Origin of the sequence: Schaalia naturae (assembly GCF_042665795.1) — a bacterium.
In the GTDB taxonomy this organism is placed as follows: domain Bacteria; phylum Actinomycetota; class Actinomycetes; order Actinomycetales; family Actinomycetaceae; genus Pauljensenia; species Pauljensenia naturae.
In genome coordinates this window covers 1,552,135-1,608,810 of the sequence record NZ_JBHTEF010000001.1, presented here as the reverse complement: position 1 = coordinate 1,608,810, position 56,676 = coordinate 1,552,135, and the positions used below count along the sequence as shown (strand labels likewise).

The following is a 56,676-nucleotide window of genomic DNA, read 5'->3' as shown; positions in this document are numbered from 1 at the left end:
GCTGCTGGCGCGGGTGCGCGCCCTGCTGCGCCGCAGCTTCGGCGATTCCTCCGACGGCGACCTCACCGCCCAGGACGTCAGGGTGGACGTCGCGGCGCACCGAGCCTTCGTCGGCGAGCGCGAGCTCCAGCTCACGGCCAAGGAGTTCGACCTCCTCCGCGTCCTCGTGAGGGAGGCCGGCAACGTCGTGGAACGCGACGCGCTGATGCGCGAGGTGTGGGGCTCGGATCCGACCGGCTCGACGAAGACCCTCGACATGCACGTGTCATGGCTGAGGCGCAAGCTCGGCGACGACGCCGCGGACCCCCGCTACATCACGACGGTGCGCGGCATGGGATTCCGGTTCGAGACCGGGAGGGACTGACCCCGCAGGGCCGGAAGGAGGGACGTCGTGCGCAGGCGCGCCATCCAGATGATCCTGACGGCCGTCGCCGTGGTGGCGCTGCTGATGGGTGTGCCGGGCGCCTTCATGGGCTCGGCGATGGTGTGGAACAGCGAGCAGCGCAGCCTCGACGCGAGGGCCCTGTCGCTGCTGCGCGCGGTCGATCGTCGTGTCACGGAGGGCCAGGCCATCCCCCAGTCCGTCGTCGAGGCCTGGGCCGTTCCCCTGGCCTCCGACCAGCCCGTCGCCTGGACCCGTGTCGCCGCGCCCGGCGAGCAGGACGGCGCGGGCGCCGTCATCGTCGCCGGTGACGACGTGGACCGCCCGAAGATGACATCGGTGCAGTCCTCCGCCCTGGGCACGACGGTGCGCATGGAGGTCTCGGCATGGCCCGCCATCCGCAAGTCGGCGACCGTCGTCGCGATGTTCGGCGGAGGAATGCTCGTCTCGCTCATCGTGGGATGGGCGCTGGCGAACCGGCTGTCCAGACGCCTCTCCGCCCCGCTCATCTACCTCGCCGCCCAGGCCGAGCAGATCGGGTCGGGGCAGGTCCGCGCGCGGGTGAGGCCGTCGGGCATCGAGGAGATTGACCTCGTCCAGGACGAGCTGGCCCGCACCGGGGAGCGGATGGCGGGGCGCCTCGCCGCGGAGCGGCAGTTCGCCGCCGACGCCTCCCACCAGCTGCGCACCCCTCTGACCGCCCTGTCGATGCGGCTGGAGGAGATCGAGATGATCTCCACGGAGGAGGAGGTCCGCCAGGAGGCGCGGCGCTCCCTCGAACAGGTCGAGCGCATGACCCAGGTGGTCACCGAACTCCTCGACGCCAACGCCCGGGCTGGCGGGCAGACGGCCGCGATCCACATCCTCGAAGTCCTCAACGCCCTCCGCGAGGAATGGGAGGCCCCCTTCGAGCGGGCCGGTCGCGATCTCGTGTTCACCGATGAGGCGGCGGTGCCGGTGCTCGCCGACGAGGCGAAGCTCATTCAGGTGCTGGCGACCCTCATCGAGAACGCCCTGCGCTACGGCGCGGGTGTGACGCGCGTGGTCGCCCGGCGCTCGTCCAACAAGCGCGGCGTCATGATCGAGGTCTCCGATGAGGGCCCCGGCATCGAGGATGACCTGGCTCCCGACATCTTCCAGTACGGCGTCTCGGGGCACGGGTCCACCGGCATCGGCCTGGCGCTCGCCCACGACCTCATGCAGGGGATGGGCGGACGCCTGGAGCTCACGCAGCGCCGCCCCCCGGTCTTCACCGTCTCCCTGGCCGCCATCCCCGCCTCCCTCGATCCGGACCGGGTCATGCCGGAGGGGCCGCTGGTGTCGATGGGCCGTCGATCGCGCCGGTTCTGAGCGGCGTCCGGTCAACGCCCCGGACCCGACTCCCGACCGGCGCCGGTGAACACGAGCCGACGGTAGCCGGCATAGCGCAGGATCGTGCCGAGGACCAAGCCCACGACGTTCGCTGAGATGTTGTCGGCGAGCGGCCCTGTCAACCCCAGCAGGTAGTGGGAGACGCCCAGGCACGCGAGCGGGGGCAGCATCCCCAGGACGTTGATCAGAACGAAGCCGCCGAACTCACGACCGGGCGTGTCCGTGGCGCGCGCCGCGAAGGTCCAGTTGCGGTTGACCACCCACGAGAACAGCGTCGCCACGGCGACGGCACTCACCTTCGCGGCCATCACCCAGTGCTCGCCCGTGAGAACCCTGACCACGTTGAACACCGCCAGGTCGACGATCCAGTTCATCGCGCCGACGATGAGGAAGCGCAGGATCTCGATCAGCCGGTCCCGACGGCTGGCGGCGAGGCCGCGCACGCCGGGCAGTCGGTCGAGGAGCCGGTGGGCAGTGGGCACCTGTGCATCGTAGGCGGTGGCCGGCTCGGCGGGAAACGTCGTCGCTGGCTGGCTCTCCGACGCCGAGTGGTCGCCAGCACGCGACCACTCGGCGAATGGGCGGGCGGTGCCGGCGGCGCTCGGGGTAGGTTGGCCCCGTGTCGGACACCAAGCGATCGACCAGGCCAGTGGTCGCCGTCGTCGGCGGCGGGCAGCTGGCGCGGATGATGCAGGAGAGCGCGATCGCGCTGGGCATCGAACTGCGGGCGCTGGTGGAGGCGCGAGACGGCTCGACAGGGCAGGCGGTCGTGGAGGCGCCGGTGGGGGAGCCCGACGATCCCGCGGCGGTCGCGGCGTTGGTCCGCGGCGCCGACGTCCTCACCTTCGAGCATGAGCACGTGCCTCAGTCCTTGCTGGCCAGGCTGCCCCCGACCCTGTCGGTCAATCCTCCGCCGGCAGCCCTGCGCTTCGCCCAGGACAAGCTCGCCATGCGCGAACGGCTGCGCGAGCTGGAAGTGCCCTGCCCGAGGTGGGCGCGGCTCGAGACTCCCGACGACCTGACGCGCTTCGGCGAGGAGGTCGGCTGGCCGGTGATCGTCAAGACTCCGGTCGGCGGTTACGACGGCCATGGGGTGCGCGTTGCCCGAGGCCCCGGCGCCGTCGACGACTGGTTCCGAGAGGTCGACGGGCCGCTCCTCGCCGAGGAGAAGGTCCCGTTCTCCAGCGAGGTCGCAGCTCTCCTCGCCCGCAGGCCGTCGGGAGAGATCCGTTCCTGGCCGGTGGCGCAGACCATCCAGGCGGGAGGCGTGTGCTCGGCGGTCATCGCGCCCGCCCCCCTGCTCGCGCCCGACGCGGCGCGCCAGGCCCGCGAGATCGGCGAGGCCATCGCCCAGGAGCTCGGCGTCACCGGGGTCCTGGCCGTCGAGATGTTCGTCGTCGAGGACGAGGACGGGACCGGTCAGCGCGTCCTGGTCAACGAGCTGGCGATGCGGCCCCACAACTCGGGGCACTGGACGATCGACGGGTCGGTGACCAGCCAGTTCGAGCAGCACCTGCGCGCCGTCTTGGACCTGCCCCTGGGGGACACGGCCACGCGGGCGTCGTCGTCGGTGATGGTGAATCTCCTGGGGAGTTCCTTCGAGGACCCCTCACAGGGACTGGCCCGGGCACTCGCCGTCTCCTCCGACGTCCGGGTCCACTTGTATGGGAAGTCCGTGCGGCCAGGACGCAAGCTCGGGCATGTCACCGTGTGCGGAGAGGACCTGACGGAGGCGAGGGCGCTGGCCGAGGAGGCCGTGGCGGCCTTGCGCGGCGAGAGCCTCGACAGATGATCCCGTCCGATCCGCCTCGATTGCGCCGAGTGGTCGCGTGCGTGCGTCCACTCGGTGGAGAATTGGGGGTGCTGCGGGGCTCGGAGACCGGCGTGACCGGTCGTCGGGGCGATTCGTCTCCGGCGCACCGCCTCATCGTCCGGCTCTCGCCCATTGCGCGCCGCCCGCCGACTCGCGTGAAGGAGTATCCATGAAGGACCACACGGCCTCGTCCTCGTCCATCGACGCCGAACAGGAGAGGGGAGACGGGCTCATGCTCACGCGAACGGGGGAGAACCCTCTGGTGGGCGTCGTGATGGGGTCCGACTCGGACTGGCCCACGATGAGACCCGTCGTGGAGGCGCTGACCGAGTTCGGCATCGGCGCGGAAGTCGGCGTGGTCTCCGCGCACCGCATGCCCGAGGACATGGTCGCCTACGGACGCGGGGCATCGCAGCGAGGGCTGCGGGTCATCGTGGCAGGCGCGGGTGGGGCGGCGCATCTGCCCGGTATGCTGGCGGCTCTCACCGAACTGCCCGTCATCGGCGTGCCCGTGCCGCTCAAGCACCTGGACGGAGTCGACTCCCTGCTGTCGATCGTCCAGATGCCTGCGGGTGTGCCCGTCGCGACCGTGTCGGTGGGCGGGGCCCGCAACGCTGGACTCCTGGCCGCGCGGATCCTGGGGGCGGGGGAGGGTCCTGCCGCTGCTCGGCTGCGCGAACGGATGCGGTCCTTCCAGGTCGACCTGAGGGACATCGCCCTGGACAAGGGGGCGGCGCTGGCGCGGCGCGTGGCGGGGGCCGAGTGAGGGCGGGCGGCCGACGGGGCGGAGCGGCCCCGGTCGAGGCGTCCCATCGGCACGCTCTCCGGGGCTCGTAGACTGGGCGCATGAGTATTCTGGTCAGTGGCGGCGCCGGCTACATCGGCGCACATGTGGTGCGGGTCCTGCGCGAGCGGGGCGAGAAGGTCATCGTCGCGGACGATCTCTCCTACGGGAAGGCCTCCCGCATCGGGGACGCGCGCCTGGTCCAGGTGGATGTCTCCACGGACGGGGCCCGGGAGGTCCTCTCCAACATCATGGTGGACGAGGATGTGACGGCCGTCATCCACTTCGCCGCGCGCAAGCAGGTCGGCGAATCCGTCCAGCGTCCCGCGTGGTACTACCAGCAGAACATCGGCGGTCTGGCGAACATGCTGCTCGCGATGGAGGAGACGGGTGTCGACCGGATGATCTTCTCCTCCTCGGCAGCCGTCTACGGGATGCCACCCGTGGAGGTTGTGCCCGAGGACATCGAGAAGACCCCGATCAATCCCTACGGCGAGACGAAGCTGATCGGCGAGTGGATGATGGCCGACTGCGAGCGCGCCTGGGGACTCAACTGGATCGGCCTGCGCTACTTCAACGTGGCGGGCGCAGGCTGGCCCGACCTGGAGGATCCGGCGACGTTGAACCTCGTACCGATGGTGCTGGACCGTCTGGCGAAGGGCGAGTCCGCGAAGATCTTCGGGACGGACTATCCGACGCCGGACGGCACGTGTATCCGTGATTACATCCATGTGCTGGATCTGGCCGAGGCCCACGTCGCCGCCCTGGACGCGCTCGAGTCGGGGGCGCCGGCGCACCGCCAGTTCAATGTCGGCACGGGCAGGGGCACCTCGGTGCGCGAGATCATCGACGGCCTGCGCCAGGTGTCGGGCTGGGACTTCCCGGTCGAGGAGATGGCGCGCAGGGCCGGGGATCCGCCTCAACTGATCGGCGATGCCTCCCGGATCACGAAGGATCTGGGGTGGAGCGCCCAGAGGGACGTGCGCGACATCCTCCAGTCCGCATGGGATGCCTGGCAGCAGGGGCCGCGTCGTATCGCCGTCCCACTGGCCGGCGACTGAGCGTCCGGAGCCGCACTCGCGCGCCCGGCCAGGGTGGGGGCGACGCCGCCCTCGTGCTGGATCGGAGTCGCCGACGAGGCCGGGACAGCCCGCGAAAGCGCCGAGTGGTCGCCAGCTTGCGACCACTCGGCGTCAACGGTGGGTGGGTCGCGGGTGCCGAGATGGCATCGTGTCTGAACTGTGACATAGTTGTGACCATCTTGTTCCCGACTGCGGAAGGCTCCCCACCATGAGCACCAGACGCGGCGGAGCGGGCCCCGCCGCCTCCTCCCATGCCGCGGGCGCCCTGTCCTCCTTCGGCGCCGGGCGGGTCATCCTGGCCGTCGTGCTCTCCCTCGTTCTCTTCGTGGCCTCCACGGCGTGGTTCGTCTACGAGGACCTCGCTTCCGATCTCGGCGGCAACTCGATCGACATCACCGGGCTGGGCGCACAGAGCGGGGACGCGGCCGAGGACGAGCCGTCGGACTCCTTCGAGGGTCGCCCGCTGACCCTCCTGCTCGTCGGCATCGACTCGCGCGAGAACCAGGGGACGGACGAGTTCGGCACCACGAGCGATGTCAGCGGGATCCGCTCCGACACGACGATGATCGCCCATGTCTCCGCGGATCGCTCCCGCGTCCAGGTCGTCTCGATCCCCCGAGATCTGTGGACCGACATCCCAGCCTGCACACGTTCCGACGGCTCCGTGTCAGAGGAGACCGAGGACCGTTTCAACGCGGCGATCTCGATCGGGGCGAACGGGGGATACGACGTCGCCTCGGGCATCGCCTGCACGATGGCCACCGTCAAGCAGATCACCGGCTTGGACCTCGACGGATTCGCCGTCATCGACTTCAGCGGGTTCCAGCAGATGGTCGACGCCCTGGGTGGGGTCTGGTTCAACGTCGAGGAGCCCGTCGACGACCCGGACGCCGCGATCACTCTGGACGCCGGATGCCAGAAGCTCGACGGGCACGCCGCCCTGGGGTACGCGCGCGTGCGCAAGACGCTGGGGGACGGCTCGGACACGCAGCGCATCGGGCGCCAGCAGCAGCTGGTCTCTGCGATGATGCGCGAGCTGCTGTCGAAGAACTTCGTCACCGATCTGCCCTCGGTCCTCAGCTTCGTCAAGCAGGCGCTGAACGCCGTGCAGACCTCGACGGACCTCACGGACATCAACACCGATGCCGGGTTGCTGCTCTCGTTGTCCGGCATCGATCGCGCGGATATCCAATTCCTCACGATGCCCTCGGCCCCGGCCTCGTGGAATCTGAACTACGTCGAGGCCACCGAGCCGGCGGCCTCCGAGGTCTGGGCGGCCCTGGCCGACGACGTCGAACTGCCTGCGGGCACTCAGTACACCGACGGCTCCGGCAACGTGCTCACCGTCGCCGATCCCGCGCAGCCCAGCGGGGACGTGACCTCGACGCCCTCCGAGGAGCCGGCCCAGTCCGACGCCCAGAGCCGGACGCCCACGGTGGTCGAGCCGACCGCACAGGACCAGTGCCCGCCCGCGGACGCCGGCTGAGTCGCCGCGGCCTTCGCGAGGCCGGTGGCAGCCGTCGTGCGGACTCGCAGGCCATCCGTGCGATGGGCCGCGTGCGTGCCCGACGCATCCGCCTGACCGGTTGGCGGTCGTTCCGGCCGTGGCAGTCGGTCGCCGTGACGAGACGGGGGAGGCCGGGGCTGGCGCGCTCGGTGAGTCGTCTGCGTCCTTCCGGCGCGGTCGGGCTGTTCCGGTGGGCTCTCGCCTGCCCTGCGGTCAGGCGTCAACCGCGTTGCTCGAGGTTGACTGCGATCCAGATCCGCATCGCCTCGCGGATGATCTCGGCGTTGCCCTGTCCTCCGTAGACGGCCGCGAAGCGCACGTCCGCGACGTACAGCTCGGACAGCCCGGCGTAGGCGTCGCGGTCGGGGACGCGCCCGCCCCAGTACTCGGTCACCCAGCGGTGGTGGTCGGCGATCAGCCGCTGGAAACTGCCGTTCGCCGGGTCGAGGCCGCTCGTCGCCGCGTCGCGGAGTGCGGCGTTGACGTCGGCACTCTGGTCGTCAGCGGATCGTCGCTGCTTCTTGCTCATCTGGTTGCGGCGCCTGGAGCTGAGCTCCCAGGCCTCGTCGCCCCAGCGCGCGCGCACTTCGCTTTCGTACCGGCTCTGGTCGACACCTGAGAAGACCTCTGGCATGGTCATGGTCTGACCTTTCGCGATCGCGTCCAGAGTGCTGCGGACGACGGAGATCTGCTGGCTGATGCGGTCGCGCCGCTCCTCGAGGAGCGCGAGATGGGCAGCGATCACCTCGGCGAGAGGAGCGCCGTCGTCGAGTGCGATCTGAATGGCCGCGAGGGGGAGTCCGAGCGCTCGGAGCGACAAGATCCGGTAGAGCCGGGACAGCTCCTGGTCCCCGTAGAACCGGTACCCGTTGCTCGCGACTCGCGACGGGCGGAGCAGCCCGATCTGCTCGTAGTGGCGAAGCGCGCGGCTGGTCAGCCCCGTCGCCCGAGCCACATCCCTGATCGGCCACTCCGTCATGCGTCTCGTCCTTTTCAGAGCCCGCTCGGATCGAGGGCGGGACCTCCGGGGCGTTCAAAATCACCGACGATTCCCGCATTCGCCCATTCCTGCGCCGCCTCGCGGTCCGCCTGGCGCGGCGCGGTCAGCGTCATGGTGTTCCCATCCGCATCGGTGAACGTGACGTCGGTCGTGAACCACGGCGTGTCGAACGGCCCTGTGGCGCAGCCTCCCGCAGAACGGATCCGGTCGGCCACGCCGCCGAGATCAACCGCTCCCGCGGCGAACGACGCCGATACCGTCCCGCGCACCGCCACGCCCTGGGTCATCAGGATGTCCTGGTACCTCTCGCGTCGCAGATGCACGAGCGCGGGCACGCCACCGGGCCCCGGGATGGACGCCAGGGTCACGAAACCAGCGGAGGCGTACAGTCGGGCAGCGGCCGCGAGATCGCTCACCACAACGTTCACGAACATCGGCATCACGTAGATCGACCGGTCGGCGACCGGCCTGTTCTCCTCGGTCATGGACATCACCCTGCCGGTTGACGTAGCGGCAGAGTCAAGCTGGCCCGCTGCCGCGAGCGCCCGACGTGCCATCCGGGACGCCGTGTCGACGATCGTCCGACCAGCCTCAACTAGCCGGGCAGACTCGCCAGATCCTCCGCGGTGAGCGTGCCGGCGCGCAGGGAGGCGAAGAAGTCCGGCGCTGTCGTGTCCTCCAGGAGCACAGCGGACCCCGCGTCCGTCTCGTAGCCGAGCGAGACGATGGGCGGCGTCCCGGTGAGCCCCGCGTCTCCCGCCTTCCGGAAGGCGAGGACGAGGCGGGCGACGTCCACCACCGAGGAGCCCTGGTCGACGGTGAGCGCGCCCGCCCCCGCCCGTTCGAGCCGGAACGCGGAGACGGGGTTGATCAGCGTCGAGGGGGACATCGCCGTCGAGATCGTCTTCGTGACGACCTGGCGCTGGCGCTGGGCGCGCCCGATGTCGCCCAGCGGGTCGGAGTAGCGCATCCGCGAGAAGGCGAGGGCCGTCGTCCCGTCGGCCACGTGGCATCCCGAGGTCCAGACCAATCCCGAGTAGGAGTCGTTGACGTCGGAATCGAGGCACAGCTCCACCCCGCCCACCGCGTCGACGATCTCGCCCACACCGCCCATGCCGATCTCGACGTAGTGGTCGACGCTCAGACCGGACAGCGCCTCGACGGTCTGGACGAGCAGCGCCTCCCCTCCGTAGGAGTAGGCGGCGTTGAGCTTGTCCCATCCGTATCCGGGGATCTCGACGTAGGTGTCGCGGGGCAGGGAGACGGCCACCGTCTGCCCGTTCGGCGCGACGTTGACGAGCATGATCGAGTCCGCGCGCTGACCCTCGGTGCCGTCCTGGACGGCGCCGTCCGCACGCGAGTCGGACCCGGTGAGCAGGTAGGTGGTTCCGGCGGTGTCCGCCGTGGCGGGGAGCGCGTCCGTGCGCCCCAGGTGTTGGTTCGCGTCCCACAGCAGGAAGGCGATCCAGGCGAGGACCGCCACGAGCAGGAAGGCGAGCACCCGCGGCCAGTGCCGGCGCCGTCGGCGTGGGCGGGCGGCCGAGGGGGGCGCGGCCGGGGGACGAGGACTCGCCCACCGTGGCGAGCCCGTGCCCGGGGACGAGGGCGGCGCCGCCTCCCGCGCCGGCCGGCCCCCGCCTGGCGGGAAGGACGGCGGAGGGGCGTCGGAGGCCCCGAGGGTCCGGGCGGAGGGCGGCGCGTAGGAGGGGGGCGGGGTGCCTCCACGTCTCTCGGGCCCGGACGCGGCATCGGGGCGTCCGGTGACGGACCGGCGGCGCACGGGGCCGCCGGACTCGTGCGCGTCCTGGGGGTCGGGCCTCCTGCGAGGCGACCGGGGGGCGAAGGAGGGCGGCGTCGGGGGCATCGTCAGTCCGTTCCCGTCGGCGGGCACTGGTCCTGGATCGTGGCCTCGTCGGTGGTCGAGCTCGTGGTGCCGTCCGCGGCGCCGGAGGAGGGGTCCGCGGGGGCGGGAGTGCCGCCGCCCTCGTCCGTCGCGGTGCCGGCCTCCTCCTGACCGCTCTGGGAGGCGATCGGCGCCGTGACCGTCTTGACGTTGCCCGCCCCGTCGGTGTACTCGATGTCCACCGGAAGCTGGCTGTCGGAGGCGACGGCCTCCCACAGCTCGCTGGCCAACGGCTCGGAGGCGACGACGCGGTCGATGTCCCAGGAGGCGCTGCCCCAGGGCAGGGTGACGAACTCGATGTTCGCCCTCTCGATGTCGGTCAGGGACAGCAGCAGCCCGGCGTCGGTGTTGATGTCAGAGAGGTTCGTCGAGGTCTGGAGGGAGTTCAGTGCGGCCTGGATGAAGCTGAGCAGGGAGGGGAGGTCGGTCATGAAGTTCTTGGACAGGACCTCTCGGAAGATGGCGCCCACCAGCTGCTGCTGGCGCCCGATGCGGGAGATGTCGGAGCCGTCCCCGAGGTTGTAGCGGGCACGGGCGTAGGCGAGGGCCTGGGTGCCGTCGAGTTTCTGACAGCCGGCGTCGAGCTGGAGTCCCGCGTCGGTGTCGGAGACGGCCTCGTCGAGGTTGTACCAGACGCCTCCCAGCGCGTTGATCATGTCCGAGAAGCCGGAGAAGTCGACGACGGCGAACCCGTCGACGTTCAGGCCCGACATCTGCTCGACGGTCGCCTTCGTGCAGGCGATGCCGGAGGCGACGTCGTACCCCCAGTTCGCGCCGATGGTGATCGCCGAGTTGAACATGCCGGTCGTCGCCCCTGAGACCGAGCCATCCGTACGGGTGCAGGAGGGGATGTCGACGATGAGGTCGCGGGGGATCGAGACGACCTGGACGCGGGAGCGGTCGGCCGAGACATGGACGAGCATCGTCGTATCGCCGCGCAGCCCCTCGACGTCGTCGGTCGTGCCGATGCCGTCCACGGTCTGCCCCTGACGGGAGTCGATGCCCACCACCAGGATGTTGATCGCCCGTCCCGCGAAGGAATCAGCGGGGGGCGCCTCCTCCTCTTCGTCCTGCTGGCCGGACTGGGCTCCGAGCCCCGAGATGTCGAGGGCGTTGCTGTGGACATCGGAGGCGAATCCCCGGTAGACGAACCATCCGGTGGATCCGATCATGAGGACCACGGACAGGAGGCTCGCCATGACGCCCCTGAGCACCCCGAACGCCGCGGGATTCGTGGCGGCGTGCAGGATCGGGGTGAGGCCGGGGGACACCGAGTGCTTGCTCATTGATGTGATCCTATGAGGTTCTGCTGGGTTGTTCGCTGGCGGCGCGCGGGGAGGGTGCCCTGGCGGGCGGGCGCCTCGCCTATCCCGGGAGAATACTTCTGATTCATCGTCTTCCATCCCCGCTTCAAGAACGGAGCGGAATCCAATCCGATTCGCGGAGACGTTCTGCTGGCGGGATCTCTCATCAGACCTGACGCTGATCCCGACGAGGAGGGAGCATGCGTTCGCCATTCGATATGACGGTGCGAACAACACCCCGTCCACCCGAATGCGCGCGTAGCCCATACCAGGAAGGCTCTGACGCGATGCCGCGGGCCCATCCCCTCTTCGCTCGCTTCTCTCAAACTGAGCATGTTGCTGTTCTCACGTCAAATCTCGTAGGGCCAGTTGGTGACCTATTCAAGGTAGAGTCGGTGATGCCGGCCTAGCAACATGTGGTGAAGGGTGCTCTATGACAGAGTCCATGGCTGAACGCGTGGGACGGGTTCTGCTTGCTTTTGACGGTGCGCCCCATGGCGAGCGGGGTGTCAGCGAACTGGCGCGCATGATTGGGCGAGAACGCAGCCAAGTCTCCAGGATGATGAAAGCCCTGGCTCGCACGGGCCTTGTCACGCAGGACGAAGATCGCCGCACTTACCGGCTTGGGTGGAGGCTACGGGTGCTCACCGCACACGCCGGAGACGATGAACTCGTCGACGCGGTGCGCCCCTACTTGCAGTTCCTGGTCGCCCGGACTGGTGAAGCAGCCCTCTTATCAGTGCAAATCGGCAACGAGGGCTTGGTTGTCGCACGCGAGGAATCCCGATACTCCCTCCAAGCCGGCGGCCGTATCGGGCGGCGCTCCCCGCTGCACTACACGGCGGTTGGTCGGGCCCTCATGTTCGACTACGACAATGCGCACGTCAAGACGCTCGTCTCCGATGATCTTGGGATCTCGTCGTGCGGGCCCAATGCCCCACGCGACCTCGTCACGCTGTTCGCCCGGCTCGAGCGGGAGCGTGAGCAAGGATATGCGGTGGCCAGCGAGGAGGTCGAGGTCGGCCTCACGGCTGTCGCCGTGCCCCTGCGTGACGCGTCGGGGCGCATTCTCGGAGTTCTCAATGTCTCGGGCCCCTCCAGTCGCATCAGCGACAAGACCGATTCGATTGAAAAGATCGTCATGGAGGCCAGCCGACAGGCCACGCGCGCCTTGGGCACTCGCCGAGGATCCTGACGTGATGGGAGCCTGGCGCATCGATGTCGGGTGTCGCCTCTCGGGGGGGGGCCAGCGCGTGCCGGACTGCGAAGGACGTCGGCGGGATCTGACATGCGGCCTTGGCGAGTGCGATCAGAGCCGCCAGGAGGGCCGCCGTCAAGACCGACGCCACCAGCCTCTTCGCGGCGGTGAACATGGCTGGCGGCATCGTGTCCGCCCGGCCCAACAGACGTATACGGTTCCACGGGAACGTCACTAGAAAGTGAGAGTGGTTCCACTCCGGCGCGTCAGTCGTGGATCAGCCAAGTCGAACGGCCCGCTCGCCGAAGTCATCGCGATCCGCTGCGGCACTGACCGCCGTTCCGTTCGGGTCCGTGAGAAGGGCCTCCGCGGCTGGGCCAAGGCCGCCGAGGGTGTCCCCGACCCGCTCGGATGACGACTGGAACGGCTCGGCGGAGCGGGGCTCTAGCAGAGATCGGTGAGGTCCCGCACATTTGCCGCGCTTTCCAGCGCCGTGAGGGATGAATACAGCTCCGCGGCTCCGCTCGTGCCCAAGACCGGAGCACACAGGCCCATGAACTTCTCGCGCATCTCCGGGTCGGACAGGCGGTTCAGAGGGTTTCCTCGCGCATAATCCCTCCTGGTTTCGACGGCAGTCCCGTCCCGAAAGTCCACACGGATCTTCACCGGAGCGTCGGCTGTCATCCCTCGTTCAGCGAGTTCAGGGTCGACGGCGGGATAGATCTTTTTCATCAATTCCTGGACCCTCTCATCCTGAACGTAGGAGTCGTTGTTGAACACTTCGAGGGTCGTCTTTCTATGAACAATTGGGCAGGCGATTGCATATTGCATCGAGAACTTGGATTGCATTGCTGTCTGGGGAAGCGGGTGGACCAGTTCCATCGGCGATAGAATGCTGGTTCCGACATGTATGGACTCGATCTCCGCCGGATCGGATTCTCTCAGCTGAGGATGTTCGAGAATCGCCTCGATCGCAGGGGCCATCCCTGAGCAGCAAGAGAAACGTTTGTACATCAGACCCGGGTCTTGCAGCTCCCAATTCGTGCTGGGTTCATATCTCACAGAATTTGGAGGAATGCCGGCGAAGACCTGGAAGAACCCGTCCGTCCCCTCCAGCGCTGTCAGAGATGACGTCGTTCCTGCCCTGGCCAGCTCGGCGGCTTCCAGACCCCGTTCGGCTGCTGCTCCCATGTGCAGGGCTTTCACGTGCGTTCCGAAGTTCGCCCGGAGTCCGGAAGCGTATGAGCAGGAGATCCCGATCGCCATGGCCGTTGTGGCCTTGTCGCATCCGAGCAGCACGGAAGCTGCCGTGGCGGCGCCGATGACACCGAAGACCGGCGAACAATGCCATCCTCGCTCAGAGGTCGTCGGATTGGCGACTCGTCCGATTCGACCGATGACCTCCAGGGCGATCAGATATGCCCGAATCACGTCGGCGCCTGTCGCATTGGCCTCTTCGGCGGCACAGACTATTGCAGGGGCCAGGGCCGCTGTCGGGTGCCCCAGCGTTGATTGGAGACAGTCGTCGAGGTCGTAGACGTGTGCAGCGTAGCCGTTTCCCAGGCAGGCCATCGGCGCTTCTACTTTCATAGAAGTGCCGAGGAGGGAGCTGCCGCTTGAGGACGAGTGCATCTGGATATGCCTGAGAATTGGCTTGGCGGCTGGGTTCTGAAATCCGGCGATAGTGACACCGAAGAAGTCGGAAATGGCGCGTTTGGTCTCGTCCGTCACGTCCTTCGGAGTCGTGTCGACATCGATCTGCCATATGTCATCCAACAGATCCTCTACGTAGCTCATTTTTCTCCTTTGAATGATGGATGCGTTGAACGCAGTTCGTGGCTCATGCTCAGTTCGAGCGTGCCGGGCTTCGCCTCGTGCTGGTCGGCATAACGGGCTATGAGATGACCGAGATCAGCACGGTTCCGATAGCGACGGTGATGATCATGTTGATGACGCCTGGCACGATGAATGAGTGATTGAAGACGTACTTCCCGATTTTCGTGCTTCCTGTGTCATCGATCGCGACGGTTCCGACAACAGTCGGATAGGTCGGAAGGAGGAAGAACCCGGCGACGGCGGGGAAACTGGCAACAGCGACCGCGGGACTGACCAGGCTCAAGGCAAGAGGCATGAGTGCCTTTGCGGTGGCCGCCTGAGAGTACAGGAGGGAGGAGGCGACCACGAGGACCACCGCAAGCAGCCAAGGCGCGGATTCCAGCACCCCGCCGAGGGCGTTGACGATGGTGTCCTGGTTGGCCGTCACGAAGGTCGTCCCCAGCCATGCGACGCCGAGGCAGCAGACGTAGGAGCTGCCACCGGACTTGAATGTGGAGGTGCTGAGAACGTCCTCGACTCTGACCTTGCAGAATGCGACGATCGCAGCTCCCGCGGCGAGCATCGCCGAGATGATCGCGGTGTCGCGCGGCAGAACGGGAGTCTCGACGATACCGACCTGGGGGCTGATCAGGATGGCGTACGTGATGATGAGGATGAGCGTGATCACGAAGATCCACACGGAGCGCTTGGCGCTCGTGGTCACCTTTGATCCGAGATGAGAGAGCTCGCGGTCCAGGGCCTCGGTGGACAATCCATCGGGACGGGGCTCGCCGGAGGCGTTCCCCGCGGACATCTTCTGCGACTCCACGGAGGACAGAGTCAGTGTTCCTCGGACCTTGTCGATGGCAAGCATGATGGCCGCAGTCGCGATGATGCCGATCAATGTTGCGGGGATCGTCGTGCCCAATAGACCGAGGTAGCCGATGCTCGGATCTTTCTCGTCGAGTACCCCGGAGAAGTAGACCACGGCCGCGGAGACAGGTGAGGCGACGATTGCGGTCATTGAAGCGATTGCGGACAGTGTGAGAGGACGGGAAGGACGCATATTGGTGCCCTTCGCGACCTCTGTGATGACGGGGAACAGCGCGAAGGAGGACATCCCGGTGCCACTTGTCACGACGAGCAGCCACGTGACGACCGGGGCGAGGAACGCCAGTTGCTTGGGGTGTCTCTTGAGCAGCGTGCCGGTGAGATACACGAGATAGTCCATGCCGCCAGCCGCCTGCATGGCGGCCGTCGTCGTGATGACGGCCATCATGATGACGATGACGTCGAGTGGCATGTCACCAGGAGTCACGCCGAGGCAAGCTAATGCCAGAACGCCAATTCCTCCAGCGAATCCGATGGCGATACCGCCCAGCCTCGCGCCGATCGCGATGGCGATGAGGACGACAACCAGTTGAATCCAGATCATGTCAACGCTCCTCTCAATGTGTGTCGCCCACGATGTGGACGGAGTCGGGGTCAGTCTCGGCGCGCAGGTTCGCCGCGTGGTCGTATCCGTGGGCCTCGGAGACCTCCACGAAGCGATCCGTGCCGTAGGCGTTCTTCGTCGCCATCACGTCGAGATCCCATTCCATGGCGTCGAAGCACCGCTCACGGAACAGTTGGGACCCCTGGATGATGTTGTCCATCGCGCCGATCATGGCCTCAAGGAAGATGGGCTCGAAGACGTTGATCTCAAGCTCTCCGGCGTCTGCGGCCTCCTCGACCATGTCGACCCACCCACGCACGCGAATCATGCAGGTCATGGTCGCCTCGGGAATCGTGGGATTCACCTTGCCGGGCATGATCGAGGATCCGGCCTGAAGCTTCTTCAGCTTGATCTCGCGGAACCCGCCTTGAGGACCCGAAGAGAGGAGACGGACATCGGCAGCCAGCTTGTAGAGGATCATCGAGGCGCGCCGGAGGACGTGTGCAGCCGCGACGATCTCATCGACATTGGCCATCGCATCGAAAAGGTCCTCAGCCTGCCGATAGGGGCGACCTGTCGTTTGGGCCAGGTACTCGGTGGCCTTGCGGCCGTACCCATCCGGGGCGCCGATCCCAGTGCCGATCGCGGTTGCGCCCAACGGGACGGAGTACAGAGCGTCGCGGGCGGCTTCGACTTCTCTGATGATTCGAGCAACAGAGGTCGCCTGCCCCTGATGGGTCTGGCCGATGGTGAGAGTCACTGCGTCCATGAGGCACGTACGACCGAGCCGACGCTCGTCGCCGTACGCCTCCGCCTTCTCGAGGAGGCTGGAAAGGAGCTGTCGGAGCTCGGCGACGACCGCGTCGAGGCGGCCGACCAGACAGATGTGCATGGCGGTCGGATAGGTGTCGTTGCTCGACTGCGCATGGTTCACGTCGTCGATGGGCTCGACTGCGCGGCCGTCACCGAGGATCTCCGAGGCGAGGGCGGCGATGACCTCGTTGAAGTTCATGTTCGTCGTGGTCGCTGAGCCACCAGCCTGGAGCTTTGAGATGAACTGATCGTTGTAATCTCCCGTGAGGATCGCGTCGCAGGCACGGACGATCGCCTCGCAGATGTCGGGAGCGACGATCCCTGTGTCGCGACCCGCCTGGGCGCACGCCCGCTTCACCTGCGTGTAGGCGTCGACGAAGTCCGGGTATTCTGAGATTGATGGTCCGTCTGGAGAATTCGAGAGGGCGTTCGCGGTGAAGCTGCCGTAGTAGGTCTTTCCTGAATTGTTTCGCGTCATCGAGATGTGTCTTCTTTCTGGTTTCTGGGTGTGACGGCAGCACGGGAGATCGCTCGGCTGTGGTCAGCGACTGTGCTGGTTTGGTTCTTGGATCGGTCGTGCCGCGGTGAATGGGGCCGTTTGCGGTGGTGATCGCGTGTTCAGTGCGGCGTCCTCGTCGGTGGGAGCGGTGTCGCGAATGCAAAGGATGTGCCGTCTGCGCTCTGTTGTGATGCGGTTGGACGAGCGGCTCTGCTCCTGCTGTCTGAGGTCATGGGATGTCGTGCTTGGCGTTCGTCCAGTACTCCGTGACCTCACGGGTTGTCTCCTCGTAACCGACCTCGGAGGACTTCTTGATCCACCTGTCGAAGGCAGCCGATGCATTGGCCTGCAGACGGGAGCCATCCCAGGTGAGGCCCTTGATGCACTTGTCCGCGAAGATCGTGGCGGAAGATTTGAGGTCGTCGAAGATGTCGATGAGGCTGTCGATGATGATGGGCTCCATGATGTTCAACTCGAGCTCGCCGGCCGCAGCGGCCATCTCCACCGTGCTGGACGTTCCGCGGATCCGATAGCTCAGTTGCATGACATACTCGGGAATCACCGGATTGATCTTGCCGGGCATAATGGACGACCCTGCCTGAGTAGCGGGGAGCATCACCTCCTCGATCCCGGCCAAGGGCCCCGAGGAGAGGACCCGGAGGTCTTGTGCGATCTTCGCCATCGTGAGGGCTGCGCGAGCGCCGGCATGGGCGATGCGGGCGTACGGGTCGAGGTTTGCGAGAGCGTCGAACATGTCCGGGGAAGGAGCCAACTTGCGTCCGGTCAGCTTCGAGAGCTGAGCGACGGCTTCCCGGCGGTAACCGGATGCGGCACCGATGCCGCTCCCGAGAACCGTGGCGCCGAGAGGGATCTCGGTGAGCGCAGACACCGCCGTGCGCAACTGGCTCGTCGTCCGGCGGATCGCTGCGGAGTGCGATCTGTGGGTCTCTCCGACGGTCAGGGTGACGGCATCCTGAAGGCAGGTCCGTCCGAGCCGGATCGTCTGGTCGTACTCATCCGCCTTTGAGTCGAACGCGAGGGCCAGGTCGTCCAACGCCCGGATCGGGGCTTCGGCGAGGTCCAGGACAGTCAGAGCCATCGCAGTGGGATAGCTGTCATTCGTGGACTGTGACGCGTTGACGTGATCGTTCGGGTGGATCAGCGTGCCAGCGATCTCAGATGCCCGGGCGGCGATGACCTCGTTGACATTCATGTTGGTGGTCGTTCCGCCGCCGCCCACGACGAGGGCTGTCGGGAACTGCTCGTTGTGCAGGCCCTGCGCCACCTCGTGGGCGGCCTGTTCGATGGCCTGCGCCTGGGAACCGGAGATCACTCCGAGCTTCCGGTTGGCTTCGGCGGCTGCCTCCTTGACCAGCCCGTAGTTCTTGATGAGCATCGGGACGTCCGAGGCTCGGCGGCGACCTGGTCCGAAGTTCTCGACACCAAGTTCCGTCTGCTTGCCATACAGGTGTTGGCCCGTCACTGTCTTCCCCCTCTGAGCTTGCGCATACGGCCAGACGCGTCGACGCGGGTCGATTTGCGGTGACCACAGAACCGGCGCATCCGACGCGCCGTCGACATCTCTTGTCGCGGCGGGGACTCGTGAGGTCTGTGGACACACCGAAGCTATCGCCAGAGCGTCCTCGTCGTCGACGCATGTTGTTATACAAGCAACAGTAAAAAACGGATTCACAAAGGAGATGGCGATAATCGATCAATATGCTGCTATCACAACAGCACGTGGATGCGGATCGAATCGACGGTGCCGACGGGGGGCGCTCCGGCGAGCCAGGTCGGTCCTCGTTCCCGACGAGCCGGACAAAGCGGCACGGGAACCTCGATCTCCCCCGCGCCAGGCGCCGCCTCGCGGGCTCTCGCCTTCACGTCTGGGGGCATCTTCCGCTTATCGGGGTGGTGGACTCCGCGAGGCGCGCGAGGCCCGCCCGATCGACGGGCTGATCGTTGGGAGCGTTCTTTGGAGACTCCGCCAGCGGGACGTCTCGGTGGGATGCGAGGTGGGCATGGACGCAGTTCGAAGCACTGGCCCCATCCGCGGTGGGGCACTCACATCTCTTGGACTGTCACTGCCCCAGGGTCGATGGCCGAATCGTTTTCGGCAAACTAGTGGAGTCTCTGAAGCGGGGAGTCCTCAACGAGGGCGGCGCCGACCCCGGGCGCTCAGCCGCGACGATCCGGCGCAAGAGGGGCGCGTGAATCCGGGCAGGCCTATTCGAGAGGCGCGGACAGTCGAGCCGGCAGGGCGGGGCAAACAGGGCACAATGCGTTTCCGGCTGGCCGAGGGGACGGGGCTGCGCATCGGGTTCGATCTGCCCAGCCGATAACGGCGCCATCGCCCGCCAACTCATCCAGCACGCCCGGACCGCCCGCAGCCAGGGCGCCGGCCCTGCGCGCCGCCCGTGAACAACCCAACAGAACCTCTCACATGAGGCCGCGCGTCTTGCCCGTGACGGCCGACCACGGTGGGCGCTCAGACCGGGTCCGGGGGCTGGCCCGATCCGGCTCCAGCACCGGGATCCGGGTCCGTCTCCTCGCCGGACCCGGCGTCGGGGCCGCCCTCCCGCCCGGGGTCGCGCACCGTGTCCAGGGCGACGGCCCGCGCCAGCCCCGTCAGACGCTTCTCAGCGGTGGAGTCGCGTCGGTAGGCCGTCGCGATCTGCGCGAACAAGGCCAGCACGAGGACGTAGACGAGCAGGTTGATCCCCCGGTCGACGCCGAGCCTCCAGGCCACCCGATTGAGCAGGCCCGGGAACATGACGGCGAACATGGCGAAGACGATGGTGCCCACCATGACGACGCGGCGCAGGGCCAGATGCCCCTGGGAGCGGACGGGACGCACGATCACCCACGCGATGAACAACAGGGCGACCAGTAGGATCGCCTTGATCAGCCAGTACCTGGTCTGGGGGTCGTCCATCAGCCCATCACCAGCTCGACGAGGATGTTGACCGAGTTCAGCAGGGATTGCCCCTTCGATCGCGAGTAGTCGGTGTAGCGGATGCGGACGGGGACCTCCCGCCAGGGCAGTCCGGTGCGGGCCAACTGGGTGACGATCTGGGTGGCGTGGGCCATCCGGTTCTGATCGAGGTGGACGGCCCCCAGCGCATCGCGGCGGATCAGCCTCAGCCCGTTGTGCGCGTCAGTGAGATGCATGCGCGTGCGCCACCGCGTGACGGCCGCGGCCACCTTGAGGACGGCTCGGCGCGCGCGTCCCGTCTCGGTAGGGCCCTCAAGGAAACGCGAGCCCAGGACGATGGCGAGGTCATCGCTCCGGGCGGCGTCGACCATGCGGACGGCGTCCTCGACGCGGTGCTGGCCGTCGGCGTCGAAGGTGAGGGCGAAACGCGCATCCGTGCGGCGCAGGACGTAGTCGAACCCCGTCTGCAGGGCCGCCCCCTGCCCCAGATTGATGGGGTGGGTCGCCACATGGGCGCCAGCGGCGAGCGCCCGGTCGCCCGATCCGTCGGCCGATCCGTCGTCGACGCAGAGGACATGGGGGAACACCGCCCGAAGTCCGGAGACGACGTCGTCGATGACGGCGGCCTCGTTGTACAGGGGAACCACCACCCAGACGTCGTCCATGTCGGTCACGACCACTATTGTGCCCGCATCGAACGATGGCGTGGCGCCATCGGCCCCCATCGCGGTCGCGGGCGCCGCAAAGGGCACCAGGTCGGACGGCTGCGGACGGACGGCGTTCCGCGTCGGGGAACGTAGGATTGGGGGCAGTCCGACCAAGGGAGAACGATGCCGCAGGATCCCGCAACCGCCGCCGCGCCGGGTGACGGCGTCGCCATCGCCGCGACCGCTGACGTGGACCCGCGCGCCCGCATCGGCACCGGGACCCGTGTGTGGCACCTTGCACAGGTGCGCGAGGACGCCGTCATCGGCTCTGACTGCATCATCGGCCGGGGCGCCTACATCGGCACCGGGGTCCGTATGGGCGCCCGCTGCAAGGTGCAGAACCAGGCCCTGGTCTACGAACCGGCGGAGCTGGCCGACGGCGTGTTCATCGGTCCGGCCGCAGTCCTCACGAATGACCACGCCCCGCGGGCCGTCAATCCCGATGGCTCCCTGAAGTCCGCCGCCGACTGGGATCCTGTCGGGGTCGCGATCGGGCGGGGCGCGTCGATCGGGGCGCGTGCCGTGTGCGTCGCGCCCGTGTCCATCGGCCAGTGGGCGACCGTCGCGGCCGGTGCTGTGGTCACTCACGATGTCCCTGCGTTCGCCCTGGTCGCCGGCGTCCCGGCTCGCCGCGTCGGGTGGGTGGGCCGCGCAGGCGTCCCCCTGGTCCCGGCAGGCCCCGGCGACGGCCGCGCCGAGTGGTCGCACGCGCGTGACCACTCGGCGTCCGGGGCGCGGGACGCCCTCGCCGATGCGGGCGACCTGTGGCGCTGTCCGGCCACGGGCGCCTTGTACCGCCAGACCGCACCGGACACCCTCGAGGAAGCCGACCGCAATGACTGAACAGATGATTCCCGCAGCCCACCCGATCATCGGGGATGAGGAGATCGAGGCCGTCGGCGCCGTGCTCCGCTCGGGCATGCTCGCGCAGGGCCCCCAGGTGGCGGCCTTCGAAGAGGAGTTCGCGGCGGCGCTCACCCCCGGAGCGGAGGCCGTGGCGGTGAACTCGGGGACGTCGGCCCTGCACCTGGGGCTCCTCGCCGCCGGGATCGGACCGGGGGACGAGGTCATCGTCCCCTCCTTCACGTTCGCCGCCACGGCGAACGCGGTGGCGATCACGGGTGCTGCGCCGGTGTTCGCCGACATCGACCCCGAGACCTTCTGCCTGTCGCCCCAGGCGGCCGAAGCGGCGATCACGCCGCGGACGGCCGCTGTCATGCCCGTGCACCTATACGGTCATCCGGCCGATATGACGGCATTCTCCCGGATCGCCCAACGTCACGGTCTCGCCCTCTTCGAGGACGCGGCCCAGGCCCACGGCGCCTCGCTCGGCGGGAGGCGCGTGGGGACGTTCGGCGTGTTCGGCGCGTTCAGCCTGTACCCGACGAAAAACATGACGGCCGGCGAGGGAGGCATGGTGACCACCTCCGACGCGGGGCTCGCCCGCCGTGTCCGCCTCCTGCGCAACCAAGGCATGGAGAGGAGGTACGCGAACGAGCTGGTCGGCCTCAACAACCGGATGACCGACATCCATGCTGCGATCGGCCGCGTGCAACTGGCCAAGCTGCCGGCATGGACCGAGCGGCGCCGCGCGAACGCCGCGTTCCTCGACCGGGCGATCCGCGAGGGGCTGACGCAGTCCGGCCTGCCCGCCTCCGGTCCGGAGTCCGTCGTCGTGGTGCCCCCGGTCGCCGCGGGAGCGGGCCACGTCTATCACCAGTACACGATCCGCGTGAACGGGGCGTCGGGGGAGCAGCGCGACCGTTTCGCCGAGGCGCTGCGCGAGCAGTGGCAGGTCGGATCCGGCGTGTTCTACCCGATCCCGAACCATCGCCTGCCCTCCCTGGCGTCCTTCGCCCCGGGCCTGGACCTGCCTGAGACGGAGCGCGCAGCCCGTGAGGTCGTCTCACTGCCCGTCCATCCCGCGCTCTCGCGGGACGACCTCGAGCGGGTGGCCCGCGCCGTCACGGCGTGCGCCCGTGACCGCGCTGAGGGGCACGCATGACCGTGAGGGGGACGGGCGGGCCGTCCGGGGGAAATCAGAACGAGGGCGTCGCCGCCCCGCTGCGCGTCGGCGTGTTGGGGATCGGCTCGATGGGCCGCCACCATGTCCGCAATGTGCGGGCGACACCGGGTCTGGACCTGGTGGCGGTCGCGGATCCGGCAGGCGACCGTTTCGGCGTCGCCGGCGGCCTGCCGCTGCTCGGCGGGGTCCAGGAGCTCATCAACGTCGGCCTCGATGCGGCGATCATCGCCGTGCCCACGGTCTTCCACGAGGACGCGGCGCTCGCACTCGCGGAGGCGGGTGTCCACACCCTCGTCGAGAAGCCGCTGGCCGTCGACGTCGCCGCGGGCCGGCGGGTCGCCGACGCGTTCGACCGGGCGGGACTGATCGGTGCGGTCGGCTACGTCGAACGGTGTAACCCGGCCCTCCTCGACATGCGCCGGCGCATCGCAGAGGGCCAGCTGGGCGCCATCCACCAGATCGCGACCCGGCGCCAGTCGCCCTTCCCGGCCCGCATCTCGGATGTCGGCGTGGTCAAGGACCTCGCCACCCACGACATCGATCTCACGGCATGGGTGGCCGGCGCGCGCTATGAGTCCGTGTACGCGCAGACCGCCTATCGTTCGGGGCGCGAGTTCGAGGACATGGTCGTCGCTTCCGGTCGCCTCGAGGGCGGCATCCTCGTCAACCACCTGGTGAACTGGCTGTCCCCATACAAGGACCGGACGACGATCGTCACCGGCGAGCGCGGGGCTCTGGTCGCCGACACCGCGATGAGCGATCTCACCTATTACGAGAACGGCTCGATCCCCCTCGAGTGGGATCAGATCGCCGCGTTCCGCGGGGTCTCCGAGGGCACCGTCACGCGGTACGCGCTCGTCAAGCGCGAGCCGCTCGCTGTCGAGATCGAGCACTTCCGCGACGCCGTGCGCGGAGCGGGCTCCGACCATGTCACGATGGCCGAGGGCGTCGAGACCCTGCGCGTCGTGGAGGCTGTGCTGGAGTCCGCCCGCACCGGGGAATCCGTCCGCCTGTCCTGATCATCCGCGCTTTTCCGCCGAGTGGTCGCCCGCATGCGACCACTCGGCGGAGGGTCGCTGTCGGGGAGGCTGCTCAGATCCGCGGAGCCGCCTCTGTGAGATCCCGGTAGATTCCCAACAGCTCGCGCGTCGATGCGGCGAGCGACCGTTCGGCGACCACCCAGCGGCGTGCCCGGCAGCCCATTTCGGCGAGCTCGTCGTCGGGCATCGCGAGGATGCGGGTGAGCGCGTCCGCCAGCGAGCCTGGGTCGCGCTCGCGGGTGGCGAAGCCAGTGGAGCCGTCGACCATCATCTCGGGTGTCCCTCCGACCGCGTTGGCGACGACCGGGGTCGCGCACGCCTGGGCCTCCAGCAGCACCAGGCCCGCGGCCTCGGCGCGCCCGCCGGCCATGGTGCGGGTCGGGAGGACCAGGGCGTCGGCCGCCCGCATCCGCTCGCGCACAGCGGCGCGATCCAGCGCGCCCACCCACCTCACGCGCCCGGGGTCGAGGGCGGCCGCCCGGCGGATCTGCGGAGCCAGTGGGCCGTCCCCGACGATGGTGAGCCGATGAGGGTGAATCAGGGCCAAGGACTCGGAGACGGCCAGCAGATCCATGATCCCCTTGAGGGGAGTGAGTGCCCCGACGAACAGCAATTCCCGCGAGTGGTCACGTGCATGCGACCACTCGGCGGGTGTGGGCGCGGGCGCGAACCAGTCGGTGTCGACTCCCTGATAATGGACCCGCAGGCGGTGCGCGGGGACGCCGTTCCTCACGGCCGTGTCCGCCAGGTAGCGGGACACGGCTAGGACGGCCGCAGACACCTGGGAGGCGGCGTCCAGGTTGCGCTGCATCCAGCGTCCGGCGATCCGACTCGCAGGGGCGCGGGACGCCCTCGTGAGGGAGCCTCCGAAGGCGTCGGCCCCGTGGAGCGTGGTGACGAGCGGGACTCCCAGGGCCCGAGCGGCATGGACGGCGGGCAGTGACCACGTCGCGGCGTGCTGGTGGACGACGTCGGGGGACCAAGCGCGGATCTCGTGCTCCATCTGGGACTGGAAGACCCACGCGAGCCGTGATCGGGAGGCGGGGGATAGCTGGAAGGGGCCCAGTCGGGCCGGGGCCGCGTCGGTCACGGGGATGCGTTCGCGCACGGCCGGGTCGCGCACGTCGGAGGCGAAGGTGAAGGCGTGGACATCGATGTCGGGGGTTTCCTTCTGGAGGGCCAGCGCGTGTTGGACCGCGAAGTACGTCGGCGGGATCTGCCATGTCGCCTTGGCGAGTGCGAGTCTCATGCCGGAGCGTCCCAGCCCGCAGTCGGAGGGACTGCGGCGTCCCATTGCGTCGCCACCCGCCGGGTGAGGAGCACCAGTCCTGCCAATAGAACGGCCATCATCGTCGAAACGATCCACACCAGGGTGACGATCCCTATGCCATGCGCACCGAGCAGCGCGATGGCTGCCAGCGGTGCCGCGGCATATACGCAGGCGAACGTCAACATTGCGCCTTGACGGTCGGCGACGACAAAGACGGTTGAGATCGGCGACGTCGCCAGGTTGAGGTAAAGCCACGGCACCAGGGCCCGGGCGATCTGGCCGGCAAGCTCCCATTGGTCACCGAGGTACCAGGGAAAGAGCCACGGGGAGATTACGCCCAACAGGGCGAAGGGGATGAGTCCCGCGAGGAGCGACATCCGCACCGATTTGTCGACGAGCGCCCGCATCTGTCCGCGCGGCGTGGTAGCGAACCGCTGGAAGAAGACCTGGGAGACCGCGCCGTTGATCAGTGCCAGGGGGGCTTGCATGAGAAGCCAGGCCTTGCCGAACTGGCCCTGGACGGCGACCGTGTAGTCGAGGCCGATGAGCAGGACGATCCCGTTTGTCCTCACGGCGTCGACCAAGGCGTTCGGGGCATTGAACAGAGGCATGCGCCGGTAGCGGCGGAGGAGGGCGCGCGTGGACGCGGCTGGCGCTTCCTCGTCTTCTGCTCGTCGAGTGGTCGCCCGCTTGCGACCACTCGCGACGGTCGAAGGATCCTGACGCCATGCGTCGCGCCCCCGCCACAGCATCGTCAATGCCGCGAGGACCTGTCCGAGGACCTGCCCGAACATCTGTCCGCCGATCCCACCGGCGTGTCCCGTGGCTCCGGCCAGGATGCGGGCGCCCTCGACCGTGGCGGCCTGCTGGAGTCGATTGGCTGAGATCGCTGAGTAATTGATTGTGCGTGTGAACCAGTACCCCATGAGGTTGACCGTGGCGGTCGCCCAGACGATGACGCCGGACCAGCCCAGCCACGGCGCCAGTTCCGGCCGGTTCATCCAGCTCGCGATCGTGGGGGCGGCTGCCCAGGTGAACGCCGACGTCACGATGGAGGCGATCGTGGCGATGACGAGGACGGCGCGAACCAGCTTCCGCGCGTCGGCGTCACGCTTCGGCAGGACGACGGCCATGTCGTAGCGGAGTCCGGCGATGACGGCCACGGTCTGGGGAATCGCCATGAAAGCGACGAAAGAGCCGTATTCCTGCGGGCCGAAGTAGCGGGAGACGACTGGCTGGGTGAGCAGCATGATGACCTGGGAGAGCACGGTGCCCGACATCAGCGTGCCCACATTGACCGCGGTGGGTGAGCGCGCGAGGAGGGCGCGCGCACGCTGCCAGGGGCCGGATCTCACCCGCCCATTGTGGCACCCGGGTGGAAGCTGGACCGGGAGCGGGGACCACGGCCCCGCCGAGTGGTCGCGCGCATGCGACCACTCGGCGAGTCCGGGGGAGTGGCGCGGAGTCGGGCGCGCCTGGCGGTGAGGCACACTTGGAGCGTGGCGGTCCGCGCCGCCTCGTCTGTCGTCCCGCCCGTCGATCGGAAAGCCACCCGTGATCCGTCCTCGTCGATCCCCGAGATCCCCTTCTCCCCACCCGGGCTCTGCGCGCCGGACCCCCCCGCGCATCCTCGTGGCGACCCGGATCTTCACGCCCGAGGCGGCGGCCGCGGCCTTCCGCCTCGACGCGCTCTCCCGGGCGCTGCGCGGCGCTGGAGCACGGGTGCGGGTGCTCACCTCGAGGCCCCCGGACCTCGACACCTCCCGGGATCCCGAGGGCGTCAGCATCCGTCGTGCCCGGACGCTGCGGGACCGGTCCGGCTACCTCAAGGGCTACCTCCAGTACCTCTCCTTCGACGCACCCCTGGCGGCGCGCCTGCTGGCCACTCGCCCGCGCCCGGACGTCATCGTGGCCGAGCCGCCGCCGACCACGGGCGCCGTCGTGCGCGTCACCTCCTCCCTGCTGGGCGTCCCCTACGTCTATTACGCGGCCGACGTGTGGTCGGACGCCTCGGAGTCGATGGGGGCGCCGCGTGCCGTCGTGAGGGCCCTGCGCGCCGTCGAGCGCTTCGCGCTGAGCGGGGCGACGCGAGTCATCGCGGTCAACCAGGGCGTCGCCGACCGCGTCCGCGAGCTCGGCGCGCGCGACATCGAGGTGGTCCTCAACGGGATCGACATCTCCCTGTTCAACCCGGCCGGGCCGCCCTCGTCGGGCGAGGCGGAACTAGGGGACCTCCGCGACGCCCCGTACCTGGTCTACGCCGGCACGGCCTCGCAGTGGCAGGGCGCCGGCATCTTCCTCGACGCCTTCGCCCGGGTGCGCGAGGAGTTCCCCGACCTCCATCTCGTGTACTTGGGCCAGGGCTCCGACATGGAGGCGATCGCCCGGCGCGCTGAGGGCGATCCCCGCGTCCACGTCCTCGGCCGGCGCCCGCCCGAGGAAGCCGCCGTGTGGCAGGCGCGGGCACGGGCCGCCCTCGTGTCGATCGTCCCGGGGCGGGGCTACGACTTCGCGTATCCGACGAAGGTGCTGGCGGCGCTGTCCTGCGGGACGCCGGTGGTCTACGCGGGCACCGGCCCCGTCGCAGAGGACGTGGCCGGGGCCGGCCTGGGGGCTGTCGCAGCGTCCTTCGACGCGGGGGCCGTCGCCGACGCCGTCCGCGACGTCCTGGCGCGCCCACGCGAAGGGGCCCGCCTGCGCTCGTGGGTGGCCGCTCACCGCTCGCTGGCAGTCACCGGGAGGGACGCCGCCGAGGTCGTCCTCGGCGTTGCCCGCCGGTCCCGAAGCTGACGGGCGCCGGCGAGGCCGTCCCCGCGGGCCCGGAGCCGATCCCGCGGGGAGACCGCGGCGGAGACCGGTCTCAGCCGGCGCGCTCGGCCAGCACCCTCGCGACGCGGTCGGCGGTGTGCCCGTCGCCGTACGGAGCGGCGCCGGTGTCCTCGGGGCGGGGGCGGGTCGCGGCGGACACAAGGTCCGGACCGGGCCCGACCAGGACGTTCCACCCGAGATCCACGGTCTCGACCCATTCGGTGGTCGGCCGCACCGTGGTGGCGGGGACGCGCAGCAGGAAGGCCTCCTTCTGCAGCCCGCCGGAGTCCGTGATGACGCCGCGGGCCGCCAACACGGACGCCACGAGTTCGCGGTACCCGAGGGGGCGATGGACCAGGAGACAGCCGCCTCCGTCGAGGGGCGACGGCCCGCAGACCCCGGGATCCTCCGGGGAGGGGAGCAGCGGGATGCCGTACTCGGCGCACCGGGCCACCAGACGGGGGTGGGCGAGCAGCACGACGGGGTGTCCGACAGCGGCCAGCGATCCCAGGACGCGGCGCAGCCGGGCGGGATCGTCGGTGTTCTGGGGACGGTGGATGGTGGCGACGGAATAGGCGCCGGGTTCCACGCCGAGCTCCCGGGCGAGCGGCGAAGGCGCGCCGGCCACCGCGTCGCGCGTGTCCAGCAGGACATCGGTCATGACGTCCCCGACGACCATCGTGCGCGCGCCCAGGCCCTCGTCGGCCAGGTGCTCGGCCGCCACCGAGGTCGGAGCGAGGAGGAGGTCGGCGGCGTGGTCGGTGAGGACGCGGTTGATCTCCTCGGGCATGGCTCGGTCGAAGGAGCGCAGCCCCGCCTCCAGATGGGCGACGGGCAGATGGGTCTTCACCGCGCACAGCGCCGCCGCCAGCGTGGAGTTCGTGTCGCCGTAGACCAGCACCCAGTCGGGGGCGAGCCCGGGGATCGCGTCGTCGAGCGCCTCCAACATCCGACCCGTCTGGTGCCCGTGTGACCCGGAGCCGATCCCCAGGTGCACATCGGGGGCCGGGATGCCGAGTTCCTCGAAGAAGACCTCGGAGAGCATCGGGTCGTAGTGCTGGCCCGTGTGGATGATCGCGTGGTCGACGCCGGCGCGGGAGAAGGCGTGGGCGACGGGCGCCAGCTTGACGAACTGCGGGCGGGCGCCGACCACGGAGACGACCCTCATGCGCGGGCCTCCTGCCCGTCCGCACCGTGCTCCGGCCCCAGCCCCAGCGGACCCTCGAGGATGTCCCGGGCGACGCGCGCCTCGGACTCGAAGCTGAGGCCGCGAGCCGCGGCGTGGGAAGCGGCCTTGAACGTCGCGACGCGCTCAGGGGTGAGTGTCCGCAGCGACTCGACGATCTGGGGGAGCTCGAAGCCGGAGGAGACCACGCCCAGCCCATGGGCGTCGACGACCTCCGCCATCTCGACGGCCGGGCCCACCGCCAGGGCGAGCCGCGCCTGGACGAAGTCGAAGAGCTTGTTGGGCAGGGCGAGGCGCGCATTCGTCGAGTAGGGGGGAATCCAGTACACGCCGACGTCGTAGGCGTTGAGCGCGGCCGGCAGGTCGGCGGGGGGAACGGGGTCGTGGAAGGTGATCGCGGGACTGCCGGCGGCGCGGCGCCGCAGGGCCCGCAGGTAGCGGCCGCCGTCGCCCGCGGGCACCAGGTACAGGTCCAGGGTGAAGCGACCGCCCGCCGCCAGCGTCGCATCGATGATGGTCTCCAGGGAGCGCCCGGGCACGGCGCCGCCGGAGTGCGCGAGCCGGATCGGGCCGTCGGGCGCGACCGGGCTGGGGGAGAGGTCCGCGAACGGGGCGGCGTTGCGCATCACGCGGGGGCGGATCCCATATCGCTCGGCGTAGAGCTCGGCGATGCGCGCGCCCACCGTCGTCGAGGCCGCGACCCGCGGGAGGCCATCGCGGCAGACGTGATCGATCCAGGGGGCGACCAGCAAGCGCCATGACCGTACCTGGGTGCGTTCCTCGGGCGCCCACTCGTGCAGATCCGCCCAGACCGGCGCGCCGTCCGCAACGGCCAGCGCCAGGGGCAGGGATCTCGCGTCATTGGCCACGACGGCGTCGAAGGAGCGGCCCCGCAGCGCCGAGAGGGCGGCACGCGCGCCCGGGGCCTGCAGGTCGGCGGCCCGATGGCGGTGCAGGGCGAGGTTCGCCACCCCGGCCGGCGTCTGGGGCAGGGAGGGGGCGCCGGCGGGGATCTCGAGGTGCTCGTCCGAGTACGGGGTGGCGGGCCCGTAACCCAGCGTCGTCACCGCTCCGTAGCCGGCGACGACGCCGAGCTGGCGCAGGACCCGCGCATCGCGTCGGAGCTGGGAGAAGGAGAGGTCGAGGATGCGCGCGCGGGAGCCCATGAGGCCATCGTAGGGGCCTGCGGGCGGTGGGGATTCCCCCGGAAGGGCGAGGCCCTAGGCTGGGGTCCGTGGCCTTCCCCTTCGACACCCCTCGGGCCGGTGCCTCCCGCCGCGCGCCGGGACCCGGCCCCGCCGACCCCTACGGCACCGATGTCCTTCGCCTCGATCCGCATCGCGACGGGCCCGGCGCCCGGCGCCCGCGCTCGCGGGAGGTCCGGCTGGAGACAGGCATGGTCCTCGAGGATGTCCAGACGGGGTTCGTCGGCGCGGTGATCCGGGTGGAGACGTCCGGCGGCATGCGCATCGTCGAACTGGAGGACCGCAGGGGGCGTCGCCGTTCCTTCCCCCTGGGGGGAGGGTTTTGGTTGGAGGGGCGCCCGATCGTCGCCCTGCCCCCGCTGCCCGGCCCGGCGGCCGCGGCTCCCGGGGACGGGCTCACCGGACCGGGGGGGCGCCGCCTGACGAACTCCGGCTCCGTGGCGGTCTCGCAGCGGCGCGCCCGTGTGGCGCGCGCGAGCCGGATCTGGGTGGAGGGGCGCCAAGACGCGGACCTGGTCGAGCACGTGTGGGGCGACGACCTGGCCGAGGCGGGGATCGTCGTGCAGCTGCTCGAGGGCGTCGACAACCTGGAGGAGGTCCTGGAGGTGATGGGCCCCACTCCGGACGTCCGGGCGGGCGTGCTGGTGGACCACCTCATCGAGGGCTCGAAGGAATCGCGTATCGCCGGGCGGGTCCAGGACCGTTGGGCGGGCGCGGTGCTGGTCGTGGGGCACCCCTTCGTCGACGTCTGGCAGGCCGTGCGGCCCGCCCGCGTGGGGCTCCCCTCCTGGCCGGAGGTGCCGCGCGGCACCGATATCAAGCATGGCACGTTGGAGGCGCTGGGGTGGCCCCATGCCTCGCAGGCCGACATCGCGCAGGGGTGGCGGCGCATCCTCGCGCGGGTGCGCGACTACCGAGATCTGGAACCGGCCCTGCTGGGGCGCGTGGAGGAGCTCATCGACTTCGTCACTGAGCCGGGGGCCAGGTGACGGGGTAGACTTGGCACTCGGATTGTGGGAGTGCCAGTGGCCTGGGTGGCACGCGCCGCATCGGCGGGGACGGCTAGAGACGGCGGGATCGTGAGGATGGGAGGCGGCGCAGGATGAGCGATGATCGGCGCCTCGACGTGCTGCGGGCCATCGTCTCCGAGTACGTGCGCACGCGCGAGCCGGTGGGGTCGAAAGCGATCGCCAGCACCCGGGACCTGGGCGTCTCCCCGGCCACGATCCGCAACGACATGGCGGTGCTGGAGGACCAGGGCCTCATCTACCAGCCTCACACCTCAGCGGGCCGGGTGCCGACCGACAGGGGGTACCGGCTGTTCGTCGACCGCCTGGCCACGCTCAAGCCGATGAGCCCCCCGGAGAGGCGCGCGGTGGAGGCGTTCCTTTCCCAGAGCGTCGACCTGGACGACGTGGTCAACCGGACGGTGCGCCTCCTCGCCCAGGTGACCCGGCAGGTTGCCGTCGTCCAGTATCCATCCCTGAGCACGTCGACCCTGCGCCGTCTGGAGCTCGTCGGCATGGGCGAGCATCGCGTGCTCATCGTCGTCATCACGAACGAGGGCCGGGTCGAGGAACGCATGCTCGAGGTCAGCGGCGAGGTGGACGGCGCGGTCGTGCGCGATCTGCGCGCCCGCCTCAACGCCGAGTTCGAGGACAAGGCCGCCGACCAGGTCCGGTCCGTGCTCGAGCGGATCCGCGAGACGACGCCCCCCGAGCGGGCCGAGGTCGTCGAGGCCGTTTGCGACGCCCTCGTGGAGATGCTGCGCCCCAGCTCCGAGGCGCGTTTCGTCATGGCCGGCATCTCCAACCTCGCGCGCGCGGGCGGCCTCGACTTCCGCGACGTCGTGCCCGTCCTCGACGCCCTGGAGGAGCAGATGGCTCTGCTGCGGCTCTTCTCCGAGGTCGACCCCGACGACGACCAGGTGCACGTCACGATCGGGGCGGAGAACCCGCACGACGCCTTCGCGGAGGCGTCCGTGGTCTCGGGAACCTATGGCGGCCGCGACCGGCACGACGCCCACCTGGGCGTCGTCGGCCCCACCCGGATGGACTACCCGCGCACGATGTCGGCGGTCCGGGCCGTCGCCGCCTACCTCTCGCGCTTCCTGGCCGGCTGAGGCCGGGCATGCGCACCTGTCCATCCATCGACGAGGACCACAGCGAGTGAACGACTACTACGAGATCCTGGGCGTGCCCCGGGACGCCAGCCAGGACCAGATCAAGAAGGCCTACCGCAAGAAGGCCCGCCAGCTCCATCCCGACTATGCGGGGCCGGAGTCCGAGGAGGCGTTCAAGGATCTCTCGGTCGCCTATGAGACGCTCTCGGACCCCCAGAAACGCCAGATGTACGACCTCGGCGGCCCTGAGGCCGTCCACGGCGGCGGCGCGGGCGGCATGGGCGGCGATGGTTTCGGGTTCGCCGACATCTTCGAGTCGATGTTCGGAGGGTCGTCGTTCGCGTCCTCGTCGGGGCCGATCCCCCGGGCGCGTCGCGGGCAGGACCAGCTGCTCGCCGTCGAGGTGACCCTGGAGGAGGAGACCTTCGGCGCGACGAAGGACATCTCCCTCGACACCTACATCCGCTGTCCGCGGTGCGAGGGCACGTGCTGCGAGCCCGGCACACGCCCCCAGACCTGCCCCGTGTGCCGCGGGACCGGGTCGGTGACCCGCGTCCAACGCTCGCTTCTGGGCAACATCCGGACCCAGACGCCGTGCTCGGCGTGCCAGGGCCATGGATCCACGATCCCCTCTCCCTGCCATGAGTGCTCCGGGGAGGGCCGCGTGCGCACGCGCCGCAGGATGAGCGTCGACATCCCGGTGGGGGTCGACAACGGCACCCGCATCCGCCTGTCCGGCCGGGGCGAGGTCGGCCCCGCCGGCGGCCCTGCCGGCGACCTCTATCTGGAGGTCCGCGAGAAGAAGCACCCGATCTTCACCCGGCGCGGCGACGACCTGCACACGTGGATCACGGTCCCGATGACCACCGCCTCGCTGGGCACCGTCTTCCAGCTGCAGACCCTGGACGGCCCGCGCGAGGTGACCATCGGCGCCGGCACCCAGCCCCAGGAGGAGATCGTCCTCAAGGGACTGGGCGTCGGGCGCCTCCAGCGCTCGGGACGCGGGGACCTGCGCGTCCACGTCGACGTCGAGATCCCCCGACGTCTGGACGACCGCGCGCGCGAGCTGCTCGAGCAACTGGCCGATCTGCGCGGGGAGAGCCGGGTCGAGCCGCATCGGGGGGACCAGTCGATGTTCGACCGTCTGCGCGACAAGCTCTCCGGACAGTGACGGACGAGCCGCGCCATGACCCTGCCGGTGTTCCTGGCCGACGACCTGCTGGTCCCGTCGGCGGCGGCGCTGCGTCCCGGTGACGCGGCGCGCCTGGAGGGCGCCGAGGGGCGTCACGCCGCCCTTGCCCGCCGTCTGGCGGTCGGCGAGCTCCTCGATGTCGTCGACGGGGCGGGGCTGCGCCTGACCTGCGAGGCGACGGCCGTGTCCTCGGCGGGCGCTGAGCTCCTCGTGCGCGCCCGCCGCGAGGAGCCGGAGCCGCGTCCCGCTCTCGTCCTGGTCCAGGCCCTGGCCAAAGGCGGACGTGACGAGCAGGCCGTCGAGACGGCGACCGAGATCGGCGTCGACCGCGTGGTGCCCTGGCAGGCGAACCGGTCCGTCGTCCGGTGGCAGGGCGCGAAGGCGCAGCGCGGGCGGGCGAAGTGGCAGGCGCTCGTCCGGGCGGCGGCCAAGCAGTCGCGCCGGGCTCGGATCCCCGAGGTCCTTCCCGTCCTGGACTCGAGGGGGCTCGCCGCGTGGGTGCGCGGATTCGCCGACGAGGGCGGCCGCTGCCTGGTCTGCCACGAGGAGGCCGTTCGGGCACTGACCGCTCATCTGGAGGAGCTGGGGGCCGACCTGGGCCGGGCGGCCGGGATCGCGATGATCGTCGGGCCGGAGGGCGGCGTCGATGCCGCCGAGCTCGAGGCGCTGCGCGCGGCGGGAGCCGTCCCCGTGCTGCTGGGTCCCCATGTCCTGCGCTCGGCGAGCGCGGGTCCGGCGGCCGCGGTCCTCGTCAGCGCGGCGACCGGACGCTGGTCGAGAGCTCGGGAGAATGGCGCGTGATACTGTCATCACATGATGAATTCATCGAGTGATGACATCTTGCCGACCGGGGTTCCCCGCCGGGCGGAACCTTCCGCCGGGTCCTGCGGCGGAGCGGCGATCCGGGTCGCCGGACTCGATGTCTCGCGTGGCGGGACACCCGTGCTCCGCGACGTGTCGATGACGGTCCCGCGCGGAGCGGTCGTCGGGCTGCTCGGCCCCTCGGGATGCGGCAAGACGACTCTGATGCGCGCCATCGTCGGTGTCCAGGCGATCGCCTCCGGATCGGTCACCGTGCTCGACCGGCCGGCGGGGGACCGGGGCCTGCGCGGCCGCATCGGCTACGTCACTCAGCGGCTGTCCGTCTACCCGGACCTCTCCGTGCGCGACAACGTCTCCTACTTCGCCGCGCTGTCCGGCGTCGGGTCCGGGCGCGTCGACCTCGTCATCGACCAGGTCGGACTGGGAGAGCTCTCCCGGCGTCGCGTGGGCGCCCTGTCCGGCGGCGAGGCCAACCGGGCGTCACTGGCCTGCGCGCTGGTCGGGGATCCCGAGGTCCTCGTCCTCGACGAACCGACGGTCGGCCTCGATCCGATGACGCGCGAGGACCTGTGGGAACGGTTCCGCGCGCTGTCCGACGCGGGCCGCGCGCTGTTGATCTCCTCGCATGTCATGGACGAGGCCCTGCGCTGCGACGGCCTCGTCCTCATGCGCCGGGGCCGCGTCCTGGCCGCGCTGACGCCGGGGGAGCTGCTGGCGCGCACAGGGGAGGAGACCCCCGACCGGGCCTTCCTCACCCTCATCAGGAGCGGGCAGGAGGGGGAAGGACGATGAGCCTGCGAGCCTACCGCGCGACGACCCTGCGCGTCCTGCGCCAGCTCGGGGAGGACAGGCGCACCGTCGGCCTGGTCCTCGGCGTCCCCACCGTGCTGCTCGTCCTCCTCTACCTCGTCTACCTCGATGTGCCGACGGCGCCGGGGGCGAGGCCGCTGTTCCCCTCGATCGCGTTGTCGATGCTCGGGATCCTGCCGATGGCCGTCATGTTCCTCGTCACCTCGGTGGCGATGCAGCGCGAGCGCTCGTCGGGCACGGTCGAGAGGCTGTGGACGACCCCGCTGCGCCGTGGCGACCTCCTCGCCGGCTACGCGACCGCATTCGCGGCGACCGCGGTCGTGCAGTCGCTGATCCTGTGCGCCGTCGCCTTCTGGTTCCTCGGCGTGGAGACCGAGGGGTCGCCGGCCTGGGTGCTCGTCGTCGCCGCCCTCGACTCGGTCGTCGGCGTCGCGCTGGGGCTCGCCGCGAGCGCCTTCGCGCGCAGCGAGTTCCAGGCGGTCCAGTTCATGCCCCTGGTCGTCGGCCCCCAGATCTTCCTGTGCGGTCTGCTCGTGGCGCGCGAGGCGATGCCGGAGGCGCTGCGGTGGGTCTCCGACGCGCTGCCCATGAGCTACGCCGTGGACGCGCTGACGACGATCCGCGACGAGGCCGGAGCGACGTCCTCGTTCATCGCCGACCTCGTCGTCCTCGCGGCCTTCGGCGCCGGCGCCCTCGTCCTCGCGGCGTCAACGATCCCCCGGAGGACACGATGAGCGCCGAGCGCACCCGCGCCCGCATCCTCGACGCCGCGCGCCGCGCATTCGCCCGCGGGGGGTTCGAAGCGACTTCGGTCCGCTCCATCGCGGCCCTCGCGGGCGTCGACCAGGCCCTGGTCCACCACTACTTCGGGACGAAGCGCCAGCTGTTCCTCGAGGCCATCGAGGTGCCGATGGACCCGGCTGAGCTCCTCGCCCCGGTCCTCGCGGCGCCGCGGGAGCAGATGGGAGAGGCCTACCTCCGTGCCGTCCTCGGGCTGTGGGACTCCGAGGCGGAGCCAGCGCTCGTCTCGACGCTGCGCACGCTCGTCTCCTCCCCCGACGGGCAGGCGGTCATCGGAAGCTTCGTCCTCGAGGTCGCCCTGCGGGCCCTCGAGCCCGCGGTGGACGACGGATCGGGGTCGGCCCGGCTGCGCCTGTCGCTGGTCGCCTCCCAGACGGTCGGGCTGATCCTTGCGCGCAAGGTCGCCCGGATCGAGCCGATCGCCTCGATGGCGGCCGACGACCTCGCCGCCCTGGTCGCTCCGACGATCCAGCGGTACATGACCGGGGAGCTGCCCGGCTAGACTCGTCGTGACCGCTCGACTGGCCGACCGGAGGAGTGTGTGGGCGCATCGCATGAGTGACCCGACCGTATCGAGCCCCCAGGCGGCCTCGCGCCGCCTCGTCATCCCCCCGAACGTGGAGCCCATCGCCGTGCTGGGGACGTCCGACCAGGTGCTGCGCGCGGTGGAGAGGGGATTCCCGGCGGTGCGCATCCTCGTCGCCGGACGCGACATCTCGCTGTCCGGTCCCCCCGCCGACGTCGATCTCGCGGCGCAGCTCCTCGACGAGCTCCTCGTCCTGGCGCGATCGGGCTCGACCCTGGACGTCCCCTCCGTCGAGCATGCGATCTCGCTCTTGGCCGCCGCCGTGTCTCCGCAGGGGCCGCCGGAGGAGATCCTCAGCGTGCGGGGGCGCTCGATCCGCCCCAAAACCCCGGGTCAGAAGGCGTACACGGAGGCGATCGGGCGCGCCACGGTCGTCTTCGGGATCGGCCCCGCGGGCACGGGGAAGACCTACCTGGCCATGGCTGAGGCCGTCTCCCGCCTGCTGTCGGGCGAGGTCAGGCGCATCGTGCTCACCCGTCCGGCGGTGGAGGCGGGGGAGAGCCTCGGGTTCCTCCCCGGCACGCTCACCGACAAGATCGACCCCTACCTGCGTCCCCTCTACGACGCGCTGCGCGACATGCTCGACGCGGAGGCGCTGCCCAAGCTCATGGCGGCCGGCACCGTGGAGGTCGCCCCGTTGGCCTACATGCGCGGGCGGACCCTCAACGACTCCTTCATCATCCTCGACGAGGCCCAGAACACGACGGCGTCGCAGATGAAGATGTTCCTCACCCGGCTCGGCTTCCACTCGCGGATGGTCGTCACCGGGGACACCACCCAGATCGACCTCCCCGATCATCAGCGCTCGGGGCTCCAAGTGGTCCAGGACATCCTCGCCGGCATCGACGGCGTCGAGTTCTCCCACCTCACCAGCGCCGACGTGGTCCGCCACCAGCTGGTCGGGGAGATCATCGACGCCTACGCCCGATGGGACGAACATCGCGCCCGCCTGGAAGGGGCGCATCTGAAGGGAGACGACCGGTGACGGAGATCCTCAACGAGACGGAGACCGAGGTCGACGGGGCGGAGTTCGCGGCCCTCGCCGACTTCGTGCTCGCGCAGATGCACGTCTCCAGCGGGGCCGAGCTCAACATCCTCTTCATCGACCCGGGGCCCATGGCCGAGCTCCACAAGAGATGGCTTGATCTCGAGGGCCCGACCGACGTCATGAGCTTCCCCATGGACGAGTTGCGTCCCGGCACCGAGGACGACCCCGCCGAGGGCGTCCTGGGCGATATCTGCATCTGCCCCCAGGTCGCCCAGGCCCAGGCCCAGGAGGCCGGGCATTCCGCGGCGGAGGAGATGCTGATGCTCGCGACGCACGGCATGCTGCACCTGCTGGGCTACGACCACGCGGAGCCGGAGGAACGTGAGGAGATGTTCTCCCTCCAGCGCCGGCTCCTGCTCACGTTCCTGGCCACGCGATGACCGGCGGCGCCTTCGGTTCGGCGCCGGTGGCGGCCCTGATCGTCATCGGAGTGGTGGCTCTGGTGATGGCGGGCGTCGTCTCCGCCGTGGAGACGGCGCTGCAGAAGCTGTCGCGGGCGGCGGCGGAGGACCTGGCCGAGGAGGGGCGCCGGCACGCGGAGCTGCTGGGCGAGCTCCTGGCCCACCGCGAGCGGACCCGGATGACGTTGCGGGGGACCCGAACGTTCCTCCAGGTCGTCGGCGCCGTCGCCGGCACGCTGGCGCTGGTGGGCCTTCCCCTGGAGTGGTGGGTGATCGCCCTCATCGCGGTCGTCGTGGTGGGAGCCGTCCAGTTCGCGCTGGTCAGCGTCATTCCCTTCCGCGTGTCCACGCGCAACCCGGAGGGGGTCGCGCTGCTGGGCGCCGGGGCAGCCGTCCGCGTGGTGCGCGCGACCCACGTGGCGGATCCCCTGGTCCGCGCCGTCCGCGGATGGATGCCGCAGCCGTCCCAGACGGAGGCGGAGGCCCGCCAGGAGATGGCTGACGACCTGCGCGAGATGGTCGACCAGGTCGGGGAGACGGAGGGCTTCGAGGAGGAGGACCGCGAGATGCTGCGCTCCGTCTTCGAGCTGGGCCACACGCTCGTGCGCGAGGTGATGGTCCCCCGCACGGAGATGGTGACGGTGGACGCGGAGACCTCCGCCCGGGACGCGCTCGGACTGTTCGTGCGCTCCGGGTTCTCCCGGATCCCCGTCGTCGGCGAGGACGTCGACGACGTGCGCGGCGTCCTCTACTTCAAAGACGTCGTCCAGCGTCTGGAGACGCGGGGGGGCGATGCCGCGGGACTGACGGCCGAGCAGATGATGCGCCCGGCCGAGTACACCGTCGAGATGAAGCCCGCGGACGACCTGCTCCGCCAGATGCAGTCGGAGCACTTCCACCTGGCTCTCGTCGTCGACGAGTACGGCGGGATCTCCGGCCTGGTCACCCTGGAGGACCTCCTCGAGGAGGTCGTCGGCGAGCTCACCGACGAGCATGACCGCAACGTCGTCGAGCCCGAGGAGGTCTCCCCTGGCGTGTGGCGGGTCCCCGCCCGTTTCCCGGTCGATGAGCTGGGCGAGCTGCTGGGCCTGGAGGTCGAGGACGAGGACGTCGACTCGGTGGGCGGACTCCTGGGCAAGGCGATCGGCAAGGTGCCGCTGCCGGGGAGCCGGGGAGATCTGCTGGGCATCCACATGGTGGCCGAGGAGGGACGGGGCAGGCGCCGCCAGGTGGGGACGATCCTGTGCTCCAGGGCGACCAGCGAGGACGGCGCCGGTCCGGCGACCGAGGACGAGGACGAGGACGAGACACGATGAGATTCCCCAGCGACGATGAGCTGATGGCCGGACCGAACGCCCTCGACGGGGCTCTGGAGGACGAGGGGCTGGGGGAAGGGGGCGCCCTGGTCGACGATGATGCGGCCCCGGAGGGCGAGGGGTTGGAGGACGCGGACAGCGCCATCGCCGAGTCCGCGGAGGCCGAGCTGGCCGATCTGCGTCGCCTCCGCGCGGACGCGGGTGCCGGGCTGGTCGCGCCGGAGTATCCGGAGGGCTTCCGCGCCGGATTCGTCTCCGTGGTCGGCCGCCCGAACGTCGGCAAGTCGACGCTCACCAACGCCCTGGTCGGCGAGAAGATCGCGATCACCTCGGGGCGTCCCGAGACGACGCGCCACAACATCCGCGGGATCGTGCACCGTCCGGACAGCCAGATCGTTGTCGTGGACACGCCCGGCTACCACCGCCCGCGCACCCTGCTGGGCCGGAGGCTCAATGACATGGTCCGCGAGGCCCTCGCCGAGGTGGACGCCGTGGTCTTCTGCCTTCCGGCCGACCAGCGCATCGGCCCCGGCGACCGCTTCATCGCCCGGGAGCTGCGCGATGTGCGCGCCCCGAAGGTGGCCGTGGCCACGAAGACGGATCTCGTGGGCCGGGAGCGGCTGGTCCGGCATCTCCTCGAGATCGACCGGCTGGGGGAGTGGGCGGCGATCGTCCCGGTCTCGGCGCTCGCCGGCGAGCAGGTCGGCGAGCTGGCCGACGTGCTCGCCGACCTCATGCCGCCCTCGCCGCCGCTGTATCCCGCGGGGGATGTCACCGACGAGTCGCGCGACACCCTCATTGCGGAGTACGTGCGCGAAGCCGCCCTGGAGGGGGTGCGCGACGAGCTGCCCCACTCCCTCGCCGTCCAGGTCGAGGAGATCGCCGAGCGCGAGCCGCGCCCGGGGCGCACCGAGCCCCCGCTGCTCGACGTGCGCGTCAACATCTTCGTCGAGCGCGACTCCCAGAAGGCGATCGTCATCGGTCGGCGGGGCACCCGCTTGAAGGAGATCGGCACGCGCTCGCGCGCGCAGATCGAGCGGCTGTTGGGCCGGAGGGTTTTCCTGGACCTGCACGTGCGCACCGCCAAGGACTGGCAGTCCGACCCGAAGATGCTGGGGCGGCTGGGGTTCTGAGCCCGCCTGGGCGGCGCCGGTTCCGAAGGTTCGATCCTCGTGTAGAGTGACTCCCAATATTGAGAACAGTTCTCACGTGTTGGGGCGGGCGCCGCCGCCCGCGGGATGCGGCGGCCGTGGCCGACACACGGATCGAGAGGATGGACCCATGACCGATGCCCTGCCCACCGCAGAGGAGTTCTGGGACGGATTCTACGGAGACCACACGTGGGGCGAGCACGGGCCCGTGAACCGGCACCTCGTCTCGGAGGCCGGAGGCCTGCCTCCCGGAACCGCCCTGGATCTGGGCTGCGGCGAAGGTCCCGACGCGATCTGGCTCGCCGGGCGCGGGTGGACGGTCACCGGGGCGGACGTCTCGGCCACGGCGCTGGAGCGGGCCCGCGACCATGCCCGACGGCTCGGACTGGCCGACCGGATCCTCTTCGAACAGCACGATCTCTCCTCCGATTTCCCGTCGGGGGAGTTCGATCTGGTCTGCGCGCAGTTCCTGCACTCTCCCGTCGCCGCCCCGGGGGAACGCGAGGAGATTCTGCGCCGCGCCGCGCGGGCGGTCGCTCCGGGCGGGCGCCTTCTCGTGGTCTCGCACTGGGGCATGCCACCGTGGTACCGGGGGATGCCGGGGAGCGAGCGCCGCGCCGATTTCGCGATCCCCACTCCCCGGGAGAACCGGGAGGCGCTCCACCTCGAGGACGGAGCGTGGGAGGTGCTGCGCGACGCCGTCGTCCCCGTCGCGCTCACCGGACCCGATGGACAGGCCGGTTCCCGGGAGGACCATGTCCTCCACGCCCGCCGGATCCGGAGACGATGACGTTGTGAGTCGTGGGCCCCGCCGCGCCCAGGGGACGCGGGGGAGCCCCGTCCGATCGAAGGGAGCAGACCGTGTCCGCCGCGATCCGCGGGCGCCGCAACACCGTCCAGAAGGAGGCCGTGCGCACCGCGCTGGAGGAGGCCGCCGGGTTCATCTCCGCTGGCCGGCTGCACCGGCGCCTGAACGAGGAAGGCAGCCCCGTGGGGCTCGCCACGGTGTACCGCCAGCTCAACGCCTTGGCGGAGTCTGGGTACGCGGACACGATCTCCGGCCCCGGCGGCCAGCTGTTCCGCGCCTGCGAGCTGGATGGGCACCACCACCACCTGGTGTGCGAAGCGTGCGGCAAAGCGGTGGACATCGACCCGCCGGACGAGGAGTGGATCAGCGCCTCCGCCGACCTCCACGGCTTCACGGTCACCCGCCACGTCCTGGAGGTCTTCGGCCGCTGCGCCGAGTGCTCGTCGCGCTGACCCCGCGCCGCGAGGGCCGCTCCGCCGAGCCGGACGGCCCGGCCCCTCCACCGCCGACGCAGCCGCCGGCCGCGGCTCGCCACCACGCCGATGCCACGGCGGCCGAGAGGCGGGCACCCTTCGGCCGCGCTCGGTCAGAGTCGCAGGTCCCGGAGCGTCCCAGCCGTGGGCGGTGGCGAGCTCCATCGACCGCTCGAGCTGGGAGCCGCAGTCGCAGTGCAGGGAGTTGCAGGGCGTCGCCTGTCAGGAACTCCGAGTGGACGCGGACGAGGGCGGGGCCAGCTATTCCGCCATCGTCCTCGACGGCATACTCCTCCAACTCTGGCTCGGCACTGCCCCAGAAGACCTCGCCCCGAGGATTCGGCTCGACGGGGAAACGGTTCGACGTTGAAACCCGGCGTCCGCTCGACGCGGTCGAGTCCGACCGGGATCAAGAGGCTCCGCCGGCAGGCGGGGAGCGCGTCGTTTCGGGGTGCCGGTATGAGGGCCATCACGCGCGATTTCGACCAGGGAATTCGCGCTCGCTGGTGCCCTCATGCCCGCGCATCCATCGTCCATCATCGAGCCCATCTGGGACCCGCTCACGGCACTGATCCCACCCGTGGCGGGCACCTGTCTCTATCGAGGTGTCACCAACCCCGGGTCGAGGACGGCATCGTCTTCGTCAAGCTCATCTGTGTTCTCAAGCGGGGTATGCCCTACGAGGGATCGTTGACCACGCCTGCTCAGCCACCACCATCGGAGGAGGCGGGCTACCGGTGGGCGTCCCCGGTGTCGGCGGCGGTTGAAAACGAGGCCATAGCGACGGGCGAAAACGAGGCCACCCAGACAGATTGGATGGGTGATCTCGGTGGAAGATTGGGCATTGATTCGGCGGCTCGTCGCGGATGGGGTTCCGCAGCGGCAGGTCGCGAGGCAGTTGGGGATCGGCCGGTCGACGGTCGATAGGGCGTTGGCGTCGGATCGGCCGCCGAAGTATGAGCGGCCGGCGCAGCCGACGTCGTTCGCGCCGTTTGAGGCGCGAGTCAGAGCGCTGCTCGCGGAGCATCCGGAGATGCCGGCGACGGTGATCGCGGAGCGGGTGGAGTGGTCGGGGTCGATCACGTGGTTCCGGGAGAACGTGCGTCGGTTGCGCCCGGAGCATCGGCCGGTCGACCCGGCCGACCGGCTGAGTTGGGCGGCGGGTGATGCGGCGCAGTGTGATCTCTGGTTCCCGCCGCGGAAGATCCCGCTCGAAGACGGCACGAGCGTGCTGCTGCCGGTGCTGGTGATCGTCGCCGCGCACTCTCGTTTCGTGATGGCGCGGATGATCCCGACGCGTAAGACGGAGGATCTGCTGCTGGGGTCGTGGGAGCTGATCCAGCAACTCGGCCGGGTCCCGCGTCGGCTGATTTGGGATAACGAGCCAGGCATCGGTCAGAAGGGTCGGCTCGCGCAGGGCGTCGCGTCGTTCGCGGGGACGCTGGCGACGAAGGTGGTGCAGCTGCGACCCTACGACCCGGAATCGAAGGGGATCGTCGAGCGCCGCAACGGCTGGTTCGAGACCTCGTTCATGCCCGGCCGCACGTTCACCTCACCCGCAGACTTCAACGCTCAACTCGCAGACTGGCTCGAGCGCGCCAACAGCAAGGTCGTGCGGACCATCAAGGCCCGCCCGGTGGATCTGATCGAGCACGACAGAGCTCGGATGCTGCCGTTGCCGCCGATCCCGTTGCAGCTGGGCTGGCGAGAACGGGTTCGTCTCGGCCGGGACTACTACGTTCGCCTCGACGCGTCCGACTACTCCGTCGACCCCACCGCGATTGGCCGGTTCGTTGACGTCACCGCCGACCTGGACCGGGTCCGAGCCCGGCTCGACGGGCGGATCGTCGCCGACCACGCCCGTGTTTGGGCACGCGGCAGCGTCATCACCGATCCCGCGCACCTCGAGACAGCGAAGCGGTTGCGGCAGCAGTTCCAAACTCCCCGCCCTGTCGCCGTCGGCGACGACCTCTCGAGGGATCTCGCGGATTACGACCGGGCGTTCGGACTGAGCGGCGAGGTTGCCTGATGCCCGGTCCGAAGAGCACTGAAGCGGTCAAGCAGATCACCTACCTCTCCGGCGCGCTGAAAGCACCCCGGATCGCCGAAACTGCCGCTCGGATGGCGGACCAAGCGAGGGATGCGGGCTGGTCGTTCGAGGATTACCTCGCCGCTGTCCTCGATCGCGAAGTCTCAGCCCGCAACGCATCTGGCGCCGAGCAACGGATCAAAGCGGCCGGCTTCCCCGCGCGCAAGACCCTCGAGGACTTCGACTGGGATGCTCAGCCCACCGCGCGTCAGCAGATCGCCGCGCTTGCCTCGGGAGGGTTCCTCCTCGAAGCGCAGAACGTGGTCCTGCTTGGCCCTCCCGGCACCGGGAAGACGCACCTCGCGACAGCGCTCGGGATCGTCGCCGCCCGCCACGGACACCGGGTCCTGTTCGCGACCGCGACGAACTGGGTCACCCGGCTCACCGACGCGCACCGGCAAGGCAACCTTCCCCGGGAGCTCGCCCGGTTGCGCCGCTACGGGCTGATCATCGTCGACGAAGTCGGCTACCTACCCTTCGAGCAAGACGCAGCGAACCTGTTCTTCCAACTCGTCTCATCCCGCTACGAACATGCCTCGCTGATTCTCACCTCAAACCTGCCGTTCTCCGGCTGGGGCGGGGTCTTCGGAGACCAAGCCGTCGCTGCCGCGATGATCGACCGTATCGTCCACCACGCCGACGTTCTCACGCTCAAGGGCGCCAGTTACCGGCTCCGAGGGCGCGGGATCGACACCCTCCCCAGCATCAAAACCCAAGATCCGGCAGACTAGGCACACAACAACCAAGTGGCCTCGATTTCACACGTCGCAATGGCCTACTTTTCGAGCGTCGTCGACACCCGGTCCGGAAGCCCGGCGGGAGCAGCGCCACGCTCGCCGTGTTCTTCGACATGCCCGCCGCACGGCCCGATCAGGAAGGACACCTTGTTTCCACAGGCCCCGCCACGCAGCTCGTCACCTGTCACCCTCGTCGGAACGGACGCCACGGCCGTGGGCACGCTGGACGGCCGTCGGACGCGACCGGCTGATCCGACGCCGGCGGTGACGCCAGATGCAGGTCACATGGTCTCGGCATGGGGGCATTCAAGGCAGCGGCCATGGCGCCGAACCGACACTGATTGCCATGCGAATCGCCTCTCCATTCCGGCCGCCGCGCCCCCGAACGGTTGAGGTGGCTCCGCCGCATTCCCCCAGTTCCCATCATCGGATCGTGAGGCCACGCACAGGGGCAGCTGATCGCAGCACAGCGGAACCTCCGTCACCTGCGCGGGACCCACTTGCGGCCATCGCCCTGTGCGGACCCGGTCCGGAGGGCATCGGCACCGGGGTCTCTGGCGCCACGTCGAAAGAGGAGCTCACACGTCCATGTCCGCGACACCCACTGTCCCCGTGCACATCGTACCAGCCGGCCGATCTCAAGACTTCATCACGGACTGGTATCTATGGCATGGTCAACGTGAAGCCGAACTAGCAGCCCCCTACTCCTGGCTCTCCCTGACGGGAATCCATTGGTTCACTCTGGATCCCGATCTGATCGTCCCCTCGTTCCCGGGAACCTGGCACCGCGACGGCGAGGGCGTGGAGTACGTGCCCGACCCCGCCCGCCCTGTCCTCGTGGACGCCCGGCCGGCAGAGGGGCCGACTCAGGTCCTTCCCTATGAGTCGGGAGCGCCCACCAAGATCTGGGCCGGAGCCGTCCAAGCAGAGCTCATCCTGCGTGGTGGCACCTTCGCGGTGCGTACCCGGGATCCCGCCTCCGCTCCGCGTGCGGCATTCCGCGGCGTGCCGCATTTCCCCGTCGCCCCCTCCTGGGACGTCCCCGCCGAGTTCGAGTCCGTGAAAGCCCCCACGGACGTCGAGGTCGACGCCGTGGTCGCGGGCGTCTCCCACCACAAGGCCGTCATCGGGCGGCTCCACTTCCGGCTTGCCGGGGAGGAGCAGTCGCTGCTGGTCTTCCAGACCAATGGCGCCGGTCCCTCAATCCTGTTCAGGGACCCCACCAACGGCGACACGACCTATGGCGCGGGGCGCTTCCTCTACTTGCGCACCAATGATCCGGCGGCGTTTACCCGCGTGGACTTCAACCGGGCTGTCAATCCCCCTTGCGCGTTCAGTCAGCACTGCACCTGTCCTCTTCCGCCGCCACAGAACACTCTCACCGTTCCCGTGACGGCGGGGGAGACGCTGCCAGGCCCTTCCGCCTCCTGAAAAGAATGGAACACATCATGACCATCCGACTCGACGCTCTGAGCGCCGCCTCCGCCACCGCCGTGATCCTCGCCGCGACACTCCTCGCCGGCTGCGGCGCCGGTGGATCACCATCCGGAGCGGACGACCAGAGCGGTCAGTCCTCCTCCGCGCAGTCCGGGACGTCCAACTCCGTTTCCATCGACGACCTCGGTCTGGTCAATCCGGGAACCCTCACGGTCGCCCTGGCCACCACGGACCCGCCCTCGTCCTATCTCAACGACAACGACGAACCGGACGGTTACAACGTCAAGATCCTCGAGGACATCGCCGCCCAGATCGGGATTCCGATCGACTGGAAAGCCGCCGAGTACTCCGTCCACATCCCCAACATCGCCAATGGCACTTGGGACACCGCAACCCAGGGAGCGCTGGTCACCGAAGAACGGCTCAAGCAAGTCGACTTCTCGACGCCTGTCAGCTTCGCCCAAGCTCGACTGGTGTCCCTCAAATCCGCGCCGTACGCGACCTTCGCAGATGCCGCCGGCACGCGCGTGGGCGTCTACACCGACGCCCTCCAGGCGGCCGCGGAGAAGGAGATCCCCAACGTCGAGATCGTCAAGTACGAGGATAACGCCGCGCTCCTCAACGCCCTTCGTGCCGGCCAGATCGATGCCTACGCCATGGGGCAGAACACGGCCCTGCAACAGCGATCCGACAATGATGACCTCGCGCTGTCCGATCCGATCACCACCGGCGAGGTTGCCATCCCACTGCCCAAGGGCAACACCGCCCTCGTCCAGGCCTTCGACGACGCTCTCGCCAAGCTGGCCGCGAACGGGACCCTGGCCGAACTCCACCGCACCTACAACACTGGCGTCGACATCCCTCAGGAGCTCAAGGACGCCTACCCGGAATTCGCGGAGTGAAGGGCGTTATGACGTCCGTCCTGGAGCAACTGGGTGTGGTGTGGCGGACCTTTGTGGACTGGCACGTCTTTGCTGAGGTCCTTCCTAAGTTCATTACCCAAGGGTTACCTAATACTATCCGTCTCACCGTGTATTCGGCGGTGATCGGCACGATCGTCGGGCTGGTTCTGGCAATCGCCATGACTTCGGGCCGGGTGGCGTTCCGCTTCCCCGCGGGGGCTTACACGAACGTCATGCGAGCGCTGCCAGCCATGCTCAGCATCTACGTGATCGGGCAGGGGCTTCCTCTGTCGGGCCTGAAAGTCTTCGGCAACAACACCTATGGGTACGCGGCCCTGGCCGTGGGGCTGATGGAGTCGGCTTATCTGGCGGAGATCTTCCGCTCGGGGATGCAGAGCGTGGATCGCTCCTACATCGAGTCCGCCCAGTCCCTGGGATTGTCGCGCTGGAAGACCACGCGCAAGATCGTCATCCCCATCGGATTCCGGCGCATCATCCCGGCCCTGACCAACCAGTACGTGCTGATCATCAAGGCCACGTCGATGGTGTACCTGCTCGGCCTGGCCATCGATCAGCGCGATCTGTTCTCGATGGCCAAGGACGAGGTCGGCACACGCGCGACCTTGGCGCCCCTCGTGGCGGCCGGGGCCGTCTATCTCCTGATCACTTTGCCGTGCATGTGGTTGGTCAACAGGATCGACGTGCGTCTGCGCAACGGCGCCGATGCCTCCCGCAACCGGGTCGTCCGCCGGACGGGGAACGTGCCGGTCCGGGCGGCGGCGGAGGCCTGACGGGATGAGCGCACTCGCCAGGCTCCGACGGCGCGGCCACGACGCGCTCGCCATCGACCTCACCGATACAACGGTCACGTTGGAGGGCGTCACTCGCCGATTCGGCGCCAAGACCGCCATCGACGATGTCACCTTGCGGATCCCCGAGGGATCCACCACATGCCTGATCGGCCCCTCGGGGTCGGGCAAGTCAACCCTGCTGCGCATGATCAATCTGCTCGAGCGTCCCGACGAGGGGCGCGTGCTCATCGGGCGCGAGGAGGTCAGCGCCCCCGGCTATCCCATCGAGGCCCTGCGATCCCGCGTCGGCATGGTCTTCCAGCAGTACAGCTTGTTCCCCCACATGACGGTGCTTGACAACGTCACGTTCTCGCTGCGAGAAGTCCATCACGTGGGACGTGACGAGGCCGTCGAACGAGCGCGACGCGAACTCGATCGCGTCGGGGCATCAGGGCTGGAGGACCGGCTTCCGGACCAGATCTCCGGAGGAGAGAGACAACGGGTTGCCATCGCCCGCTCGCTGGTGATCTCCCCGAAGATCATGCTCTTCGACGAGGTCACTTCGGCTCTGGACCCCGAGCTGGTCAAAGGCGTGCTCTCGCTGCTGGCGGAGTTCACGGACTCGGGCATCACCATCTTGGTGGTGACCCACGAGATGAGGTTCGCCCGTGAGTCGGCTTCGGATATCGCCTTCATGGACCGCGGCCGCATCGTCGAGCAGGGGCCTCCGGACCAGGTCTTCGACGACCCGCGCAGCGACCGTCTCAAGAACTTCGTTGCGGCGATCGGCTGATCGCCGCAACGACAGGAAACAGCCCATTCATCGATTCGACCAAGGAGCCGCACACAAATGGGAGCTCGACTTCAAGGAAAGGTCGCGGTGGTCACGGGCGCCGCCGGTACCATCGGCAGCGTCACGGCACGCCGCCTACATGAGGAGGGCGCCTTTCTCGTCCTCGTGGACAGGCCCGAGGAAGCGCCGCGCGCCCGCCTGGAGGCCGTGGCGGATGGAATCGACGTTCACCGGGAGAGCGTCTTGGCGGTGCCGGCCGACATTCGTGACCAAGGCGCCCTGGACGCCGCGTTTGGCGTGGGAGCCGAGCGTTTCGGACATGTGGACACCGTCTTCGCCAATGCCGGAGTGCTGTGCCGCAGCGCACTCACCCAACGCCTGGACGTGGACGACGACATGTGGGAGGAGGCGCTCCAGACGAACGTGACCGGGACGTGGCGGACCGTACGTGCGGCCGCACCCCGGCTGCGCGAGGCCGGGGGCGGGGCCATCGTCATCACCAGCTCCATCGCTGGCGTTCGTGGCGGTCTGAACAACGCCGCCTATTCGGCGACAAAGCATGCGGTGCTCGGAATCGCGAAAACAGCGGCCCATGAACTGGGTCATTTCGGTATCCGGGTGAATTCAGTGCTTCCCACGGGCGTGCACACCCCGATGTTTGTGCGCTCCGAACGCATTCGGCAGGCGCGGCCGGACCTGTCGGACCCGGGTGAGGCCGACGCCGTCCTGGTCTGGTCGCACACGAATCTGCTCGGCGTACCGTGGATCGAGGCCATCGACGTGGCGAATGCCGTCCTGTTCCTGGCCAGCGACGAAGCCCGATACATCACGGGCGTGGGACTGCCCGTCGACGCTGGGCAGAGCCAGCTCAATCCGTTCGCGGCCGTAGAGACCTTCGTCCGTGACGCCGCAGGAGGCCAGAATCTGTGACATTCCCCGACCACGGTGGTGCGGACCGATCGTTGGAGTCGTTGGAGTCATTCCTCACCGGGCAATTCCGCTGGTTCCATTCCCACCCGGAGCTGTCCGGGCAGGAGGTGGCCACCACGGCGAGGATACGCACGGTGCTGGAGGACTTGGCGATCGAGGTTCTCGACGTCGGTCTGCCCACAGGTCTCATTGCCCGCATCCGGGGTCGGGCCGGATCTGAGGCGACACGTCCCGTCGTGGCGCTGCGCGCCGACATCGATGCCCTGCCGATCACCGAGCGCAGTGGATCCGCCAACGCCTCCGTGCACCCCGGAGTGCAGCACGCGTGTGGGCATGACTTCCACCTGGTGGCCCTCCTGGGTGCGGCGGCGCTGCTCTCACGGCGTGCGGCGTCCTTGCCGGGTGACGTCGTGTTGGTGTTCCAACCGGCCGAGGAGTCGATGGCAGGTGCCCGGCAGGTGATCGCGACCGGCGCCCTGCAGAGCCTGAAGGTGCGAGCGATGTTCGGGTTGCACGTCAATGCGGATCTGGCTCGCGGTCATGTCGCCGTGGCGGAGGGCGCTCTCTCGGCGGCGGTGGATCGCTTCCGGGTGGACGTCCGCGGCCGGGGTGGGCACGCCGCCGCACCCCACCTGGGCGAGGATGTCCCGTTGGCCATCTCGCATTCCGTCGCTCAGCTACAGTCCGTGGTGAGCCGGCGGGTGGACCCCTTGGAACCCGCCGTCGTATCGGTCACGCATATCGACGCCGGTCACACGTGGAACGTTCTGCCGGACTCGGGCTGGTTCGAGGGCACAGCGCGAACCTTCAGCGACCGGACGCGTCGTGAGGTGGAATCCGCCCTGCGGTCCATCCTCGCCGGAGTCGCGGCGGCATCGAACGTGGAGATCGAGGTCCGGTGGCAGCCGGGCCCGCCTGCCGTGGTCAATGACGGTGAGCTGGCCATGCTGGTCAGAGAGGCATGCCAGGACCTGTCCATCCCCGTCGAGACGCCTCGGCTGCGTGCCGGCGGCGAAGACTTCGCCGAGTACCGCGCCCTCATGCCCGGGGCGTTCTACCTCATCGGCATGGGCGCCCCGGAGGCGCCTACCCATTCCGACCGCTTCGTTGCGAAGGAGGGCGCGCTGCTGAACGCCGCCCGAGTCCACTACGGGGTTGCGCGAAGAGCCCTCCGCCACTGGAGTCGAGAGATTCCGCCGGTAGATGCGTCTCGGAGGTTGTGAGGAGGGCGTGAACGCAGATGGCAATGGGTTTGTCGAGAACCTATCTGTCGGAATGCGATCATGTCCGCCCTGCCATCGTCTTGTCAATCGAACCCACCTGGAGCCGATTCCACGTGCTCGGTGACCATGATCCGACGCAGGAGGGATGAGTGGATCGACGCAGGCGTCTTCACGACGTGCGAGTGGCTGTGCCTGGGCCATAGGCCGCGGGCCCGGACGTGGAAGACCTCGCAGTCGGCGGGTGCATCACCGCTTCCCTGCGGGGCCGAGTCCTGTGGGCCGCGGCAAACTGAGCACGAGACGCTCCCTCCTCGTCGGTAGCATCGTCGTCCTCAGGAGTTGCGTGGTCGCTCCGGCCAACCGCCTCGACTCTGCGTCGCCGGTGCCCACGCTGGATGCTCTCCCGTCCGACGGCGCCTCGTGGCTCTCGACGTCCGCGACCCAGGGCCGGCGCGGTGCGCCAGCAGCGGGGGCGGCGCTGCGCGAGCGGCCGTGAGGGTCATTGCTCCGCTGATGGGGCCCTGGTCCCGGAACCTGCGGACCACCGTCACGCGGTCGTGCGCGAGATACCCGTCTCCGCGGCAACGTGAGTGACTGCGCGCTCCGACTCGATGCCGCTGGACCACGACCACCCTGCTCGCCGGAGCCAACCGGGATCCGGCGTCCTTCGACGCGATCGTCCTCTCCGAGACGTAGGGCGGCGCCAGGCGCCCAGCCGAAGCGGGCCCCGTGGGGCTGGCATGATCGGGTCTCCGGCGGTCGGTCCCAGATCGCGGTGTCCTTCCGAGAGTCGACGCATGCTTCCACCCGCATGCGTGGGTCCGGGTAGCCGGTTTGTCCGCGGATCTACTGGACGGTGATCGTGCCGGCATCGAGGTGCGTCCGCTTGGCGGGTGGCGGCCTCCAGCTGGTCCCAGTCCGCCGTCGGGGCGTCGGCGGGAAGACGGACCCCGCTGCGGGACAGGCCCTCGCGCCTTGCGGTGCCCGGTGTCAGCGTCGCCATCTTCCACCTTCCGACAGGCGGAGTGAATCGTCGACAGGTGAGGCTGCCTGACGGCGATTCGTTCCACTGGGGCTTGCCCGCGATCCGCCGGACTCAGCCCGTCACGGGCGCCAGACTCAGCACCTGGCCCTGCCAGCGCCGCCGCAGCCACCGGTCGTGGCTGGCGACCACGACGATGCCCGGGTAGCCGGGAAGCAGAGACTCCAGGGCGGTGGCCAGGTCCAGGGAAAGGTGATTCGTCGGCTCGTCGAGGGCGAGGATCTCCGGCGGATCCGCCAGGATGATCGCGAGCTCGAGGCGGCGCAGCTGGCCGGTCGACAGCACCCCGACCGGACGCGCGAGGTCGCGCGGATCGAGCAGGCCGAACGCCGGGAGCGCGACGGCGTCCGCCCGGGCGTCCCCGACGGCGTGGCGGTAGACCTCTTCGACGGCGAGGGAGGGGTCGCGGGGAGCGGGGTCCTGTGACAGCAGCCCGACCCGTCCGCGAACGTCGGCCGCGCCCGATGTCGGGGCCGCGTGACCCGCGAGGATGGCGAGGAGCGTCGACTTGCCGGATCCGTTGGGCCCTTCGACGAGCACCTGATCGCCGGGCCCCGCGTCGAGGGTCACCGGGGCCAGACGCCCTGTGACGCCGGCTTCGCGCAGGGCGAGGCCGGCGCCCGCCCGCCGCGGCGTTCCCGCGACGTCCAGGCCGCCGAACACGAGCTCACGCGGAGGCCGGCGCACCTGCGCGCCCTCCAGCGCCTCCAGGCGGCGCGCGGCGTCGTCGACGCGCCGGCGGACCACTCGGGCGTTGCGATCGGCGTAGAACTTCCTCGCGGCGCGCCCCTCGGTGCGGGGAGCGGCGCCGGAGTGGCCGACCAGGTGGCTGTCGCGGCCGCGGGCGCGTAGGCGTCTCAGCTCCTCCTGTTCGGCGGCGTACCGGCGCTCCCAGGCCTCCCGTTCGCCCAGGCGCTGGAGCACGTGGTCCGAGTACCGGCCTCGGGTGCGCGTCAGGCCGCGCACCTCGGTGGCCGGGGCGTCCTCGTCCAAGCCCCCGGGGGCGAGTGAGGCGGGGACGGGGTCGAGGTCCAGGATCTCGGTGGCGATGTCGTCGAGGAAGGCGCGGTCGTGGCTCGCGGCGATGACGGGGCCGTGCCATCCGGCCAGTACGCGGTGCAGGAAGTCGGCCGCGTCGTCGTCGAGGTGGTTCGTGGGCTCGTCGAGCAGAAGAATGTCGGGACGGGCTAGGAGGAGCCCGGCCAGCATGAGGCGGGCGCGCTGGCCTCCGGAGAGCGTCTCCACGGCCCGGCCAGGGTCCACGGAGGCCAGGCCGAGTCCGGCGACGGCGGCCTCGGCCCGGGACTCGGCCGTCCATGCGCCGGTGCGCTCGGCCGCGGCGACGGCCTCGTCGAGCTCCCGGATCCGCTCGGGGTCATCCGGGTCCAGGGCGAGGGCGTCCCCGGCCTGTTCGACCCGTGCGCGGGCGAGGAACTGGGGGGCCTGCGCCTCGTGGAGGACCTCTCTCAGGGAGGCGGCGGCGTCCAGCGGGAAGTCCTGCCGTAGCAGGCCGATCCGGGCGCCGGCGGGAACCTCGACCGTCCCGGCGTCGGCCCGGTCGATACCCGCGAGGATGCGCAGGAGAGTGGACTTGCCCGAGCCGTTCTGGCCGATGAGGCCCGCGCGGGCGCCGGCGTGGACGGTGAAGGCGACATCGGTGAGGACCCGGCGCTCGCCGAAGGACCGTGAGAGGCCCGAGGCGCGCAGGAAGGGAGCCGTCGAAGCCGGCGGAGCGGGAAGCGGAGGAGTCATGGCACCTGAGGGGTTGGAAGGATCGCGCGGGGCGCCGGCGGACGGGGTCGTCCCCCGGGGCCGGCCAGGCCGCTCACGCGCCGGAGATCCGTCACTTCCACATGGGGCCACTCTAGACGATTGATTCTAGGGTTGGGCGGGTGAATCTATCCGGAAGGAACCCGAGAATGGCAGCACGGCGGAAGTATCCGATTGAGCTCGGAGACGTCGCGACGAGGCAGTGCGCGTATCGGCGTATTGGCGAGCAGCTCGGTGTGCATCCGGAAGCGTTACGCACCTGGGTGCATCGCGCCGAGAAAGACAAGGGTCTGCGCCTTGGCCCGACCAACTCGGAAGAAGCCAGGATCAAAGAACTCGAGCAAGAAATACGCGAGTTGGGCGGCGGGGAACTCGACCCCCGGCGCCGCTGATCGCCGCGTTCATCGACGAGCAGCGGACCAAGGGCCGTGCGGTCGAGTCGGTCCGCAACGTCCTGCGTGAGCAGGGCGTCCAGATCGCCGCACGGACATTCCGGGCCATGAGACGCCGCTCGGCGTCGGCTCGTGACCATGACGATGTCGTCGTCGTTGAGGCGATGCCGGCCACCGTCGGCACGTCTGAAGGCATGTATGGCAGACGCAAAATTGTCCCCCATCTGCGTCGGCGTGGTTTCGACCTCGGTGCCCGACAAGAACGCCACCCGTGCACCCGGGTCTGCTAGACCGGGATTTCACGGCCCCGGCGCCGAATCAGCGGTGGGTCGCGGACTCCACCTGCGTGCGCACCTGGGCCGGTTTCGCCTACGTGTCATTCGTCATCGACTGCTACTCGCGTGCGATCGTCGGCTGGCACGCGTCGATGACCGAGACGACGCCGCTGATGGCGACCGCGCTCCGGATGGGAACCTGGCGACGCCAGCACGTGGGACAGGATCTGGCGGGGCTCACGCATCACTCCGATAGGGGCGCCCGGTATCGAGCCGCTCGCTACACCGAGCGACTCGCGGAACGCGACGCGGTCGCCTCGGTCAGGTCCAAGGGCGATAGCTATGGCAACGCCATGGCCGAGGCGTTGAACTCGCTCGACAAGGCCGAGTTGGTGCGCAACCTCGGCCCCTGGCAGTCAATTGACGATCTCGAGATCACGACCGCGGAATGGGCGGACTGGTGGAACGAGCGCCGACTCGACGGCGAACTCGATCAGCGCCCACCCGCCGAAGTTGAGACCGACCACTGGGCGACGAAACCGCCCGAGTATTCATTACCCGAAACCAGATAAATCAGCCTCTATGAAACTCGACACTTGACAGCCCATGACGACGTGAGACACGGGGTGTTGCGCGCTGGGGCGCCCCCCGCGCAGGGGGAGCTGTCGCGGACCTTCACTTTCGAATCGCGTCGACGAGGATCACCGGATGCAGCGGATCCAGCGGGCGTGCGGACCGCTCGGCGAGCTCGCCGGTGGCCTTGTCGGTGATCCGGCTGATCGTGTCCTTAAAGATTCTTGCGCCGTAGACGTCTTCGAAGTGCGCCGAGATCTCGCCCGTGGTGAGTCCGCGCGCGGTGAGGGAGAGCACGATCTGGTCGATGTCCTCGAGGCGGTGCTTCCGCTTGGGTGCGATCACCGGCTCGAACGTGCCCTCTCGGTCCCTGGGGACCTCGATCTCGACCGGGCTGATCTCGGTGAGCACGTTCTTGGTGAGCAGCCGTTCAGCCAGTTCCTTCTGATCGATGATCTCTCCGGTCACGGGATCGATCAGGACGTCGTCTGTCGTCTCAGACCGAACCCACACACCATTCCTCAGACAGACCCGGCATAGGTGCCCCAGCAAGCCCGGGACCGGCAGTCTCAGCGCCGGCGCCTGCCGCCCTTCTTTGCTCGGGCCTTTGGCTTGACCTTGGCCTTCGGTTTCCCGGGCCGACCACTTGAGCGCTCAGACATGGTGGGCTCGGGTCCCTGGGCCCCTGCCGTGGGTACGGGCTGAAGCAGCCGCCCGTCCTCGTCGCGCGGCATGTCCATGATTCCGCAGGCCTTCCGACCCGACTGCACCAGGCTCACCATGGCGGCGACATCGGGCTGCGCGTGGCGGAAGAAGGTGCGGTAGCCCTCGCACAGGTAGTTGAGCTCGCGGCCGTCGAGGGTCTTCACGAAGCGGTCTTTCGGGCAGCCGCCCTGGCAGGCCCAGCGCACGTCGCAGGCCTGGCATTGTGCGGACAGCTCGGTCATCTTGCTCATGCCGAAGCGGCGCTGCTCGGGGGAGGCGACGATGTCGCGCATCGACTCGGTGGCGATATTGCCGCGCAGGTAGGCGGGCTCCACGTAGTGGTCGCAGGCGTAGACGTCGCCATTGTGCAGGACGGCGATCGCGTTTCCGCAGGTGGGGGAGTGGGTGCACAACGTGTAGATTCCCATGGCGTTGCCCACCGTGACATCGAAGAGCTGCACGAAGACGCGCCCCACATCGCGTTTCACCCATTCGTCGAAGATCGTGGAGAGGAAGGCCCCCCACTGCTCGGGGCCCACCGAGCGCGAGGTGACATCGCTGCCGCGCTGGCGATACAGCGGGCGTTCCTCGCCCTGCCCGTGCCAGCCGGCCTCGGCGATATCGCGCTGGGCGGGGGTCACGCGTTCGACGATCGGAATGAACTGGATGAACTCCGCGCCCAGGGCGTCGCGGAAGTAGCGGTAGACCTCGTGGGGATGGTCGGCGTTGCCGGCATGAACCGTGCACAAGATATTCGTATCGACGTGGTGGCGCTGGAGGATCTCCCAGGCGCGCAGCACCTGGGCCTGTGTGCCGCGACCCGCTTTATTGACCCGATAGACGTCGTGGTACTGGGCCGGACCATCTATGGACAGACCCACGAGGAAGTGGTTCTCGGCCAGGAAGTCAGCCCATTCATCGGTGATGAGCGTGCCATTGGTCTGGATGGAGTGGGTGACGTCTTGGGCGGGGCGGCGGTACTTCTCGGACAGCTCCACCGCGCGCTTGAAGAAGGGGAGGCCGCGCAGGGTGGGCTCCCCGCCCTGCCATTCGATCGACACGTCGCCGTCTGGCTGGGAATCCAGGAAGTCCGAGATGAAGCGCTCCAGGTCGTGGTCGCTCATGCGCTGGCCGGCCTCGTCGTAGAGCAACTCCTTGGACAGGAAGAAGCAGTATGTGCAATCGAGGTTGCAGGCCGCCCCCGCGGGTTTCGCGAGGGCCGAGAAATGCATGCGCGGCGCGGCCGGCTCGGCCGTCTGCTGGCGCGGGATAGCGGTGGTCACAGGGCGCTCCTCCGAGGAACAGATCTCTCGGACTTAACAGCGCTCGACTGGCGCGAGAACGTGAGCGTCGTCTCCAGGGTCAGCGTCTGTCCGGCCTCCACCACCGTCGCGGCCGGATCCG

General features: G+C 69.3%; 52 protein-coding genes and 1 pseudogene (2 of these 53 cut by a window edge). 34 read left to right on the top strand and 19 right to left on the bottom strand.

Annotation, left to right across the window (positions count from 1 at the left end; all coding sequences use genetic code 11):
- Together ACFQWG_RS07135 and ACFQWG_RS07130 are read left to right on the top strand one after the other, a co-directional pair.
- Positions 1–364 carry the 3' portion of a response regulator transcription factor gene (locus ACFQWG_RS07135; protein ID WP_291498028.1) on the top strand. It extends 317 nt beyond the left edge of the window, so 364 of the gene's 681 nt are visible here — the last part of the coding sequence; the start codon falls outside the window, past its left edge; it ends in the stop codon at positions 362–364.
- A 27-nt stretch (positions 365–391) separates the two neighbouring features.
- A complete protein-coding gene (locus ACFQWG_RS07130; RefSeq protein WP_380973683.1) occupies positions 392–1,732 on the top strand; it encodes a sensor histidine kinase in 1,341 nt (446 codons plus the stop codon).
- An 11-nt stretch (positions 1,733–1,743) separates the two neighbouring features.
- On the opposite strand, the gene ACFQWG_RS07125 is transcribed toward ACFQWG_RS07130, so the two are convergent.
- A complete protein-coding gene (locus tag ACFQWG_RS07125; RefSeq protein ID WP_380973680.1) occupies positions 1,744–2,235 on the bottom strand; it encodes a GtrA family protein in 492 nt (163 codons plus the stop codon).
- 137 nt (positions 2,236–2,372) lie between these two features.
- On the opposite strand from ACFQWG_RS07125, the gene ACFQWG_RS07120 reads away from it, so the two are divergent.
- From ACFQWG_RS07120 to ACFQWG_RS07105, 4 genes are all read left to right on the top strand, one after another.
- Positions 2,373–3,545, top strand: a complete 1,173-nt coding sequence (locus ACFQWG_RS07120; protein ID WP_380973677.1) for a 5-(carboxyamino)imidazole ribonucleotide synthase — start codon at positions 2,373–2,375, stop codon at positions 3,543–3,545.
- A 253-nt stretch (positions 3,546–3,798) separates the two neighbouring features.
- Positions 3,799–4,332, top strand: coding sequence for a 5-(carboxyamino)imidazole ribonucleotide mutase (gene purE, locus ACFQWG_RS07115; RefSeq protein WP_380976271.1), 534 nt, complete (start codon positions 3,799–3,801; stop codon positions 4,330–4,332).
- Between the two features lie 80 nt (positions 4,333–4,412).
- Complete coding sequence (gene galE / locus ACFQWG_RS07110; protein WP_380973674.1) at positions 4,413–5,411, top strand: UDP-glucose 4-epimerase GalE; 999 nt, start codon at positions 4,413–4,415, stop codon at positions 5,409–5,411.
- 229 nt (positions 5,412–5,640) lie between these two features.
- The gene (locus tag ACFQWG_RS07105; protein ID WP_380973671.1) at positions 5,641–6,918 is read left to right on the top strand and encodes an LCP family protein; all 1,278 of its coding nucleotides are present in this window, start codon (positions 5,641–5,643) and stop codon (positions 6,916–6,918) included.
- Positions 6,919–7,159: 241 nt separating this feature from the next.
- Here the strand turns inward: ACFQWG_RS07105 and ACFQWG_RS07100 are convergent, their stop codons facing one another.
- The 4 genes from ACFQWG_RS07100 to ACFQWG_RS07085 form a co-directional block, all read right to left on the bottom strand.
- The gene (locus ACFQWG_RS07100) at positions 7,160–7,918 is read right to left on the bottom strand and encodes a MerR family transcriptional regulator (RefSeq protein ID WP_380973668.1); all 759 of its coding nucleotides are present in this window, start codon (positions 7,916–7,918) and stop codon (positions 7,160–7,162) included.
- A gap of 14 nt (positions 7,919–7,932) precedes the next feature.
- Complete coding sequence (locus ACFQWG_RS07095; RefSeq protein WP_380973666.1) at positions 7,933–8,424, bottom strand: hypothetical protein; 492 nt, start codon at positions 8,422–8,424, stop codon at positions 7,933–7,935.
- Positions 8,425–8,534: 110 nt separating this feature from the next.
- A complete protein-coding gene (locus tag ACFQWG_RS07090; protein ID WP_380973663.1) occupies positions 8,535–9,440 on the bottom strand; it encodes an LCP family protein in 906 nt (301 codons plus the stop codon).
- Positions 9,441–9,805: 365 nt separating this feature from the next.
- Entirely contained in the window at positions 9,806–11,128 is a 1,323-nt protein-coding gene (locus tag ACFQWG_RS07085; RefSeq protein ID WP_380973660.1) for an LCP family protein, read from the bottom strand.
- Between the two features lie 463 nt (positions 11,129–11,591).
- Here ACFQWG_RS07085 and ACFQWG_RS07080 point away from each other — a divergent pair, with 463 nt between their 5' ends.
- Positions 11,592–12,341 (top strand): IclR family transcriptional regulator, encoded by a 750-nt coding sequence (locus ACFQWG_RS07080; protein ID WP_380973657.1) that lies wholly within the window; start codon positions 11,592–11,594, stop codon positions 12,339–12,341.
- A 447-nt stretch (positions 12,342–12,788) separates the two neighbouring features.
- Here ACFQWG_RS07080 and ACFQWG_RS07075 read toward each other — a convergent pair whose 3' ends face one another.
- The 6 genes from ACFQWG_RS07075 to ACFQWG_RS07050 form a co-directional block, all read right to left on the bottom strand.
- On the bottom strand, positions 12,789–14,141 hold the full coding sequence (locus tag ACFQWG_RS07075) for an MmgE/PrpD family protein (RefSeq protein WP_380973654.1): 1,353 nt from the start codon (positions 14,139–14,141) through the stop codon (positions 12,789–12,791).
- Between the two features lie 97 nt (positions 14,142–14,238).
- A complete protein-coding gene (locus ACFQWG_RS07070) occupies positions 14,239–15,594 on the bottom strand; it encodes an anaerobic C4-dicarboxylate transporter family protein (protein ID WP_380973651.1) in 1,356 nt (451 codons plus the stop codon).
- A gap of 13 nt (positions 15,595–15,607) precedes the next feature.
- The gene (locus ACFQWG_RS07065) at positions 15,608–16,885 is read right to left on the bottom strand and encodes a lyase family protein (RefSeq protein ID WP_380973648.1); all 1,278 of its coding nucleotides are present in this window, start codon (positions 16,883–16,885) and stop codon (positions 15,608–15,610) included.
- Positions 16,886–17,135: 250 nt separating this feature from the next.
- The gene (locus ACFQWG_RS07060; protein ID WP_380973646.1) at positions 17,136–18,389 is read right to left on the bottom strand and encodes a lyase family protein; all 1,254 of its coding nucleotides are present in this window, start codon (positions 18,387–18,389) and stop codon (positions 17,136–17,138) included.
- 1,005 nt (positions 18,390–19,394) lie between these two features.
- Positions 19,395–19,841 (bottom strand): DUF2304 domain-containing protein, encoded by a 447-nt coding sequence (locus ACFQWG_RS07055; protein WP_380973643.1) that lies wholly within the window; start codon positions 19,839–19,841, stop codon positions 19,395–19,397.
- Positions 19,841–20,506, bottom strand: a complete 666-nt coding sequence (locus ACFQWG_RS07050) for a glycosyltransferase family 2 protein (RefSeq protein WP_291498299.1) — start codon at positions 20,504–20,506, stop codon at positions 19,841–19,843. Before ACFQWG_RS07050 ends, ACFQWG_RS07055 begins: the two co-directional genes overlap by 1 nt.
- Positions 20,507–20,671: 165 nt before the next feature.
- Here ACFQWG_RS07050 and ACFQWG_RS07045 point away from each other — a divergent pair, with 165 nt between their 5' ends.
- Genes ACFQWG_RS07045 through ACFQWG_RS07035 form a run of 3 tightly spaced genes read left to right on the top strand, consistent with a single transcriptional unit; the run spans position 20,672 to position 23,593 of the window.
- Positions 20,672–21,391: an acyltransferase gene (locus ACFQWG_RS07045; protein WP_380973640.1), complete on the top strand. Its 720-nt coding sequence runs from the start codon at positions 20,672–20,674 to the stop codon at positions 21,389–21,391.
- Positions 21,384–22,553, top strand: coding sequence for a DegT/DnrJ/EryC1/StrS family aminotransferase (locus ACFQWG_RS07040; RefSeq protein WP_380973638.1), 1,170 nt, complete (start codon positions 21,384–21,386; stop codon positions 22,551–22,553). Before ACFQWG_RS07045 ends, ACFQWG_RS07040 begins: the two co-directional genes overlap by 8 nt.
- Entirely contained in the window at positions 22,550–23,593 is a 1,044-nt protein-coding gene (locus tag ACFQWG_RS07035; protein WP_380973635.1) for a Gfo/Idh/MocA family protein, read from the top strand. Before ACFQWG_RS07040 ends, ACFQWG_RS07035 begins: the two co-directional genes overlap by 4 nt.
- Positions 23,594–23,666: 73 nt before the next feature.
- Here the strand turns inward: ACFQWG_RS07035 and ACFQWG_RS07030 are convergent, their stop codons facing one another.
- Both ACFQWG_RS07030 and ACFQWG_RS07025 read right to left on the bottom strand, forming a co-directional pair.
- Positions 23,667–24,863, bottom strand: coding sequence for a glycosyltransferase (locus ACFQWG_RS07030; RefSeq protein ID WP_380973632.1), 1,197 nt, complete (start codon positions 24,861–24,863; stop codon positions 23,667–23,669).
- Positions 24,860–26,239, bottom strand: a complete 1,380-nt coding sequence (locus tag ACFQWG_RS07025) for a lipopolysaccharide biosynthesis protein (protein ID WP_380973629.1) — start codon at positions 26,237–26,239, stop codon at positions 24,860–24,862. The genes ACFQWG_RS07030 and ACFQWG_RS07025 overlap by 4 nt, the downstream gene beginning before the upstream one ends.
- A 277-nt stretch (positions 26,240–26,516) precedes the next feature.
- Between ACFQWG_RS07025 and ACFQWG_RS07020 the strand changes: the two genes are divergently transcribed.
- Positions 26,517–27,674: a glycosyltransferase gene (locus tag ACFQWG_RS07020; protein WP_380973626.1), complete on the top strand. Its 1,158-nt coding sequence runs from the start codon at positions 26,517–26,519 to the stop codon at positions 27,672–27,674.
- A gap of 70 nt (positions 27,675–27,744) precedes the next feature.
- Here ACFQWG_RS07020 and ACFQWG_RS07015 read toward each other — a convergent pair whose 3' ends face one another.
- Positions 27,745–28,860 carry a UDP-N-acetyl glucosamine 2-epimerase gene (locus ACFQWG_RS07015; protein ID WP_380973623.1) on the bottom strand — a complete coding sequence of 372 codons (1,116 nt, stop codon included), beginning with the start codon at positions 28,858–28,860 and terminating at the stop codon, positions 27,745–27,747.
- A complete protein-coding gene (locus tag ACFQWG_RS07010; protein ID WP_380973621.1) occupies positions 28,857–30,044 on the bottom strand; it encodes a hypothetical protein in 1,188 nt (395 codons plus the stop codon). Before ACFQWG_RS07010 ends, ACFQWG_RS07015 begins: the two co-directional genes overlap by 4 nt.
- 68 nt (positions 30,045–30,112) lie before the next feature.
- On the opposite strand from ACFQWG_RS07010, the gene ACFQWG_RS07005 reads away from it, so the two are divergent.
- From ACFQWG_RS07005 to ACFQWG_RS06905, 21 genes are all read left to right on the top strand, one after another.
- Complete coding sequence (locus ACFQWG_RS07005; RefSeq protein ID WP_380973618.1) at positions 30,113–31,072, top strand: DUF3097 family protein; 960 nt, start codon at positions 30,113–30,115, stop codon at positions 31,070–31,072.
- A 113-nt stretch (positions 31,073–31,185) separates the two neighbouring features.
- Complete coding sequence (gene hrcA / locus ACFQWG_RS07000) at positions 31,186–32,205, top strand: heat-inducible transcriptional repressor HrcA (RefSeq protein WP_380973615.1); 1,020 nt, start codon at positions 31,186–31,188, stop codon at positions 32,203–32,205.
- Between the two features lie 46 nt (positions 32,206–32,251).
- Positions 32,252–33,376, top strand: coding sequence for a molecular chaperone DnaJ (dnaJ, locus tag ACFQWG_RS06995; protein WP_291498287.1), 1,125 nt, complete (start codon positions 32,252–32,254; stop codon positions 33,374–33,376).
- A 15-nt stretch (positions 33,377–33,391) separates the two neighbouring features.
- Positions 33,392–34,198: a 16S rRNA (uracil(1498)-N(3))-methyltransferase gene (locus ACFQWG_RS06990; RefSeq protein ID WP_380973611.1), complete on the top strand. Its 807-nt coding sequence runs from the start codon at positions 33,392–33,394 to the stop codon at positions 34,196–34,198.
- A 12-nt stretch (positions 34,199–34,210) separates the two neighbouring features.
- Positions 34,211–35,011, top strand: coding sequence for an ABC transporter ATP-binding protein (locus tag ACFQWG_RS06985; RefSeq protein ID WP_380973609.1), 801 nt, complete (start codon positions 34,211–34,213; stop codon positions 35,009–35,011).
- Entirely contained in the window at positions 35,008–35,763 is a 756-nt protein-coding gene (locus tag ACFQWG_RS06980) for an ABC transporter permease (protein WP_380973606.1), read from the top strand. Before ACFQWG_RS06985 ends, ACFQWG_RS06980 begins: the two co-directional genes overlap by 4 nt.
- A complete protein-coding gene (locus ACFQWG_RS06975) occupies positions 35,760–36,332 on the top strand; it encodes a TetR/AcrR family transcriptional regulator (RefSeq protein ID WP_380973603.1) in 573 nt (190 codons plus the stop codon). The genes ACFQWG_RS06980 and ACFQWG_RS06975 overlap by 4 nt, the downstream gene beginning before the upstream one ends.
- A 52-nt stretch (positions 36,333–36,384) precedes the next feature.
- On the top strand, positions 36,385–37,401 hold the full coding sequence (locus tag ACFQWG_RS06970; RefSeq protein WP_380973600.1) for a PhoH family protein: 1,017 nt from the start codon (positions 36,385–36,387) through the stop codon (positions 37,399–37,401).
- Positions 37,398–37,844, top strand: coding sequence for an rRNA maturation RNase YbeY (gene ybeY / locus ACFQWG_RS06965; RefSeq protein WP_380973597.1), 447 nt, complete (start codon positions 37,398–37,400; stop codon positions 37,842–37,844). Before ACFQWG_RS06970 ends, ybeY begins: the two co-directional genes overlap by 4 nt.
- Positions 37,841–39,181, top strand: coding sequence for a hemolysin family protein (locus tag ACFQWG_RS06960; protein ID WP_380973594.1), 1,341 nt, complete (start codon positions 37,841–37,843; stop codon positions 39,179–39,181). The genes ybeY and ACFQWG_RS06960 overlap by 4 nt, the downstream gene beginning before the upstream one ends.
- Positions 39,178–40,314, top strand: coding sequence for a GTPase Era (gene era, locus ACFQWG_RS06955; protein WP_380973591.1), 1,137 nt, complete (start codon positions 39,178–39,180; stop codon positions 40,312–40,314). Before ACFQWG_RS06960 ends, era begins: the two co-directional genes overlap by 4 nt.
- A 148-nt stretch (positions 40,315–40,462) precedes the next feature.
- Positions 40,463–41,122 (top strand): class I SAM-dependent methyltransferase, encoded by a 660-nt coding sequence (locus tag ACFQWG_RS06950; RefSeq protein WP_380973588.1) that lies wholly within the window; start codon positions 40,463–40,465, stop codon positions 41,120–41,122.
- A gap of 71 nt (positions 41,123–41,193) precedes the next feature.
- Positions 41,194–41,592 (top strand): Fur family transcriptional regulator, encoded by a 399-nt coding sequence (locus ACFQWG_RS06945; protein ID WP_380973585.1) that lies wholly within the window; start codon positions 41,194–41,196, stop codon positions 41,590–41,592.
- A gap of 841 nt (positions 41,593–42,433) precedes the next feature.
- Entirely contained in the window at positions 42,434–43,642 is a 1,209-nt protein-coding gene (istA, locus tag ACFQWG_RS06940) for an IS21 family transposase (protein ID WP_380973583.1), read from the top strand.
- Positions 43,642–44,433 carry an IS21-like element helper ATPase IstB gene (gene istB / locus ACFQWG_RS06935; RefSeq protein ID WP_380973580.1) on the top strand — a complete coding sequence of 264 codons (792 nt, stop codon included), beginning with the start codon at positions 43,642–43,644 and terminating at the stop codon, positions 44,431–44,433. The genes istA and istB overlap by 1 nt, the downstream gene beginning before the upstream one ends.
- A gap of 618 nt (positions 44,434–45,051) precedes the next feature.
- The gene (locus ACFQWG_RS06930; protein WP_380973578.1) at positions 45,052–45,870 is read left to right on the top strand and encodes a DUF1684 domain-containing protein; all 819 of its coding nucleotides are present in this window, start codon (positions 45,052–45,054) and stop codon (positions 45,868–45,870) included.
- A gap of 17 nt (positions 45,871–45,887) precedes the next feature.
- The gene (locus ACFQWG_RS06925; RefSeq protein ID WP_380973576.1) at positions 45,888–46,778 is read left to right on the top strand and encodes an ABC transporter substrate-binding protein; all 891 of its coding nucleotides are present in this window, start codon (positions 45,888–45,890) and stop codon (positions 46,776–46,778) included.
- Between the two features lie 8 nt (positions 46,779–46,786).
- Complete coding sequence (locus ACFQWG_RS06920; RefSeq protein ID WP_380973574.1) at positions 46,787–47,569, top strand: amino acid ABC transporter permease; 783 nt, start codon at positions 46,787–46,789, stop codon at positions 47,567–47,569.
- A 4-nt stretch (positions 47,570–47,573) separates the two neighbouring features.
- A complete protein-coding gene (locus ACFQWG_RS06915) occupies positions 47,574–48,362 on the top strand; it encodes an amino acid ABC transporter ATP-binding protein (protein WP_380973571.1) in 789 nt (262 codons plus the stop codon).
- 87 nt (positions 48,363–48,449) lie between these two features.
- Positions 48,450–49,292: an SDR family oxidoreductase gene (locus ACFQWG_RS06910; protein WP_380973568.1), complete on the top strand. Its 843-nt coding sequence runs from the start codon at positions 48,450–48,452 to the stop codon at positions 49,290–49,292.
- Positions 49,289–50,515: an amidohydrolase gene (locus tag ACFQWG_RS06905; RefSeq protein WP_380973565.1), complete on the top strand. Its 1,227-nt coding sequence runs from the start codon at positions 49,289–49,291 to the stop codon at positions 50,513–50,515. The genes ACFQWG_RS06910 and ACFQWG_RS06905 overlap by 4 nt, the downstream gene beginning before the upstream one ends.
- Before the next feature lie 1,096 nt (positions 50,516–51,611).
- Here ACFQWG_RS06905 and ACFQWG_RS06900 read toward each other — a convergent pair.
- Positions 51,612–53,309 (bottom strand): ABC-F family ATP-binding cassette domain-containing protein, encoded by a 1,698-nt coding sequence (locus tag ACFQWG_RS06900; RefSeq protein WP_380973562.1) that lies wholly within the window; start codon positions 53,307–53,309, stop codon positions 51,612–51,614.
- Positions 53,310–53,476: 167 nt separating this feature from the next.
- Between ACFQWG_RS06900 and ACFQWG_RS06895 the strand changes: the two genes are divergently transcribed.
- Both ACFQWG_RS06895 and ACFQWG_RS06890 read left to right on the top strand, forming a co-directional pair.
- Positions 53,477–53,719, top strand: coding sequence for a transposase (locus ACFQWG_RS06895; protein ID WP_380973559.1), 243 nt, complete (start codon positions 53,477–53,479; stop codon positions 53,717–53,719).
- Positions 53,720–53,984: 265 nt separating this feature from the next.
- Positions 53,985–54,566, top strand: a pseudogene (locus tag ACFQWG_RS06890) (IS3 family transposase); the annotation flags it as partial.
- Positions 54,567–54,669: 103 nt separating this feature from the next.
- Here the strand turns inward: ACFQWG_RS06890 and ACFQWG_RS06885 are convergent.
- The 3 genes from ACFQWG_RS06885 to ACFQWG_RS06875 form a co-directional block, all read right to left on the bottom strand.
- Positions 54,670–55,035, bottom strand: coding sequence for a transposase (locus tag ACFQWG_RS06885; RefSeq protein WP_380973556.1), 366 nt, complete (start codon positions 55,033–55,035; stop codon positions 54,670–54,672).
- A 101-nt stretch (positions 55,036–55,136) separates the two neighbouring features.
- The gene (locus tag ACFQWG_RS06880) at positions 55,137–56,555 is read right to left on the bottom strand and encodes an anaerobic sulfatase maturase (RefSeq protein ID WP_380973554.1); all 1,419 of its coding nucleotides are present in this window, start codon (positions 56,553–56,555) and stop codon (positions 55,137–55,139) included.
- Positions 56,552–56,676 carry the 3' end of an aldose epimerase family protein gene (locus ACFQWG_RS06875; protein WP_380973552.1) on the bottom strand. It continues 796 nt past the right edge of the window, so the window shows 125 of its 921 coding nt (coding positions 797–921); its start codon lies off the right edge, out of view — the gene reads right to left on this strand; the stop codon is at positions 56,552–56,554. The genes ACFQWG_RS06880 and ACFQWG_RS06875 overlap by 4 nt, the downstream gene beginning before the upstream one ends.

Coding starts and splice junctions, on each gene's coding strand:
- purE (WP_380976271.1), top strand. CDS start 3,799: ATGCTCACGCGAACGGGGGAGAACCCTCTGGTGGGCGTCGTGATGGGG.
- galE (WP_380973674.1), top strand. CDS start 4,413: ATGAGTATTCTGGTCAGTGGCGGCGCCGGCTACATCGGCGCACATGTG.
- ACFQWG_RS07105 (WP_380973671.1), top strand. CDS start 5,641: ATGAGCACCAGACGCGGCGGAGCGGGCCCCGCCGCCTCCTCCCATGCC.
- ACFQWG_RS07100 (WP_380973668.1), bottom strand. CDS start 7,918: ATGACGGAGTGGCCGATCAGGGATGTGGCTCGGGCGACGGGGCTGACC.
- ACFQWG_RS07095 (WP_380973666.1), bottom strand. CDS start 8,424: ATGACCGAGGAGAACAGGCCGGTCGCCGACCGGTCGATCTACGTGATG.
- ACFQWG_RS07085 (WP_380973660.1), bottom strand. CDS start 11,128: ATGAGCAAGCACTCGGTGTCCCCCGGCCTCACCCCGATCCTGCACGCC.
- ACFQWG_RS07080 (WP_380973657.1), top strand. CDS start 11,592: ATGGCTGAACGCGTGGGACGGGTTCTGCTTGCTTTTGACGGTGCGCCC.
- ACFQWG_RS07075 (WP_380973654.1), bottom strand. CDS start 14,141: ATGAGCTACGTAGAGGATCTGTTGGATGACATATGGCAGATCGATGTC.
- ACFQWG_RS07070 (WP_380973651.1), bottom strand. CDS start 15,594: ATGATCTGGATTCAACTGGTTGTCGTCCTCATCGCCATCGCGATCGGC.
- ACFQWG_RS07065 (WP_380973648.1), bottom strand. CDS start 16,885: ATGACGCGAAACAATTCAGGAAAGACCTACTACGGCAGCTTCACCGCG.
- ACFQWG_RS07055 (WP_380973643.1), bottom strand. CDS start 19,841: ATGGACGACCCCCAGACCAGGTACTGGCTGATCAAGGCGATCCTACTG.
- ACFQWG_RS07050 (WP_291498299.1), bottom strand. CDS start 20,506: ATGGACGACGTCTGGGTGGTGGTTCCCCTGTACAACGAGGCCGCCGTC.
- ACFQWG_RS07045 (WP_380973640.1), top strand. CDS start 20,672: ATGCCGCAGGATCCCGCAACCGCCGCCGCGCCGGGTGACGGCGTCGCC.
- ACFQWG_RS07040 (WP_380973638.1), top strand. CDS start 21,384: ATGACTGAACAGATGATTCCCGCAGCCCACCCGATCATCGGGGATGAG.
- ACFQWG_RS07035 (WP_380973635.1), top strand. CDS start 22,550: ATGACCGTGAGGGGGACGGGCGGGCCGTCCGGGGGAAATCAGAACGAG.
- ACFQWG_RS07030 (WP_380973632.1), bottom strand. CDS start 24,863: ATGAGACTCGCACTCGCCAAGGCGACATGGCAGATCCCGCCGACGTAC.
- ACFQWG_RS07015 (WP_380973623.1), bottom strand. CDS start 28,860: ATGAGGGTCGTCTCCGTGGTCGGCGCCCGCCCGCAGTTCGTCAAGCTG.
- ACFQWG_RS07010 (WP_380973621.1), bottom strand. CDS start 30,044: ATGGGCTCCCGCGCGCGCATCCTCGACCTCTCCTTCTCCCAGCTCCGA.
- hrcA (WP_380973615.1), top strand. CDS start 31,186: ATGAGCGATGATCGGCGCCTCGACGTGCTGCGGGCCATCGTCTCCGAG.
- ACFQWG_RS06990 (WP_380973611.1), top strand. CDS start 33,392: ATGACCCTGCCGGTGTTCCTGGCCGACGACCTGCTGGTCCCGTCGGCG.
- ACFQWG_RS06985 (WP_380973609.1), top strand. CDS start 34,211: ATGATGAATTCATCGAGTGATGACATCTTGCCGACCGGGGTTCCCCGC.
- ACFQWG_RS06980 (WP_380973606.1), top strand. CDS start 35,008: ATGAGCCTGCGAGCCTACCGCGCGACGACCCTGCGCGTCCTGCGCCAG.
- ACFQWG_RS06975 (WP_380973603.1), top strand. CDS start 35,760: ATGAGCGCCGAGCGCACCCGCGCCCGCATCCTCGACGCCGCGCGCCGC.
- ACFQWG_RS06970 (WP_380973600.1), top strand. CDS start 36,385: ATGAGTGACCCGACCGTATCGAGCCCCCAGGCGGCCTCGCGCCGCCTC.
- ACFQWG_RS06960 (WP_380973594.1), top strand. CDS start 37,841: ATGACCGGCGGCGCCTTCGGTTCGGCGCCGGTGGCGGCCCTGATCGTC.
- era (WP_380973591.1), top strand. CDS start 39,178: ATGAGATTCCCCAGCGACGATGAGCTGATGGCCGGACCGAACGCCCTC.
- ACFQWG_RS06950 (WP_380973588.1), top strand. CDS start 40,463: ATGACCGATGCCCTGCCCACCGCAGAGGAGTTCTGGGACGGATTCTAC.
- istB (WP_380973580.1), top strand. CDS start 43,642: ATGCCCGGTCCGAAGAGCACTGAAGCGGTCAAGCAGATCACCTACCTC.
- ACFQWG_RS06925 (WP_380973576.1), top strand. CDS start 45,888: ATGACCATCCGACTCGACGCTCTGAGCGCCGCCTCCGCCACCGCCGTG.
- ACFQWG_RS06920 (WP_380973574.1), top strand. CDS start 46,787: ATGACGTCCGTCCTGGAGCAACTGGGTGTGGTGTGGCGGACCTTTGTG.
- ACFQWG_RS06915 (WP_380973571.1), top strand. CDS start 47,574: ATGAGCGCACTCGCCAGGCTCCGACGGCGCGGCCACGACGCGCTCGCC.
- ACFQWG_RS06900 (WP_380973562.1), bottom strand. CDS start 53,309: ATGACTCCTCCGCTTCCCGCTCCGCCGGCTTCGACGGCTCCCTTCCTG.
- ACFQWG_RS06895 (WP_380973559.1), top strand. CDS start 53,477: ATGGCAGCACGGCGGAAGTATCCGATTGAGCTCGGAGACGTCGCGACG.